Consider the following 57,671-nt stretch of genomic DNA (forward strand, 5'->3'; position numbering starts at 1 on the left):
GAAAGGTGTTTTTCTTGGTATAACCTTTGAACTCCACCCGCAAAGCGGGTGGTTTTATGTTTAAGACGCTAACGCGACTTAAACTGGCTAAAGCCATAATCAATCCACTTAGCCTCGGCTAAGTGACAACGTCACTCCGCTTCCAGCTCCTCACGTAGTGCCTGTAATGCTTCACGGGTAATCATAGCCAGAGTCCGATAAAAACCACTGACAGCGTGAGCTTCAACTTTTCCAAGGAACTGCCCACACCACGGCAATAAATATTTATCGAATAATGTTATCTGAGCCTGAACTTCATCTTCTGCCGCCTGATCTTCCAACCATGACGCAGCCAGCAATAAAGAGCCAAACTGATCGGCTGCTGTATCAGATAATGGCATACCCCGCTCGCTCAGGAAATGACGCACTTCATTTTCTGTTCCATCAGTATAATCAGAGCGGCAAATGGCAACTTTAGCCGACTGCCCGACAAACAACGCCTGATAGTCTGATTCTATTAGAGATAAATCGCTATTTTGTTGTAGGCGAACCAATAACTCATCCTGTTCTAAAGGCCATGCCTGCTTTAATTTACCTTCAGCAATCATGTTCATCAGAGGCTGTAACATAGGATCTTGCGGTGCGCGGTTAAATAGGGTGCCTAAAATGCGGCAGACAATCGAAAATTCATTCATGACTTCATTAAATCCCAATAATTTAAAATAACGACTCATCCAAATGGCGTTATTTTGCTAATCATCCGCCATGCTGTAAAGCAGCTTATTAATAGCCAAGCGATATATCCACAAGGCCAGTTGGTGTTTGTCCCTGCTCCATCCGACGGATATTATTACAAATGGCATCCATAGCCTGTTCCGGAATGGTGTTTGCAGCAATATGCGGCGTAATAGTGATACGGGGATGAGTCCAGAATGGGTGCATATTTGACAGCGGCTCTTCAGCGAAGACATCAAGTGTTGCGCCGGCAACATATCCTTTATCAATGGCAGTCAGTAAATCCTGTTCAACAAGATGAGAACCTCTCGCTATGTTGATGATATATGAACCCTCTTTTAATTGACTAAATGCCGAAAAGTTTAACACACCACAGGTTTCAGACGTGCTGGGAAGTAAGTTAATTAATACCTTACAGTCAGAAAGGAACTCTCCAAATTGCTCTTCACCATAAAAATTTTCAACGCCGGTAAGTTGTTTTGGAGTCCTACTCCAACACCGTACCGTAAAATTAAACTCTGTTAATTTCTCAATCACACAGCGCCCTAAAACCCCGGCACCCAGTACACCGATAACAAATTCTTTTCGATCGTGAGGAGATAATGGCTGCCAAATGCGCTGCTCCTGATTACGTTTATACTCGTCCATTCGCCGGAAATAATGTAACACCGCACTCACTGCATACTCCTGCATCTGATACCCCATCCCCGTATCTTCTAGGCGGATTAACGGGACATTAGCTGGCAAAGCTCCGGGGTTTTCCAACTCTTTCTGGAGAATAGAATCAACACCTGCGCCCAGAGAAAATATTCCCTTAAGATCTGAGCGCTCAGTCAACATTTCATAGGGAGGATGCCAAACGAGAGCATAGTCTGCGGGAGCGTTATCACCCTTAGCCCACTTTCTCACTTTAGCATCAGGTAAACGTTCAGTTATTCCTTGAACCCACTTATCGGCATCAGACGCAGGACTAAAAAAAATGATATTCATATAATCTTATCCCTTTTTATTTTTTAATAGATTAAAACTATTGCCGAAAGGTGAAATGTCAAGAAAAACATAGCTGAATGTCGTCCATTCGCTCACCAATATCCACTATTCAATTGAATTGAATCAATTTATATTTCTGCTGACTTTCATGTAATGAAGATTATTTTAGCAATAATGCTATCTTTATGGTCTTTTCAGCATTGCAGTAAGTGACGCGCTACCCGCCACGCAGATGGCCCCCAAAAGAAGTATGACGACAAACACAGATAGTAATATGCCAAAGTGAGATATTTCTGCCGCAATTAATGGCCCGATACTGGCCCCAATAAATAGAATGAATCCATTAAGCGCCATTCCAGCACCTCGATTGGGCGCTGATAGCGAACCAAACTGCGTGATCATCGCAGGAATAGCAAGGGCGATACCGATAACAAAAACCAGACTACCAATGGCAATGCCAGTCAGGGATTGTGACAATATAGCTTCCAGTGACAACCCGACAGCAGCAGTAATATAACCAATGATAGCAATTGCAGGCATACTAATTCTGCTAGCTAATACACCCACCAACAGTGCCGCAAACATACCCGGTAATCCAATTAAGCGCAGTAAAATTACTTTATCCGGCGTCAGTCCCAACTCCCATAAATGGGGGCCTAATGCTATATACATGGCGACAAATGATAACAACAGCGTAATATGCGCGCATGACAGAAGTAAAACCGCCGGGCGAACAATCACACAGGCTCTGGCTCCCGACCATCTGGCATTCTTGATATTGTCCCTAGCCGGATGGTGGTCAGCAGTCCCTCAGGTAGCACGTATGCTCACTGGCTCAGATAGCCAGCAAGAACATGCAAGACGTCGGGCTTCTGTTGTTGAAGCTGCCCGGCGCTTAGCATCAGTACCCTAAATTACAAAAAACTATCAGAGCCTTGATTAAAAACAACTGCAAAAGTGCTATAAATGCTTATCACGTATGCAAATTGTTTTTTATTTGTCTAATCAATCAAAAAGCACGAAAAAATCGTGATAAGCCTGTTGACGCCTGCGCTGCTTTTCCCTATAGTAGCGCCCCGTTGCAGCGACGAATACAAACAGAATCGCTGAAATGACAAAATATGGTGAGGTGTCCGAGTGGTTGAAGGAGCACGCCTGGAAAGTGTGTATACGCGAAAGTGTATCGAGGGTTCGAATCCCTCCCTCACCGCCATATTTTGTAATCAACTGAAAAATTAGAAAACGGTGAGGTGTCCGAGTGGTTGAAGGAGCACGCCTGGAAAGTGTGTATACGTGAAAACGTATCGAGGGTTCGAATCCCTCCCTCACCGCCATTATTTAATATCAGTTGAATAACTTATAAAGATATGATGCCTCGTTAAAATAACGGGGCTTTTTTATTTTATCCTGGTTAAAATTCCCCCTTTTATTCTCATTCAACTCTTCGTTTCTGCCGATCCTTATAATAAGGAATGTAGAGATTCAGTGTTCCACCCCAGAAAATACCATCTAACAAACCACTGGCAAAACCAAATAATAAATTGAAGCTAAAAGAGTGTGTTAGCGCTGGATGTATTGCTGCCGAGGCGGAAATAATGAATTTAACGCAAAATATAATCAGAATAAAAATCAAGGTTAAAGGAGTACCTGAACGGATAATCAAATCGCTGTCAGGCTTTTTTCTTAAGCGGGGCTGAGTACTCCATAATTTCCAGCCTATTGCAATACCTGCCAATATCCCCACAACAAGCGCTAATAATGCCGAAGCCTGAAAAACCGTTTCATGTAGTACAACATAAACTGCCCAGATAAAAAACACGATTGGCAATAAAAATAGACGACTCACCGTCATTTCCCTGTCATCTAATGCTTTAATGCCACGGAGAACCAAAAAAACAAATAAGATCCAAACCCATACCGGTGTATCTTTGATAATCATCAGGATTGACATATCTTTCCTCACTGAGTCCTATTACTTTTAAAAGAGCCTAACCATATAGACTCTTATTATAATTGTTCCTCAATGGGCTTTCTATTTTGTCATCTTAATCCAATAAACAAACGCGAATCATATGACCGTCAGGATCTTCAATAACAAACGTCCGGCCAAATACTTCAGTATGAGGCTCCTGTAATACTTTAACTTTTAGTTCCTGTTGCCATTTTACAAATAATTTATCGATATCTTCGCTATTTGGTAACATGATGCCAATTTCGGAAAATCGGGGAGTATTTAAATCAGGTTTCGTACCCCCTGACCAAATGGAAAATAAAGCTTCAGCACCAGCAGAAAATGCAACGTAACGTTGGCCAGCAAAAACCGGTTCAGAATTAAATATTTTTGTATAAAAGGATGTCGAACGCTCTATATCAGAAACATAGACAAGCTGAAGATTAGGTTTAGCAGTTATTGTTTCCATATTAACCTCATATTAATTTTATCAAAATTTTTATTTGTATTTAAATAAGAGACTGATGTAATTCAATTTTCCCTGATCAATATTTTTCATATTTAATAGGTTTCAACAGTAGCTTTCAGCCTTAATACTGTTTCAACTAAATCATGTGTGACTTGTTTAAAGAAATTCTGAACCTGAATAGCAGGCACATTCGAATCAGGCATAAGTGATACCGTTGCCTTAATCAAATATTCCATATTGCTTTCACGTGGGATAATTTGGTGAGAAAAAAGTAAAGTTCCTATATGTGGAAGACTAACCTGATCAGTGAATTCTTTATTGATTTCAATATTTGAAAGGTAGAATCGAATTTCTGGCTTTCCCCTCAACACCATTCTGCCGTATTGCCCAGTTTTTACCTCACCTTCAAATTGCAAAGACTCAAGATCAGTTTCCCATTTCTTCCTTAACTCAAAATCAACATAATGAGCCCAAATATGCGATGGTTCAGCGTTTACTGGGATAGAAAAAGACAGAACGAGCATAAAATACCTCCAACTATTGTATGTGCTATTAGAATAGCTGTAAGGTATCAACACTGAGTGACAGTTTCTGTCAGTAGCCTGACTTAATCAGTGAGGTATTTTCTTAAATTCTCTCCACTCTTTCAGTAAGGATTGCCTTGATCGGGGGTAACACTGTTTTTCAACATGCAGACTCAAGATTCTGTCAGACCGAAAATGGCGGAATTCTCCACGTAATTCACACCAACCAATCACAATACTGACATTTTCAAAATACCCTAATGCGAATGGCCAGATAGTTCTTTCAGAATCCTGTTCTTTTAAGTCCCGGTAAGTCAAAGTAACTTTACGTCTGGCACGAATTGCTTGCCGGATTGATGAAATATCGATCACGGGCTGAGTAGCGGCCGCAGCAGGCCCAACTAACAAAGAACTGCTCTCCAGAAGTTGCTTCAATTCTGTTGGGATAACCGCTGCAATTTTATTGACAATACCCTTTGCCGCTTCCCTCAATTGTGGATCTGCACGTTTCGCCACCCAATTGGCACCTAATGCCAGCGCTTCGATTTCATTCTGGGTAAACATCAATGGCGGCAATACAAAACCGGGCCTTAAGACATACCCCACCCCCGGTTCCCCCTCAATAATCGCTCCCTGCTCCTGTAAAGTGGCAATATCCCGATAAAGCGTTCTTAAGCTAATATTCATCTTCTGGGCTAATACTTTTCCCTGCACAGGAAAATGATAGCTACGTAATATTTCAATCAAAGATAACAGACGCTGCGCTCTGGACAATGTTCCATCCTCATCCAATTTATTTATTCATTAAATCATAGGATAACTACTGAAGTGGACTCAAATGAATCTGAAGGGATCTTGGTAAATATATACGCCGAGAGATCCATAAAATAGCCCGTTTTTATAACGCCCGACAAGCTGTATACCAATAGAAATACCCTATCACTCCAGCCAAGTGGCAATGAAATAGCTAGCTGACCAGAAATATTGAAAGGATAGGCAAACACTGAATCTGTCCATTTGGCGGTGAAACAGTAAACCTAATGTGTAATTTTCCCGTATCACGCTCTGACAGTTCTAACCATGGTAAATCCGGGGTCGGAGGTGTGTAAGGCTCATCCGGAAGTACTCCTGCCAAAGCATCCGAATAAGCCGCCGTATCTCTGACAGAGCGTGTACAACAAAGAAAATAGGTACCACCATACCAGTAGTCACCATAATAGTGATACTTAAACTGGTTTTGGTGACTTATACACGGCAGGGAATAATGGTGATTACTCACTGAAAAGTAACCTGGAAAATGAATAGCATATCAGTATGTTTTTCTACACATAATATTTGACATCACATGGTACATTAATAACACTGATATTTTTACCTCTAACGGATCTAGGGAAATAATGACTATATATGATCTAAAACCCCGTTTTCAGAACCTGTTACGGCCTATCGTCATTCGTCTTCATCATCTGGGATATACAGCCAATCAAGTCACATTATCCGCTCTGTTTTTATCACTTTTTATCGGTTTATTATTAAGTTTACTTCCCACACCTTCCCTATATTGGATACTGCCTGTTTTTCTATTTATTCGTATGGCACTGAATGCAATTGATGGAATGCTGGCGCGGGAACATAACCAAAAATCTCATTTAGGTGCTATTTATAATGAGTTAGGAGATATTATTTCTGATGTTGCCCTCTATCTTCCCTTCTGTTTTTTACCCGGTGTCAGCAATATCAGTTTACTGATTATTCTATTTCTTACCATTTTGACTGAGTTTATTGGTGTATTAGCACAAACCATCGGCGCATCACGACGCTATGATGGCCCAATGGGAAAAAGTGATCGCGCTTTTGTTTTTGGCACTTATGGGTTGATTATTGCCATTTTTCCTTCGGCTTTAAATTGGAGTAGTTACCTGTTTCCTTTTATCGCTATCTTACTTGTAATGACTTGCTATCAGCGGGTTGTCAAAGCCCTGTACGAGATCAGGCAAATTGAACAATCCCAATCCAGATAAGGCCCCATAATGACACAGCTATTCAAACAACGTATTGCTGAAGAACACTACTTCACTACATCTGATGATGTATCTCTGTTTTATCGTCACTGGCCACAGCAACAAATCAAAGCAGAAAAAGCGATTATTATTTTTCACCGTGGTCATGAACACTCCGGACGCGTTCAGCATATTGTTGATGAACTCAATCTGCCTGATTTTGCTGTCTTTGCGTGGGATGCCCGTGGTCATGGTCAGACAAAAGGAGCACGTGGCTATAGTCCGTCAGTCGGCACATCAATTCGTGATGTAGATGAATTTGTCCGGTTTATTGCCGCTAAATATGATATTGCGATGGAAAATATCGTAGTGATTGGTCAGAGTGTCGGCGCTGTATTAGTGTCCGCTTGGGTACATGATTATGCGCCGAAAATCCGGGCGATGATCCTTGCTGCTCCGGCTTTTGATATTAAATTATATATTCCTTTCGCTACGCAGGGATTGCAGTTGATGCAGAAGATTCGCGGAATTTTCTTCGTCAATTCCTATGTAAAAGCGAAATTTTTAACTCACGATGAAACCCGTATTGCGTCTTATAATAACGATCCACTGATTACCCGTGAGATTGCAGTCAATATCTTGCTGGAGCTTTATCAAACCTCAGAACGTGTCGTTAAAGATGCCGCCGCGATCACACTTCCTACTCAATTATTCATTTCAGGCAGTGATTATGTTGTGAATTCAAAACCACAGCACCAGTTCTACCAGCAATTAAGTAGCCCAATAAAAGAGAAACATGTCATGGCAGGTTTCTATCACGATACGCTGGGTGAAAAAGATCGACACCTTATTTTTGATAAGATCCGGCTTTTTCTGGAACGTATTTTTGCTATTCCACGTTACCAGCATAACTATGAGCAACAAGATATCTGGAGCTACTCCGCCGATGAGTTTCGTGCACTCAGTACCTCTCTTCCTCATTTCAGTGCCAAAAACCTCGCTTATAAATTAATGCGTAAGGCCATGAAAAGTCACTTAGGTAAGGCTTCAGAAGGAATACGGCTGGGTCTTACAACAGGATTTGATTCGGGTTCTACACTGGATTATATCTACCGTGATCAGCCACAAGGTCAGGGAATTTGGGGGAGACTGCTGGATAAACACTACCTGAACAGCATTGGCTGGCGTGGTATACGGCAACGTAAAATTCATATCGAAACGCTGATCCGACAGGCCATTCGTTGTTTGCATGAACAAAAAATGCCAGTACATATTGTGGATATTGCTGCCGGGCATGGGCGCTATGTTCTCGATGCCATCAATGAGTTCAGTAAAGTTGATTCTGTTTTATTGAGAGATTATAGCGATATTAATGTACGTCAGGGGCAGGCTTATATTGAAGAACGCCATTTGTCAGAAAAGATTCAGTTTGTTATCGGAAATGCTTTTGATGCTGATAGCATAGCCTCAATAACACCCGCGCCAACACTGGGAATTGTTTCAGGCCTCTACGAATTATTTTCTGATAATAATCTGGTCAGAAATTCCCTACACGGGCTTGCTGAAGCTATTACAGAAAATGGTTATCTGATATATACCAGCCAGCCGTGGCATCCGCAGCTTGAAATTATTGCTCGTGTTCTTTCAAGCCACCGAGAAAATGAACCGTGGATCATGCGACGTCGCACACAAGGTGAAATGGATGCATTGGTGGAAGCGGCCGGATTTGAGAAGTTATACCAGTTAACAGATAACTGGGGTATCTTTTCCGTTTCAATTGCTAAGCGTGTTTATCGTTGAAAATAATATGAGCCAGTATTCACTGGCTCATATTATTTTATTAAAAATTTTCATAATGATAAATTAAGACCTTCGTTAATTTAATATAGACATAATTGGCACTATCATTTTTGCTACAGGGTAAACTCCATGATAATTACATTCATCATTTTTTTTACTAGAAGATATTTTGGCATTATTTTGAATCTGTCTTGGAAGACAAATCATAGAAACCTGGTTTTCCACCAATCTTCTTTCCTCACTAGATACAACAATATTATTAAAGTTTAAGTCTTCACCAATTTGGTTATGCAAACTTAGTAGAAAAGCCACTGAACTTATAAGCATTATCGGTACATGATGCTGATTGATAACCGAATATTCGACGTATTGATGCCTTCTAGAATGTCCCGGACTCGTATCTGTAACAGTGTTTCTTCTTCCACGAATTAAATCTTCAGGATGTACTAATCCTAGAGCATGACCAATCTCATGAAGTAGAATTGTATATGTATGAAGCTCTGCATACTCTCTAAAAGAATGATCGAGCCCCATAGTTTCTATCCAGGTAGTGAAAAGTAAAGAAGATACTTCGATTTCTGGTGCCATATATATTCCTGATGACGTAATACCATAATCAAATCGATCTTCTTCGTATTGTCTCGAATAAGGAAAAATCGTGAACGCTTCTAAATCCCCCAAGTAATAGTCACTATGACTGGTATCTAACATAGTGGGCAACATAGTTTGTACCACGAAATTTGAAGGCCCCCCAACATGCCCTTCAGCAATAGTGAAATGTACACCTAATACATTATTCCAATAATTTACAGCGCGGCGCATAAGTGGTGCTATATAAATATCAACATGCCCCTCCGGCGGATAAATGTAACGTATAAATAAAAGAGGATCAGGCAATATATATCGCATTACACTGCCATACCCTACTACAGGATTATAAGGATTACGATCCAAATCATAAAATAATCCGACAACAGAGGATCTTATATCATTTTCAGATAACGGGTTATCATCCATATCATCTGCTGCTATGCCAGATAATGATGAAAATGATAATACTATGACTATTAATATAAATATTTTATTTATTAAGCCCATAAAACACTCCTCCTACCATTATCAAACAATTACTTCAATCCATAAAGAATTTTTTAAATTTAACCATTATAAAAATATAATTAACCTGTTATTAAGCTAAAAGTCTCTTATATTAATAAGTCACTCACATATAATGGCCAGTCTTATAGCGTTCGCCATTAATACTTTTGTACTGATACAGGAAATTTGAACAACTTATTGATTTATAATTTTTTATTCACTAATCTTGATCGTTACCAAAAATAGTAATTACATATAAAAATAGTACCTCATGTTGCTATCTGTCAATAAATCTACATTTAAAAATTCATCATCTCTGATCTCAAAACAATATCATCAAAAACAGCATTCGTTTGATTTTTATTTATTCAACGCTAACCTATCAGGTAACTTTTTGACGTATAACACCTTTATTAGGTAACTAAAGCGATATCCTTATCTCTGTTTCTTATTTCAATCCACTATACACAATGGACTTCAAGATACATCGCGGCGGCAAGCAACTTGAATGACAAAGTGTATAAATGGATCTTTTATTCTTAGGTCTTACATGAAATGAATACTAAAAAAATCAATGGAATACGGATTTTTAGCGCATTTATTGACGCTTGCTGGAAAGAATCTTACTCTTTCTCCCGTTTTATCAAAGATATCATTGCTGGTATCACTGTGGGTATTATCGCTATTCCTCTGGCAATGGCTCTGGCTATAGGGAGTGGAGTGGCACCGCAGTATGGTCTTTATACCGCAGCAATCGCCGGTATCGTTATCGCCATTACCGGCGGTTCACGTTATAGCGTATCCGGGCCGACTGCCGCCTTTGTCGTCATTCTCTATCCGGTATCACAACAATTTGGCCTGAGTGGCCTATTGATAGCGACACTCATGTCCGGTGTTATCCTGATTGTTATGGGTCTGGCTCGTCTGGGTCGCCTTATCGAATACATTCCGCTTTCTGTAACCCTTGGGTTCACTTCCGGCATTGCTATCACGATTGCCACCATGCAGATACAAAATTTCTTTGGCTTGCAAATCAGCGAAGTTCCGGAAAACTATATCGATAAAGTCATTACTCTCTCTCAGGCAATTCCTTCATTTCATTTTAGTGACACAATTATTGGCTTGACTACCCTTCTGATATTAATCTTCTGGCCCAAACTGGGATTAAAGTTACCGGGTCACTTACCTGCTTTAGCTGCCGGAACGGCTATTATGGGAATAATGCATCTGCTGGGGCATGATGTAGCTACTATCGGCTCTTCATTCAGTTATACGCTGGAGGATGGAACACAAGGTCAGGGCATTCCGCCAATCCTGCCTCAGTTTGTATTGCCGTGGAATTTACCGAATTCTCCTTCTTTCGATATTAGCTGGAATACAATTTCCGCATTAATGCCTGCTGCATTTTCAATGGCTATGTTAGGCGCGATTGAATCTTTACTGTGTGCGGTCATTCTTGATGGTATGACAGGAAAAAAACATCATTCCAACAGTGAGTTGGTCGGGCAAGGCTTAGGCAATATTGCTGCACCCTTCTTTGGTGGTATCACAGCCACCGCCGCTATTGCCCGTTCTGCAGCTAATGTGCGAGCCGGAGCAACCTCCCCTGTCGCCACAGTGATTCACTCTTTATTGGTGTTATTAACTTTACTGCTTCTGGCCCCCATGCTTTCGTACTTACCGTTAGCTGCAATGTCCGCTATTTTACTGATTGTGGCCTGGAATATGAGTGAAGCCCATAAAGTGGTGGATTTAATTCGCCATGCACCCAGAGATGACATTATTGTGATGCTGCTATGCATGTCATTGACCGTTCTGTTTGATATGGTGATCGCAATTACTGTAGGCATCGTTCTGGCATCACTACTGTTTATGCGTAAAATCGCCAATATGACCCGTATCAGCACTTCTGCCATAACAGATGCTGAGAAAGGATTCTTGGTTGTTCGGATTAACGGGCCACTTTTCTTTGCAGCTGCGGAGCGCATTTTTACTGAATTAAAAGAAGAAAGTGCTGAATATCAAAACATCATTATGCAGTGGGATGCGGTTCCTGTACTGGATGCAGGCGGGTTACATGCTTTTCAGAGTTTTGTTCGCGAGATGGCTAAAGAGTCGAAACAGGTTGTTGTCTGTGATATCCCCTTCCAACCTTTGAAAACACTGGCAAGAGCTAAAGTCACACCCATTGCAGGGCAACTCAGTTTTTATGCGACTTTACCTAAGGCATTAAAAGAGATGAAAGTGGAATATCCACCTGAAATTTGTGTCTCACTGGATAAAGCCTCCCATCAATAATTAAAATATGCGGTTACAAGGTATACCCTTCGTCTTTCAAGTTGCCTCTTTGTTGGCTGCGCTCACTCACCCCGGTCACATAGTTATCTATGCTCCCGGGGATGAACTCCCTTGCCGCCGCGATGCAACTTGAAATCCATTGGGTATATATTTATCTGCAACCGCAATTTCAGCAATACATCCGACCAGCTCAAGAATTATTTACTGGTATCCAGCTCAGGAAAGCTTTTCACTACATCATCAATGGCTTTCATCTGCATCAGGAATGCTTCCAATTTTGCCAGTGGCAGAGCAGATGGGCCGTCACATTTTGCATTTTCCGGGTCTGGATGTGCTTCGAGGAATAAACCTGCGATACCCACAGCCATTCCCGCACGAGCCAGTTCAGCAACCTGCCCGCGGCGTCCGCCGGAAGCTGCACCGAATGGATCACGGCACTGTAAAGCATGAGTCACATCGAAAATGATCGGTGAACCGTTGGTTGCCTGTTGCATCACACCAAAGCCCAGCATATCTACAACCAGATTGTCATAACCGAAGTTGCTGCCACGGTCACACAAAATCACCTGATCATTACCGCCTTCTTTGAATTTCTCGACGATATTGCCCATTTGCCCCGGGCTGACAAACTGGGGTTTTTTAACATTAATCACTGCACCCGTTTTCGCCATCGCTTCCACCAGATCGGTCTGGCGAGCAAGAAAAGCAGGAAGTTGGATAACATCAACCACTTCAGCTACAGGTTGTGCTTGCGCGGGTTCGTGTACATCAGTAATAATTTTTACGCCGAAGGTTTGTTTCAGTTCCTGAAAAATTTTCATTCCCTCTTCAAGGCCCGGGCCACGGTAAGAACGGATAGAAGAGCGGTTAGCCTTATCAAAAGAGGCTTTAAAAACATAAGGAATGCCCAGTTTTTGTGTCACCGTGACATAGTGTTCACAAATCTTCATGGCCAAATCCCGTGATTCCAGGACATTCATGCCACCAAACAACACAAATGGCAGATCATTTGCGACCCTGATATCACCAATATTAACCACTTTCTGTTGCATGCTTATACCTTCTGTTGTTAAGGGTAAAAAATTTTAATAAAACACCAAATCAGGTGTGAGTAACTCTGCCACCATCCGCTTAATACCTGACTACCAATACGGTAGTAAGGTCAGTGCAGCACTATGGTTCGGCGTTCTCTATCTATAGAATTAATCTGCATTTTTATCATCTCTGAGATAGGGTCTTCAGGACAATGTTCTACAAAGTAACTCAGATCTGAAACCGCAATATGATCACAATCAAGCTGGGCATAAATAAGCCCACGATCACGGATTTCATACGGGTCATCCGGATCAAACATCAGCACCACTTCACTGGCTTTGAGTGCCAGTTCCATCTTTTTTTCTTCCATCAGAGAAACTTTGATCGTATCAGTGATTTTGCGTACTAAGCTGCTGTTATCGGCTTCCTGTAAGTCTTTCTTTTCCAGCCGGACAGTCGGGCCAATGTTACCTTTCAGCCAGACATCAAGGATATGTTCATTAAGCGTTTCCCCATTCATGGGGTTAATAAACCAGGCAGGTTGATCAGGCAAATCAATACGTAATATCAACTGGGTCGGAAATATTACCGGCGTTATAGGAATATCCAACATCTGAGCGATATGCACAAATAGCGCACCCAGTGCAACCGGTGCACCCTGACGGGAAACAATTACACTATCCAGCCATAGAGTATCCGATAGACAGTACACCCCATTTGCTCCACCAAACTTCCACTCCTGATAAAAAAGTGTCAGTAATGATTGCAGTTTTTCTTTATGGCCATTGATTGAAAAAAGTGCCTGCTGTGCTTCTTCGACTAACGCAGTTAACTGCTCTGACACTAATGCCTGAGGGAAATCAGGGCGAATAGCCTTTGATACCAGAATAATACCGTCAATCAGGGGAGCATCATTGAATTCATAATTAGTTATGGGTTTCATTTTTATTCCATCGACCTACCGTGATACGTTCATTACCACCATAATCCTGAAAAGTCGCTATCTGATGATAACCCTTCTCTAAAAACAGGTTCCTGACAACTGCTCCCTGTTTCCAGCCATGCTCCAATAACAGCCATCCATTCGGTAATAGAAAATGGCGGGCCTGTTCCACTATTGCCTGTAAATCCGCCAAACCATTTTGTGCGGCAATCAATGCAGTGGCCGGTTCAAACCTAACATCCCCTTCTTTCAGGTGAGGGTCATTCTCATCTATATACGGGGGATTACTGACAATCATATCAAATTGTCTGTCACCCACTGCAGAAAACCACTCACTTTGTAAAAAATTCACATTGTGAATGGCTTCTTGTCCATTGACTTTTCCAATATTGATCTTTTCAACATTGTTTTTTGCCAGTATGACTGCTTCAGGATTAATATCGACCCCCGTGACATGGCAATCACGCCTTTCAGTTGCCAGTGCCAGAGCGATCGCGCCCGTTCCCGTGCCAAGATCGAGGATTTGTGCCGGCGTTTCCGGCAACAATTCAAGCGCTTTTTCCACCAGACACTCCGTGTCAGGTCGCGGGATCAGGGTTGCGGGTGAGACTGCGAGTGGTAATGACCAGAACTCTTTCTCACCGACAATATAAGCGATTGGTTCACCTTTCAGTCGGCGAACCAGTAAGCCATCAAGCTGAAGGGATTCTTCTCCTGAAATGGACGTTTCACTAAATGCTATCAGGTAGGTACGGGAGCGACCTGTCACATGCCCCAACAGGATCTCCGCCTCTCGCTTAGGGCTGCTACCAGCAGGCAAATTATCAGATAACTGAGCCGCTGCGTATTGCAGCCAATGTTGATAGTTCATTAATCCTGCTCTGACAGTGCAGATAACTGGTCAGCCTGATATTCGGTAATGATTGGCTGGATCAACATATCCAGTTTGCCTTCCATGACTTCATCAAGGCGGTATAGCGTCAGGTTGATGCGGTGGTCAGTCACTCGCCCTTGCGGGAAGTTATAAGTCCGGTTGCGATCTGAACGGTCACCGGAACCAAGCAGGTTGCGGCGCTCAGAGGCTTCAGCTTCCTGACGCTTCTGCATTTCAGCAGCACGAATACGGGCACCCAATACAGATAATGCTTTAGCTTTATTTTTATGTTGCGAACGTTCGTCCTGACATTCCACCACAATTCCGGTAGGAATATGGGTAATTCGGATCGCGGAGTCGGTGGTATTAACGTGCTGACCACCCGCACCGGAAGAACGGAAGGTATCAATTTTCAGGTCTGCTGAGCTGATTTCCGGCAATTCAGCTTCCGGGATTTCCGGCAATACCGCTACTGTACAGGCTGAAGTATGGATACGACCCTGAGATTCTGTTTCCGGCACACGTTGAACACGATGACCGCCTGATTCAAATTTCAAATGCCCATAAACCTGCTCACCAGAAACTTTCGCGATAACCTCTTTGTAACCGCCATGTTCCCCTTCGTTGGCACTCATAATCTCTACTTTCCAACGACGAGATTCGGCGTAACGGCTATACATGCGGAACAGATCTCCGGCAAATATTGCCGCTTCATCACCACCGGTTCCCGCACGAACTTCGAGAAAACAGTTGCGCTCATCATCCAGATCTTTTGGTAACAGCAATAACTGGAGTTGCTGCTCCAACTCTTCATTACGAATTTTTGCGTCCTTGAGTTCTTCCTGCGCCATTTCCCTCATTTCAGGATCATCAAGCATCATCTCGGCTGTCTGTAAGTCATCCTGAATTGTTTTCCAGGATTTGAAACAGCTAGTTACATCGGTAAGTTGAGCATATTCCTTTGATAATGCACGGAAACGCTCTTGATCAGCGATCACTTCGGCATCACCGAGGTGAGCCAGTACTTCTTCATGGCGTTCTTGCAATGCTTCCAGTTTAGCGACAATAGAAGGCTTCATTCGTAATATCAGACCTTATTTAGAATAGGGTTATGGATCCAGCCCAAGGCTGTCCCGCAGGAGATTCAGGCGTTCTAAATCGCCGTCACTGGCAGCCTTTTGGAGTGATTTAGTTGGTGTATGGATCAGACGATTCGTCAATTGGTGAGTTAACTGGTTGATGACCTGTTCTGCGTCAGCACCCTGCTGTATGGACATTAATGCTTTTGCAGTCATCTCAGCCCTGATTTTTTCTGCCTGTTCCCGATATTCGCGAATTGTATTAACTGCGCCCTGCGAACGCAACCAATCCATAAAATGAGTGCTCTCTTGTTGTACAATTCCTTCAGCAATCACAGCCGCCGCTTTACGTTGCGCAAGATTTTGCTGAATAATGGCCTGTAAGTCATCAACGCTGTACAAATAGGCATCACTCAATTTCTCAACATCCGGCTCGATATCTCGGGGAACAGCAATATCAATCAGCAACATGGGTTGATTACGACGTAATTTTAGTGCCCGTTCGACCATTCCTTTACCAATAATCGGTAAAGGACTGGCTGTAGAACTAATGACTATATCTGCTTCTGCCAGTCGGGTATCAATTTCTGACAAGGATATCACTTCCGCATTCACCTCATTCGCCAACGTATACGCACGCTCTTTCGTGCGGTTGGCAATCATAAGATGGTTAACCCGGTGCTCTTTAAGATGACGGGCGACAAGCTCAATCGTTTCCCCGGCTCCCACCAGCAGAATATTTAACTGAGAAAGCGACTCAAAGATCTGCCGGGCGAGCGTACAGGCAGCAAAAGCGACAGAAACCGCATTCGCCCCAATTTCTGTTTCAGTTCTGACCCGTTTGGCAACAGAAAATGATTTCTGGAACAGGCGCTCTAATTCCCCTGATAAGGATTGGTAGCTCTGCGATTCAGAAAAGGCTTTTTTCACCTGACCTAAAATTTGAGGTTCACCAAGCACCAGTGAATCCAGACCGCTGGCAACCCTCATTAAATGGCTGACAGCATCACTCCCCAGGTGCCAGTAAAGGCTCGTGTTGAGTTCATCGTGGCTTAACTGGTGATATTCGCATAACCAATTGATGAGTTGCTCTTTCAGGTTGTCCTGCTGTTCAACACTGAGATACAGTTCAGTACGATTACAGGTTGACAGCACAACCCCGCCTCTCACCAGCGGCTGCTGGAGCAGATTATCAAGTGCAAGCCCTATCGTATCGGGAGAAAAAGCTACCCGTTCACGCAAAGAAACAGGCGCTGTTTTGTGATTTATACCGAGTGCTAATAAAGTCATCTTAACTGCGTTGAGTTATCTGGCATTGGCTCATAACAATATTAATAATCATTCTCATAAACCTACACCTTTCGTAAGGACTCTCATTGGTTGAGCATTCTACTTGATGCAACAGTTCAATAAAAGTCAATCAAACAGTTCGACTATAATTATTCGGGAAATTTTAACGAAACTTCGCTAAATTACCTCCTTGATTATAGACTTTGATTGCACATTACTCGCTATCACACCATTGGGCTACCCTATGAAAATATCATCATTTTTTCGTTTACTCCCCCTCTCCGCTGTTCTGCTGACGGCCTGTACCGTTACACAGGCACCAGACGGAACAGGGTCAATGAGTTCCCCGCAATGGAATGATCGCAAAACACAATTGCAAAATTTGACTCATTATCAAACCCGGGGATCTTTCGCTTATCTGGCAAATGAAAAAAAAGTGTATGCCCGTTTTTTCTGGCAACAATATGCGGCAAATAACTACAAGCTACTTCTGCTGAATCCCTTAGGGACAACTGAGCTGGAATTAACTGTTCAGCCTAATATCACCCAGATTACTGACAATGAAGGGAAAAAATATATCAGTAATAATCCGGAAGAACTGATTTATAAACTGACCAATATGAATATTCCGTTGGATAATCTGAAAAGCTGGATTATCGGCCTGCCCGGCAATGCCCGCGATTTTCAGCTGGATAAAAACTATCTGCTTAAATCAGTAAGCGATAAAGAAAATGGTGAAATCTGGCAGGTAAATTATCAGGGATACGATACGTCAATGACTCCCGCCTTACCAAACCGGCTGGAACTGACCCAAGGTAAAAACCGTATTAAACTGAAAATGGATAACTGGACTACCCAATAATGACTTTAACCTGGCCTTCTCCGGCAAAATTAAATTTATTTTTATATATCACCGGACGCCGTTCTGATGGCTATCATGAACTACAAACACTGTTTCAGTTTCTGGATTATGGTGATGAAATAACCATCACTCCCCGTCAGGATAATCAGATCCGCCTGCTGACACCTGTTAAAGGCGTGCCAAATGACGATAATCTGATCGTCCGGGCTGCGCGGTTATTACAAGAGCACGCTGAAAAGCAGTCAATCGGCACCCAATACCGGGGCGCAGATATCCACATTCATAAACGTTTGCCCATGGGTGGCGGTCTGGGTGGAGGTTCTTCCAATGCAGCCACGGTACTGATTGCCCTGAACTATCACTGGCAGACAAACCTGTCGGATGATGAACTGGCACAACTTGGCGTCACTCTCGGCGCAGACGTTCCTGTCTTCGTTAAAGGGCACGCAGCTTTTGCCGAAGGCATCGGTGAAAAATTGCAACCAGCCTCACCTGAAGAGAAATGGTTTCTGGTTGCTCACCCCGGAATTGAGATCCCGACCCCAAAAATATTCACAGATCCTGAATTAAAAAGAAATTCTCCGATCCGCACTTTACCCGCATTATTACAGGCACCATTCAAAAATGATTGTGAGCCAATCGCAAGAAAACGTTTCCGTAAGGTTGAACAGCTTCTTTCATGGCTGTTAGAATACACTCCGTCACGCCTGACCGGGACAGGTGCATGTGTTTTCGGCGAGTTCGAATCAGAAGCATCAGCCCGTAAGGTGTTAAATCAAGCCCCAGAGTGGATGCAGGGCTTTGTTGCGCGTGGCGTTAATATTTCACCATTGCATACATTTCGCTGCAAACAAACAGCTCTGGGATAAACATGTTATTGAACCAATGGATCGTTGTTTTGCTTTAATGAGTAGCGGTTTGATTGGTCAACAATATCTCTCTGGACGCAAGCCTGAGGTTTTTCTCGTGCCCGATATGAAGCTTTTTGCTGGTAATGCCACCCCTGAACTAGCACAACGTGTTGCCAACCGTCTGTACACAAGCCTGGGAGACGCTGCTGTCGGTCGTTTCAGCGACGGTGAAGTCAGTGTTCAAATCAATGAAAATGTACGCGGTGGCGATGTATTCATCATCCAGTCCACTTGTGCACCAACCAACGATAACCTGATGGAATTGGTCGTTATGGTCGATGCGCTGCGTCGCGCTTCTGCCGGACGTATTACTGCGGTAATTCCTTACTTTGGTTATGCGCGTCAGGATCGTCGTGTTCGTTCAGCGCGTGTGCCTATCACTGCCAAAGTCGTTGCGGACTTTTTGTCCAGCGTTGGTGTAGACCGTGTTCTCACGGTTGACCTGCACGCCGAGCAGATCCAAGGCTTCTTTGATGTTCCGGTTGATAATGTATTTGGTAGCCCAATCCTTCTGGAAGATATGCTCCAGAAAGGGCTGGAAAACCCGATTGTTGTTTCTCCAGACATTGGTGGTGTTGTTCGCGCCCGTGCTATTGCTAAGCTGCTGAATGATACTGACATGGCTATTATTGATAAGCGCCGCCCACGTGCGAACGTTTCTCAAGTTATGCACATCATTGGTGATGTTGCAGGCCGTGACTGTATTCTGGTTGATGACATGATCGACACAGGTGGCACGCTGTGTAAAGCCGCTGAAGCCCTGAAAGAGCGCGGAGCGAAACGGGTATTTGCTTATGCGACACACCCAATCTTCTCTGGTAATGCTGTAGAAAACATCAAGAACTCAGTGATAGATGAATTTATTGTCTGTGACACAATTCCTCTGTCTGATGAGGTCAAGGCGTTGAACAAAGTTCGTACTCTGACACTGTCTGGCATGCTCGCTGAAGCAATCCGCCGTATCAGCAATGAAGAGTCAATCTCTGCAATGTTTGAACACTAAGATATAAGCCAGTGCAGATTTTGAGCACAAACTTATACAAGTGATTAAATAAATCATCGCTGCAAAAACCCGTTGGTGCGCCTGTACCAGCGGGTTTTTCTGTTTATTTAACAATCGGATGAAATAATTAGATATTGGTTTAATTAATCAAAAGAATATTCACAACCCAAAAATAATAATTAATATCAACAAGTTAATCTGTCTTATGATTTATATCTCCAGAAAACTCACCATCGACATATCAGAACAGAAAAACAGCAGTCATATCTGTGCATAACAAATCATCTGGTACGTCCAGTTCTCTATAAGCGTAACAATACTGGTGCGCCCTTGTGGTTGCTGCTAACCTGTCGCTGTTTTGAAAACTGACGATAAAAATACCTTAAAAAAACAACAATTATGTTAGTAAATATTTTTCATCGAAAAAATTAAAATTATCTGATGAGATAAATTTCAGGCTCATTTGGACTACTCAGACAGGAAACACCATTCAACCCAGAAAAGTTGTTCCCCATAGATTATTGATCTGACCAGCCAGATATCAATCAGACATATTCAACCTATCAGCACCTTCAAACTTATGAAGAGGCGTCGCTCAGGCTTTGCCATTAAAAAAAGCCGATGTTGCTGATAAATAAAAACTATTTAAGTAAGGATAATGCTAATGAAAAAGGCATTTTTATTCACACCAGCACTGTTAGCACTTTCAATCAGCACCATTTCTAATGCCCATGCTTATGACCATCTTTATGTTTTTGGTGATAGTTTGAGTGATACTGGAAATACTAAAGGTGTAGAACGTTTCACAACGGATGGTAAAACTAGCCAGCTTTATAATGAATATCTTGCTAAAAAACTTGCAAATATCGAATTAAAACCCTCCAGTGAAGAAGGCGGCACCAACTATTCACAAGCAGGATCGACAGCTCTGAAAGAATATAGTGAGCGTGGTCTTGGGACTAAGGAACAGGTAAGTCAGTATTTGGCACAGCATAATCAACAGGCTGACTCTAATGGAATCTATATCCATTGGGTAGGTGGGAATGATCTTGCAGCAGCATTAATCGCGGGAAGTAAAAATCCGAAGGACCCTTCTGAATCGTATGACATTGTCGGGAAAAGTGCGACAGAAGCATCAAGGCAGATCACTCAATTGGTGAACGCTGGTGCCGGGCTGGTCATCGCACCAACCGTGCCTGATGTGGGTACTACTCCAAGAATGTTAGAAACATTACTTAGCCAAGCTATGTTTAATCAAGCTTTAGTCGCTAAAGGTATTGACCCTAATGTTTTTAACGAACCAACAAAAGACAAAAAAGAAGCCGCTGACAAAGTAGCCATTGAACAAAAAATCAAAAATGATCCTAACTTCCAGAAAGCAAGCAAAGAAACCTTAACCTTAGTCCATGATGGTATTAATAGTTACGAAACTCCTTCTGGTGTTTTCCGTAATAAAGTCCTTGAAGGCACCTTGAAAGTAGTTGCCGCAAAGGCAGCCGCAAAATCCGCTCAAGCTGAAATTGACAAGGCCGATACACCAGAGAAAAAAGCTAAAGTTGAGGCGGAAATCAACGCTAAAACTGAAGAATTATATAAGCAACTTATTACCGCTTATAATGGTGCCAGTGAAGGTGCAACAAAACTCACCGATGCTTATAACGAATTAGTGGATAAACAAATCAGCGAGAGCAAGGGCAATATCCTGCGTGCCGATATCAACGGTCTGCTCAAGGAAGTGATCGACAATCCTTATAGTTATGGTATTCAAAATACATTAGGTTATGCCTGCCCTCAGGGACAGTCAGCCAGTGAATGTGTTTCTAAAATAGACGGAAAGGATAATCCTGAATTCAATAATATCAGAGAATTTTTATTCGCTGATCAATTCCACCCAACACCACTAGCACACAAAATTATGGGCCAATACATAGAATCCATCTATATTGCCCCATCACAGGTTATGACCCTGAATCAGGTCAACCGTGCTCCGGTTAAAGGTACGCGTGCTTCCCTTGATGGTCATCTGCAACAACTGCGCAGCGGTGGTAATGAACAGGGGAAAACGGGTGTATTCGGTGGCTATAGCGGCGGCCGTAATACCACCTTTACCTTAGGTGGTGATTATCAGCTGACAGAAAGTCTGTTACTGGGTGCTCTGTACTCTAACGATAATACTGAGCGTTCACCGACCTCTAACTTCTCTTATCAAAGTGATGCACATGTTGCCACTGCCTATGGTTTGTGGAACGTATTTAACAAAGCATGGTTAAGTGGTGATCTCCACTATGCGGACATCAATTACGACAGCTTAACCCGTAGCATCAAACTGGGTCAGGCAACTCGCAGAGAAGTAGGCTCCACTACAGGTACACAATGGGGTGCCCGTCTTACTGCCAACTGGGATATCCCAGTCACCAACATCGTAACCACCAGCCCGATTGTGCAGTTCAGCTGGGATAAAGGTGATGTTAAAGGCTATCGTGAATCTGGTCATCAAAGTTCAGCCATGCACTTCAGTGACCAGAGTTACACCTCTAAAATCGCTACGCTGGGCTGGCGTGTAGATACTCAGCTGGGTCGTTTCAACCCATATGCGTCTGTGCAGTTTAATCACCAGTTCGGCGATACTCAGTCTAAAATGCGTAGTGCGATTAATTCCACCAAAACATCGTTTGTTGTGGATAGTGGCAAACAGAGCAAAGACTGGCGTCAATATACTGTAGGTGCGAATGCCAATCTATTTGGTAACGTACGCGGTTTTGCATCCGTCACCCGTAATGAAGGCAGTGCACAAGATGCTAACTATGATTTCAGCTTAGGTATCAATGCCAGCTTCTAATTTTGTAGGCAATAAATCCGATATAAGTCGATTAATTTTAATCAGCTGATTAATTAAAAATGCAGGGCACAATATTGTTGCCCTGCATTTTTTCATCCCTTTCAAATCCCGTCCTCAGCCTAAACCCGCATAAAACTTAACACTGAAATAATATAAATATACTGGGTTAACTATTTCAGACACACTGGTCAGACATCACATTATTTACAAATAATTCAATGTGATATGGATTATTTTTTACGTTTGAACATACTCTAATTTAGTCAATTGTTATCAAATAGTTAACAATTTGATCGAACTCACAAAATATTTCACCTGTCAGCACCTCAAAACTTCCGAAAAGTCGTTGCTCAGACTTCGTCATTAAAAAATTGGGGAACTGATAAATAACAAAAACTATTTATGGAGAATACCAGTGAAAAAGTCTTTTTTATTTGCACCTGCCCTATTAGCGCTTTCAGTCAGCACCGTTTCTTATGCTAAGACTTATAATAAGGTTTATGTTTTTGGCGATAGCTTGAGCGATATCGGGAATAACGGATGTTATACGACAAAATATGAAAGCGATATTTGCCTTTCATATACTAAATATCTGGCTCAAAGATGGATGAATAAAGAGCTAATCTCATCAGATAATAAGGGTACTAACTATGCCAGAGGTAGAGCTACTGCTACCTGGGAAGCAAATACTGAAGAGCCTAATAATACAACACAGAGTCAACTCGATGAATATTACGCAAGTACCAATGGAAAAGCCGATCCTAACGGAATCTATATTCATTGGATAGGTGGTAATGACTTGGCAGCAGCTTTAATAGCTGGACAGTCAAATCCAGACAAAGCGCATTACATCGTCAAAAACAGCGCTGCCGCCACCGCAGCCCAGATCAACGAGCTTGTTAAACGCGGTGCAGGGTTGGTTATTGTACAGAATGTTCCTGATGTCGGTACAACTCCCAGAGTACTAAACACTCTACTTCGTCAAGGTATTTTTAATCAGGTTTTAGATTCTAAATTAAAGGAAAGAAATATTAGTCTTGAGGACTATACCAAGCTATCAGAACAAGATAAAAAAAATATTACACAAGAAATCGAAAATAGCGACGGATACAAAGCACAAACCAGCGCAGTTTTAACCCCAGTCCGTGATGGTCTTAACGGTTATGATACCCCATCTGGTGCTATCCGCCGCACTGTCCTTGAGGGTGTATTGAAAAAAATGGCAGAAAAAACAGCTAATGTTGACAATGCCAAAACACCAGCAGATAAAGCCAAAGCTGAAGCCGTAGCCCAAAAAATATATGAACAACTAATTACCATCTATGACAAAGCAAGTAAGGGTGGCACAAACCTGACCGAAGAGTATAACGCATTAGTTGAGAAAGGAATCAGTGAAAACAAGGGGAATATTTTACGTGCCGACATTAATGGTCTATTAAACGAAGTTATCGAAAACCCAACTCCTTATGGCATTAGCAACACGTTGGGTTATGAATGCCCTCAGGGACAATCTTCAACTAAATGTACCATAACGGAAGATGAGATCAGGAAGTTCTTATTCTCTGATGATTTCCATCCAACACCAATAGCACAAAGGATGATAGACCAATATATCTACTCCACCCTTATCGCCCCATCCCAAGTGATGACCCTGAATCAAGTCAACCGCACCCCGGTTAAAGGCACCCGTGCCTCCCTTGATGGTCATCTGCAACAGCTACGCCATACCGGCAATGAACAGGGAAAATTTGGAGTTTTCGGTAGCTATACCGATAACCGTCATGATTCCTTTACGTTAGGCGGCGATTACCAACTGGCGGAAAACTTTTTACTGGGCGCCCTGTACTCCAACAACAAATTTGATCGTTCCTCTGTTTCTAACTTTACTTACGAAGGCAATGGGCATGTGGCAACCGGTTATGCACTGTGGAACATCTTTGATAACGCATGGCTGAGTGGTGATATTCACTATGCCCGTATCAATTACGATAGCCTGACCCGTAGTATCCAGCTTGGTCAGGCAAACCGCAAAGAAACAGGCTCAACTACCGGTAAACAATGGGGTGCCCGTCTTACCGCTAACTGGGATATTCCTGTCACTGATATCGTCACCACCAGCCCGATTGTGCAGTTCAGCTGGGATAAAGGTGATGTTAAAGGTTATCGTGAATCCGGCGATAACAGTTCTGCCATGCATTTCAGTGACCAAAACTACACTTCTAAAGTCGGCACACTGGGCTGGCGTGTAGATACCCAGTTGGGGCGTTTTAACCCATATGCCTCCATTCAGTTTAACCACCAGTTCGGCGATACCCAGTACAAACTAAGCAGTGCGATTAACTCCACCAAAACATTGTTTGTTACGGATAGCAGTAAACAGAGCAGAGACTGGCGCCAATATACTATAGGTGCGAATGCCAACCTGTTCGGTAATATCCATGGTTTTGCTTCTGTTACCCGTAATGAAGGCAGTTCGCAGGATGCAAACTACAATTTCAGTCTGGGTGTCAGCTCTCGCTTCTGATTTGATGTCGTAAAAAATAAAGCTAAAAAACAACAAGCAAAATAAAGCGCAAGGGAAAATAATCTCTCCCTTGCGCTTTTCTTGTCTCGTCATATTTTCTCTTTCTATATACATACATCCGCATCACGTTGATTTTTCGTATAAGTAACCAGAAGTAATATCGTATTGAAATTATCAGGGAATATAAGGAATCAACTCTTAATCCAACCATATCGGGGGATAAGAGCTGAGAGGAAAGCAATGGCTACGTTCTCTGGAGAACTCCAATGAAAAAAGTACTTTTCGGAATATCAACTACAACACTACTTTTAACCAGTTTCATTACAAATTCCTATGCTTATGACACTACCTATGTCTTCGGCGATAGTCTGAGTGACGGCGGAAATAACGGGCGTTATACAACCGACGGAGCAAATAGTGAACTGTATGATGAATATGTGAGCCGCCACATTACCGGTAAAGACTTAACGCCTTCCAATAAAAACGGAACTAACTACGCTGAAGGCGGTGCAACCGCACTGCCGATGCCAAAACACCAGGATACAACAGAAAAGCAGCTGGATAATTATCTTAAACAACACGGAGGAAAAGCCGATCCAAATGGTATCTATATTCATTGGGTCGGTGGTAATGACATTACTGCTGCTTTACTAGCCTATAATATTATTTCGGATGATTCTAAAAAATCACATGAAATTGTTGATGCCAGTGCAAATGCTACATCAAACCAAATCAACACTCTGGTCAAAGCCGGAGCCGGGCTAATCATCGTACCAACCGTTCCTGATGTGGGAACAACGCCCAAAATGATGGAAGAATTGATTACAGAGGGATTAACAACCCTGAACAAAACGCCAAAACAAATTAAAGAAATATTAGAAAAGATCCATAAGGAGATTAACAAACACGATATTCCCAGCGGTGAAGCCCGTGAGATGGCAATAGATAAGCTCCTTGAAAAGTTGGCAAAAGAATCTGGGCTACCTAAAGATATTTTGGAGAATCTTTATAACACATACCGCCAAGAAGCCTCCGGGTTCACTGATAGTTATAACCAACAGGTAGATGATAAAATCAGTCAAAGTCATGGCAATATCCTGCGTGCTGATATTAATGCTCTACTACACGAAGTCATGGAAAATCCCTATGCCTACGGTATTCAGAATACATTAGGTTACTCTTGCCCTCAGGGAATACTTGCTGATAAGTGTTCTTCACAAGATACAAATTTTGATAAAGACAAAAAATTCTTATTCTCTGATGGCTTCCACCCAACCCCATATGTTCATCATGTCACCGGTCAATACATTACCTCAATCTATACTGCACCATTCCTTGTGGCATCACTAACTAGTGTCAATCAACTCCCGGTCAAAGGTGTTCGTTCATTCCTTGATGGCCACTTACAGCAGCTCCGCGATGCCGGTAATACACCGGGAAAAATCGGCGTATTTGGCGGTTATACACATAGCGGTAATGATACCTTTACGTTGGGTAGTGACTACCAGCTAACAAATAATCTATTAGTGGGAGCGCTCTATTCTCACTACGAGGATGAACGAACTTTAGCTTCCAGCTACACTTATGAAGGACTGGGACATACTGTCATCGCTTACGGACTGTGGAATCTCTATAACAACGCGTGGCTGAGCGGTGATCTCCATTATTCGCATATAAATTACGACAGCCTGATCCGTAATATTGAGCTTGGTGAAGCTACCCGTAGAGAAATTGGCTCAACAATGGGTAAACAATGGGGTGCCCGCATTACTGCCAACTGGAACATTCCTGTTACTGAAGTCATCACTACCAGCCCGATTGTGCAGTTTATCTGGGATAAAGGTGAGGTTAATGGTTATCGTGAACACGAAAACAACAGTACATCCATGCACTTTTCTGGTCAGAGATATACGTCTGAAGTTGGTACACTGGGCTGGCGTGTAGACACCCAGTTAGGTCGCTTTAATCCTTATGCTGCTGTTCAGTTTAATCGCCAGTTCGGGGATCTCACTACTAAAATACGCAGTGCTATTAATGCCACCAAAACTTCCTTTGTAATAGAAAGTAGTAAACGGAGCAAAAACTGGCGGCAATATACCCTTGGGATGAATATGGGACTAGTCAATAACCTACATAGTTTTATTACTGTAACCCGTAATGAAGGTAGCGGTGAGGAGCCTGACTATAATTTCAGTCTGGGAATTAATGCAATATTCTAAGATTCATTACCTTTCAAGTTGCAGCTGATAACGCTGCAACTTGAAATAAATGAAATACGTGAATAACCCAGTTAACAAAATACCCGTTTTATATTGTGTGCAATACTAATGATAGCGTTATATCAAAATATAAATATATCTTAATAAAATCACGAATGTTTATGTTGTTTTTTGCGACGATAGCGCTCATCATAATTTTTCAACCACCAATACTTATCCGTAATATGCTCCCGTCCTCCAAGACTAGCGCCACCCAACCAAATAAGTGCACCGACAAATAACCCTACCAGTGCAACTCCCGCAAAAAATTCAGATTCCTTAATACTAAATATATGGCTGAGCAAAACATAGGCTAGACTAATAAGCATCCCAGCCATGCCTAATCCCATAAAAATATTGCCCAGAATAAACGCTTTTTTACGTCCCATAGCCAACCTCCAATACTTTTTGTGAACGTAATTTGTTTACAAACGAACTCAAAAGCACGAAAGCGGATGCCTCCTAGTTATTATAGCCATAGTATTAAAAAGGTTATTGCGCCGGTGATCACAAGCTGTACAAATTTTCACTTATTTTTAATACCGACAGCCTATTATCTAATATCATAATCAATTTTGTACTCAAGCTCTGAGGCAGGTAAACTAGGCCTCTTTTTTTAATACATTAATGCCAATAAGCGAAACCAAACTGTGAGTAACATAAAATTAATCGTTGGTCTGGCAAACCCCGGGGCTGAATATGCTCAGACCCGTCATAATGCAGGAGCATGGTTTGTCGATTTATTAGCACAGCGCCATAACCAGTCCTTAAAAGAAGAAAGTAAATTTTTCGGTTATACCACTCGCATTAATATGAACGGGCAAGATGTCCGCCTACTGGTGCCAACGACATTCATGAACCTCAGTGGTAAGTCTGTTCTTGCCCTGGCCGGATTTTATCGTATTCAGCCGGATGAAATTCTGGTTGCGCATGATGAGCTTGATCTCCCGCCGGGTGTGGCAAAAATGAAGCTGGGCGGCAGTAATGGCGGGCATAACGGACTGAAAGATATCCAGAACAAATTTGGTAATAATCCTAATTTCCATCGTCTGCGGATTGGTATCGGCCATCCGGGTGATAAAAACAAAGTTGTGGGATTTGTACTTGGCAAGCCACCTGTCAGTGAACAAAAGCTGATTGATGATGCTATCGCAGAAGCATTAAGCTGTACTGATATTCTTATGAAAGATGGCATGAGCAAAGCCATTAACCGCCTGCACGCATTTAAAGCCAGTGCCTGACTGGAGTACATGGCACGTGATGCTATTGCGTGTATAATGGCGCCAATTTTATATAACTCACCAGCAGGCTATGCTCTATGGCTTTCCAGCCAGACAAAGGGCCATATTCATTGTTGGTGTATAAGTAATCAAAGGTGATAAATTTATGGGATTCAAATGCGGTATCGTTGGCCTGCCTAACGTCGGGAAATCTACATTATTCAATGCGCTGACCAAAGCAGGTATCGAAGCAGCAAACTTCCCTTTCTGCACTATCGAGCCAAATACCGGTGTTGTTCCGATGCCGGATCCACGTCTCGACAAGCTGGCTGAAATTGTTAAACCACAGCGCATTTTGCCAACCACAATGGAATTTGTGGATATTGCCGGTCTGGTAAAAGGTGCGTCAAAAGGCGAAGGTCTGGGTAACCAGTTCCTGACCAACATACGTGAAACTGAAGCGATTGGGCACGTTGTACGTTGCTTCGACAATGACAATATCATTCACGTTTCCGGTCAGGTTGATCCTGCGGCTGATATTGATGTTATCAATACTGAACTGGCCCTGTCAGATCTGGAAACCTGTGAGCGTGCTATCCAGCGCGTCCAGAAAAAAGCCAAAGGTGGCGATAAAGACGCTAAAACTGAATTAGCCGCGCTGGAAAAATGTCTCCCACACCTTGAGCAGGCAGGCATGTTGCGTGCTTTAGATCTGAGTGTGGAAGAAAAAACCGCTATTCGTTACCTGAGCTTCCTGACCCTGAAACCAACAATGTACATTGCTAACGTCAATGAAGATGGTTTTGAAAATAACCCACATCTTGACACCGTTCGTGCTATTGCTGCGAAAGAAGGCTCTGTGGTTGTTCCTGTTTGCGCTGCAATTGAAGCAGATATCGCAGAACTGGAAGATGAAGACCGTGAAGAATTCATGGCTGAAATGGGGCTGGAAGAACCGGGCCTGAACCGTGTTATTCGCGCCGGGTACGAACTGTTGAATCTGCAAACCTATTTCACCGCGGGTGTGAAAGAAGTCCGCGCATGGACAATTCCGGTAGGCGCAACCGCACCACAAGCGGCGGGTAAAATCCACACTGATTTTGAAAAAGGATTTATCCGTGCCCAGACTATCGCATTTGAAGATTTCATCACCTATAAAGGTGAACAAGGTGCAAAAGAAGCGGGTAAAATGCGTGCAGAAGGAAAAGAGTATATCGTTAAAGATGGCGATGTAATGAATTTCCTGTTTAACGTGTAACTATCCTCCTTCCACTTCAGTGGAACAACTCGTAACTGACGAGTTTTAATATGAAGGCGGCGTTGATATCATAAACAAATTCAGCGCCGCACTAAAAATTATTACCAAAACCCTCTTTTTACTACTGGCTAAATATTTAGCTATCATATACATTTCGTTTTTCAATTTATTTTTTCTTCGCCGCTTACTATTTTATAAACATACGATCATCAACAATATTATTTTAATTTACCTGATAATTAAACTTTATATTACCTTCCTTATTCTCAACAATCCTTTCTTGTTACATCATAAAAACTCTTAAAATCGATAAAAGTTGATATTTATAATCTGAAGAAAAATAGTTTAAATATAAAAAATGAATATCCATCAAGTTATATAGATAACACTTTTATATTAATTAACAACAAAGGATTTTTTATGTCACAAGAAAATGAAGTACGTGCTGAAGCTCAATGGGTTGATATTGAAATATTCGCAGAAAATATGAATGTAACAGTAAAAGGTGTCAGCCTTAAATGGGGTAAATTCCATAAACCGGGTAACAAAGGTAGTGAAGTAAAAATATCTGACATAGAGGGACATGTAATCCCAGCAGGAACTTCATACAGGATATGTTCTTCTGGGCGTGCGAACGCATCCAGTGGCACAGAAGGTGAATTCAAACTGTATGATGGTGATATCGAACTGGCTAAATATTATTGGGATTGCCCGTGGGGGAGCAAAAAGAATAAAGATGATTTCAAACCCACAAGTAATACAAATTATAAATTAAATAAAACAGGTGGCAATTACGAAAGCGGTGCATTAGGAAACATAAATATAATATGTATAAAAGTTAGATAATAAATTATATTACCGGAGTAATCAAATGAATGTCCAGAAAGGCATTACTAACCCCTTTACGGGGGTTAGTGTAGGTTCAACCGTTTTAGGTAATAATTTTAGCCCTTCAATAATTAATTCCAATATTACAAAGATAGTCACACAAAAAGAAATAGAAAAATATATGACAGGGCAAAGTCAGTATGTCTATTCAGATAAGCTCAATGAGGGAACATTGGGTGTATCTGGCTCTTATGGTATTTCAGGTGTTGCAAAGTTTACTTCTTCACTCTCTACATATGTAGGAAATGCTACAGCATCAAGCAGTAAATCAATCAATGTGGATTATAATATTTCCATGATCTCAGGAATTGAATATATCAATTTTGATGATTTAACTGCGGAGGATATTCTTAATTCATTAAGCCGTGGCCCGAAAAATCTTGCCCTGAAAGTACTGGATAAATTTAACGCTGTAAAACAATATCTTAAACAAAGAGAAACTGTTAATAATATCAATTATCAACAATCAGATAGTATAAAAGAAGATCTGATGAAAGACTGGCTGAAATCTCTTCAGGAATTCTCCAGCGCGTATGGTGACGGTCTGGTTGTAGGCGTTATTTGGGGAGGTTTAGGTACTGTTTCCATGAAAATGAGCAGTAGCAGCTATGAAAATAACTGGAAATATGGAGAAAATGCCGAGTTTGCTTACTCCGGCATTGGTACAACCGTTTCAGTAAAGCAGTCTTATAATGGTGGGCAGACAGATGCAAACTCTACTGTCAGCGCTGATTGTAGCGCATGGATTAGTGGTGGTTGCGTAGAAGAACAGGTAAATAAGTGGTTTGATGTAGTATCAGGTAAAGCATTCAATGAAATTGCTGATATTCAGTTATTGGATCGTGCCCCCACAGTCAGCTCAGTTTCTGCTCCACCAACAATTCCTGATTTTATCCGGCCTACAGAAGATAAAGAAACTAAAGACAAGCTTGAAAAGATAGGGCAATTAGGTGAAACGGAAGAATTTTCCGTTGCATCCGGTTATGAAGAAGCGAAAAAAACAAATAGCAGCCTGACGCTTGAAAAATTTAAAGAATATGCCAAACAGAAAAATAAGTTAGAAGCCCTCGAACAACTATCTGAGACACTAAAAAATAATCGTCTTGATGTTTTTTCTAACGAAAATTATCACGGTAAAATTGTTCAGTTATCCCCTAAAAGCACAGTAAAAAGTGCATCATCAATTTCTAAATCGACATCTACCGACCATGCTGTTTTAGGGGTATGGATACTCAACTGGTCAGATATATTCCCTTGGATGTCAATGGGGTATATAAATGAAATTTCTGATACTGCCAGCGCCGAAGTATTATTGAGAATGCGCTGCATGCTACAGGATCTGGCTGCATTAAGTAATATTTATTACACACTGGACTCTTGCAAACTTAATCTTGAGGATTTCCATCTCAGTTCAGCATCACAGTTAGCTGATTCTTTTAGTTCTGCATTAGCGAAATTGAAAGATATGTTAGATCGGGACGATGCAATTCAGAAAACCTTCGATTCTTTAAGTACAGAAGCACAGGCAATATACAAAAAGTGGAACGAATTAAAATTCTTACGCAACGCTGAATTGGGGCTGGGGTTACTAATCAATGGTAAACGCTCAGTCACAACAGAAATCGACCGGGTTAAACCATATCCTTATCCAGAAGCTATTTATAAAACAGATAATTGTACTTATGGTGGACATAATTACAGCGCATTCAGTTCATTTATGAAAGTATTACCCATGTTGGACTCAAATGGTGATATTTATGCCTTTGGTCCATCATCTATGCTCTTAAAAAATACCCTGAATAATGAAGTCACATTTACCAAAGGTGGAATTACTGCAATGAAATTCCAACCTGATATGAATAACGAAACATTGGTCAATGGTGACTCAGTACTTATCCCGATCCCGTATTCCGCCGCAACTAATATCCGCTGGAACGGTCAAGGGATGGGCAAGAGCCTTGCTTCAAGTACTTCTGTCCATCAACAAATCGAGGAATTGCAAAAAGAGCTTGGTGAATTAAATATGTGTAGTTTTAGTAGCGAGAATTGGAGCCCTGACTGGAAATATACAGATGCTTACCAATTACGCAAATTAAAAACAGCATACTTAGGTTTAGTTGATAGGATTGGTAATATATTTAACTAATACTCTGGCAATACAATTAATTTATTCCGGAAGGAACTCTTTTCTTCCGGCTTTCCCTTCAATCTCTTATATTCAGTAGATCCCACATTAAGCCCCGGAAACCTCATTAATGGTTTAAGTAACATTCAGGTTAACTATATTACAGTAAGATAGTATCAAATCCGCCACTCCACTGACATTACCTGATAAATGGCAGCTCTCAGTTACATTCAGGAACATTTCAATCAAATAAAACATGAAGATTAACCATAAATGACTGCTATGAATAAGTTATTTAGGCAAGAAGCCTTAGATAATAAAAAATCCAGATGGACGGGTAAGGCAATATTAATAGCAAAAGTTCCTGCATGGATTATTTGTGTTGCTTCAATCGTTTTTCTGACTATTTTGTTTCTTTTTATTACTTTTGGAAATTATGCAAGACGTATTAATGTTTATGGCGAAGTCATCACTAATCCTCACCCAATAAATATTCTAGCTTCTCAACAAGGCTTTATCTTAAAATCATTTGTTAAAGTCGGTGATATCGTAAAAAAAGGCCAGAAAATTTATCAGGTTGATATTAGCCAAGTGACCGAATCCGGTAAAACCAGCACCAACGCGCAAAACTCCCTCAAAAACCAGCTAACACAAATAAACAAAATCATTGAAAACCTCGAACATAATAAAAGCGTTACTTTAGCCAGCCTTGAGGAACAAAAAAATCAGTATGAGCTATCGCATGAAAAGGACAGGATTATCGTAGAAAACGCACGCCAAGGCGTTGAATTTGCAAAAGAAAATATGAAGAACTATAAAACTTATCAGGAACGGGGGCTTATTACAAAAGATCAGTTCAATAACTACGGTTATTCTTATTACCAGCAACAAAATATGTATCAAAACCTCTATAGTCAATACATCAGCGATTCATTAAAAATCACTAGTCTTAATAGTGAAATCATGCTGCAAAAAGCCGATTTTGATAAACAGATTTCACAATATAAAATTCAACAGGATGATTTAGAACAAAAATTAACTGAAATGAATGTCAGCGGATCGATATTTATTACCTCTCCTATTGATGGGAGGATTGAATCCCTGAATTTCACCGATGGTCAAATGGTTGTCACAAATGATAATTTAGTTCAGGTAAGCCCAGATGATGTGAAACCAACTTATTATTTAATTTTGTGGGTTCCTAATAGCAGCTTACCTTATATCAAAAAAGGTGATGGTATTAATATACGCTACGATGCTTTCCCATTTGAAAAATTTGGCCAATTTTCAGGGGATATCAATAACATTTCTTATATTCCCGCCACTGCTCAAGAAATGTCTCATTACAGAAGTTCACCAGTAAATGTCCCCGGAGATAAAACCGAATCCTATTATAAAGTTCTGGTTGGCCTGAAGAAAGAACAATTCAATTATAATGGAAGAAAATTATATTTATCCAACGGAATGAAAGCTCAATCGACCTTTTTCCTTGAAAAAAGACCACTTTATCAGTGGATGTTCTCACCATTCTATGACATGAAAAAAACATTAACAGGCCCTCAAAAATGAATAAAACCTCTTTTGAAACTATCACCGAAAGATTAAACCTAGGATTCAGAAGAAGAGTTCCTAAAATTTTGCAAACCGAAGCGGCCGAATGTGGATTAGCCAGTTTAGCAATGGTATTTCATTATCATGGGCTACAAATTGATTTATCCAGTCTACGCAGCCAATTCGGGATTTCCACCCGCGGCGTAACGCTGACCACACTGATCAATATTGCCACTACTCTTAAGTTCAAAACCAGAGCTGTAGCACTGGATCTTGATGAGCTTCAAGCATTAAAAACACCTTGTATTTTACATTGGGACATGAATCATTTTGTCGTTCTGGTTAATGTAAAAAAAAATAAAATCACTATCCATGATCCTGCATTCGGGCAACGTGTGATGACTTTTGCGGAAGTATCCAAACACTTTACTGGCATTGCATTAGAAGTATGGCCAGGTAGTGAATTTGTTCCGATAAAAAAACAAAATAAATTACGCATTATCTCCCTGCTAACTAATATTCAAGGAATTAAATCGACACTGAGTAAAATATTTTTCTTATCTCTGGTTATAGAAGCAATTAATATACTCTTACCAGTCGGAACTCAATTAATAATGGACCATGTCATCATCGCTCAGGATCATAGCCTTCTGAAGATTATTTGTTGTGGTTTACTCTTTTTCATTTTATTTAGAGTCAGTGTATCCACATTGCGTAGCTGGACATCCATTACTATGGAAGCATTTGTGGATGTACAATGGAAATCCGGTGTATTTGATCATTTGATGAAATTACCTTTAGCCTACTTTGAAAAACGTAAATTAGGTGATATTCAGTCCCGCTTTGGCTCACTCAGTGTAATACGGACAACTTTCACTCAAAATGTTATTAACAGCATTATTGATACTATTATGCTGGTTAGTGTTTTCATTATGATGCTGCTTTATGGTAACTGGCTAGTTTGGGTTGTATTAGGGTTTACTATCATCTATATCATCATAAGATTTATAACCTACCAATATTTCAGGCAGCTCTCTGAAGAGCAGATAGTTAAAGATGCCAGAGCCAATTCTCATTTTATGGAAACATTGTATAGCATTAATACATTAAAAGCACTTGGGTTATGTGATAGCCGGGCAAAATCCTGGTTAAATCTGAATATTGATACGCTTAATGCAAATACCAGACTTAACAAGATAGGCTCCATTTTTAATATTGTTAAGGCTTTTATTTCCACGAGTGAGCAAATTATCATTTTGTGGTTAGGAGCATCATTAGTTATAGATAATCATATGACACTTGGAATGTTTGTCGCGTTTAATTCATATCGTGGGCAATTTGCTGACAGAGCCAGTAATTTAATTGATATGGCAATGAAATTACGCATGTTAAACTTACATAATGAAAGGATTGCCGATATTGTACTTACTGACACAGAAAAAGAAACGCCAGATAGGGATCTCGGTTTTTCAGGAAAAGCGGTTAATTTAACCATCCATGATTTACATTATCAATATGACAGTTTATCAAAGCCGATTATTTCTGGTTTTAATCTCCATATTAATGCGGGAGAAAGTATCGCCATTGTTGGCCCGTCCGGGGCCGGGAAAACAACATTAATGAAGCTCATGAGCGGTTTATTAGAGCCAAATAAGGGGACAATTCTAATGAATGGGCTTGATATTAATGTTATTGGTTTAAATAACTACCGAAAATGTATTGCCTGTGTTTTACAGGATGATAAATTGCTTTCCGGTTCTATCGCAGAAAATATATCCGGGTTTACCCACTCACCAGATGTACACTTCATTCAGGAATGCGCTAAACGTGCAAATATTCATGATGATATTTTATTGATGCCAATGGGATATGAAACACTGATTGGTGAGTTAGGTAATGGATTATCAGGTGGTCAAATACAACGGCTATTGATTGCAAGAGCGCTGTATCGTCGCCCAAGCATCCTATTTATGGATGAGGCAACCAGCCATCTGGATTTAGATAATGAGTCATATATTAATGAGTCAGTATCTTCATTAAAAATTACCCGAATTATCATTGCGCACAGGCCTTCAACTATTCAATCAGCAGAGCGTGTTATTTCTATCTCTGGCTCTGGGGCTCCCTAATAACCCCATCTGGCAGAATTGATAATATCTCAGAGTAATCTCTGGTGAGAAAAGGTTTTTTTACTCTATAGAGAATAATTTGTGGTCTATAAAAAACCACCCACTCTAATAAAATAGAATGGGTGACTCTTGCCATATGAATAATTAATTAAACATTATCAATAACTGAGTCTGCGAATGCTTCCCCTTTTTTCATAGTTCCCTTAATATGCTCTCCCTTCTCTTTAGAGACAATACCCGCCTCTTCCAAGCCGTCTACTATGCTTTCACCTACTTTTTCAAACACACCAAAAATCCCTTTAGCGAACTCTTTCCAGCCAGCACCAGCGACTTGTTCCATTTCTTTTTGATTTAACTCTTTCATATATTACCTCATTATAATTAGGATACTTACTTCAACGATTCAAATATTATTAGCCTTAAAAACCACAATGTAGAATTAATACTCTTATTCATAGTTTCATCTCTGCTACGTCATTACCATATATCACTCAACATTAACTTTTATTAAACCGCTTTACTATTAATACATCAATTATCACACTCTTAATCATAGTAAATAGACTCCATGCTTTACTCATAAAAATATATAATTAAAAATAATAACCATTATATTGTTAAAGTTAACATTGAATTTGTTATTTATTTCCAATGATTATCTAATCATAAACTTTAATTGTAACTTATTACATCGCGAGTTTATTGTGATCTTCATCCATTAAAACATTAGAAATTTTAATTTAAATCAAAAATATAAACAGAGTATATACTTAATGAATTTCATAAAGCAGCACAATAATAAAAAAACCACTCCACCTCTCAGAAGATCTTGGTTTATTTGAATAACATAAAAACCAGTCCCTCTAATCAAATAGAGAGGCTGGCTCAGGTATAAAATGCACTCGAATTTAAAAATAAGACTTATTATCTTTTATAGCAAAAATACAACGTAGAAATCACAGGATATGAAAAATGACTCCTTCTAAAACATCTTATTTTCCTTTTATTCCTTATGTATGATTACCTAACACCATTTATTACTATCACGTACCTTACCAGTTACATTATGCAATTAACACTCTAGAGAATTACTATTTCCTTGTTCAAAATAAAAATAAATCATCAACTATTGATTTTTATTAACCAAACTAGAATCACTCTCAATATTCCATCAATCATTCTCACCTACGTTTTCCTGATAAATTCGATTCATATTATGAGTGATGTTATTGTGTAACTAAGCGTGACTATTTAGCCATGTTCTTATTAATCATTCTGACTAACAAGATCCAACAGCCTCCACCATTATAATAACTTCTATCTATTAAGGAAAAAGACCACCTCTAATAATTAAGGAAAAACCCGTTATATGTGAACTGTGAAATTTATCACGGTTTAACTTTATTCATATTTTCATTCATAAATCTTCCTTGAATTTTCACCAGAAAAAAATAACCATTACGGGTCTCATTGGCTGGTGTATATTTTTTATATTACCTATAACCTCCTATAATGGTTTAGTTTATGACTCTAATTGTTTATCTTTATCGCCAATCTTGGATATTGCTGCTTCTATCAACAATATTTGCATTGATCAGTGGATTTTCCGGGGCGTCAGTAGTCGGTATGATTAGCCAGGGAATTACAGGAACGGTTAATCTGACTTCATTTATCTGGAACTTTTTTGGTCTCTGTATTCTTTTTTTTGTTACGAAAACACTATCAGAAATTATGTTGTCACATTTGACTCAGGCAACCATTTATTCGCTGCGTCTAAGCCTGAGTAATAAAATATTACGGGCACCTTTTAAAAAATTGAACCGCTTTGGGAAACATGGGTTGCTGGCCGTTCTGACTAAAGATGTTGATGTGTTTATCCACTCTTTTATGTTAGCTCCGACTGTTTTTGGTAATATCACACTTATCATTGCCTGTTTCGGTTATTTAGCCTGGATTTCATGGCAGCTATTTATCATTTTGGCTATTGTCTGTCTGGTAACCGCTTCTCTCTTCTATTTTTTGGAAAAACGTCCTATACGCCTGATGGAAGAAATGCGTGAGCAGGTAGATAAAATCTACCTCAACTTTCAGCAACTGATCGATGGCAGCAAAGAACTGAAACTTAATAGACAAAAAGGTAATGCGTTTATTGATAACGTTATTTCCCCTGCTGCACTAAAATTTAAAGAGATCTGTATCAAGGCAAACAATAACTATGCCTGGGTACTGAATGCCGGTTCTGTGATCTTCTATATTGTTATCGGCCTGATGATTTTTGTCATTCCTATCTGGCTGCCTCAGGAACCGGCAACTTTAATGACAGTAACTCTGATTGTTCTGTTTTTGTCTGGCCCTATCAGTGAGGTTATCGGTGCCATTCCTGAATTAAGGCAGGCGGAAGTCTCATTACAAAAAATGAAGCGACTGGATAACGAACTGGAAGAATCTTTGTATGTGCAGCAGGCTAACTCCCCGGATCCATTTTTAACCGAAAAACCATTATCGCTTGAGTTAAAAAATATTATTCACCACTACACCACTGACAAAGAAGACCGGGAATTTAAACTAGGGCCTATGAGCATGACTATTTCTCAGGGTGAAATAGTTTTCATTGTCGGAGGTAACGGGAGTGGAAAGACAACACTTGCCATGCTATTAGTCGGTTTGTTCGAACAAGAATCCGGCTCTATCATACTTAATGGCATCAAAATGGATGAAACGAATAATGAACATTATCGTCAGTATTTTTCGGCCGTTTTCTCCAATTATCATCTATTCGATCAACTATTAAATACCGGTACGAATGTTACTGAAAAAGCAACTCACTATATTGAAGCCTTAAACATGGGTCACAAAGTCAAAGTAATTGACGGGCAATTTTCAACGACTGATCTTTCCGCTGGTCAGAGAAAACGATTAGCTTTAGTTGCTGCATATTTAGAAGACCGTCCTATCTATCTATTTGACGAATGGGCTGCGGATCAAGACCCTGTATTTAAAAAGATCTTCTATACTGAGTTATTACCGGAGCTAAAATCCCGTGGCAAGACTGTTATTGTTATTAGCCATGATGATGCATATTTTGATATTGCAGAACATGTGATTAAATTGGAAGATGGACATATTAAGGAGATAAAAACCAGTAGTCATCATCCTAGCTAAAAATGATCCAGATCAAAAAATATTTATAATAAATATATCCTCGCCCATTTTAAGAGCCTTATTGAAACAGGCTCTTTTTTTTAACTATGTATTATTATTTAAAATGCTCTTTAATATTAAAAATTAATAGTGGCAATACGAAAGACAACTGATCTCTAATAAAATTCGATATACAATAACGTTGCTGTCACTCTGTAAAATAACTTTATTTAATATATAATCCATTACCTTAAATTCAATAATAAAGACAAGAAACAGTTTATATAAAGATGAAATTAATTTATAACTTTCCTAGAAAACCCCACTCATATTATCGTTGTTATTTTTTTTATTGTGTAATACTTTCGCCACATTAATTTTCTTATTAGAAAATATATCTCTTTGAAATTTATTTAGCCAACGTCTTTGGCTTTAATTCTGTTCCATTTTTTTGTTTTATCAGTTCTGAAAATTTTGTTTTTCCATATGCCCATAAAAGGGGAGCTATAAAATGAATCATCCTGAAACATTGAAACCATTTGCTTTATCTGAAGCACAAAGCAGCCGTTGGTTTCAATATCAAATTAACCCGGCCCAGAGGGGGCAGAATAATAGTGCATTTTGTGCCAGAGTCAGAGGATTAACTGCTGAGAAATTAGAAGAGGCACTTAATCATCTGATAAAACGCCACCCTATGTTACGGGCTAGTTTTGGTCAATATGGCGGTGAACTGGGATATCAAATAGCAGAAAATGCAATTGTTACAATCAAAAAACACGATGCCCGGGATCTGGATGCAGAAACGCTTCAACAGCTAGTCCACAATGATTGCTGGTATCCCTTCGATCTCGAAAATCCACTGCGTATTTATGTTAGTTGGTATCAATGCCATGATCAGGAATGTGTCATGGTATTAACCTTTGACCATATTGCCGTTGATGGCTGGTCCTATTGGATATTATTGGAAGAACTCGGCATACTTTTAACCGGGCAGGAATTACCTCCTGTCTCAGAACAGAGTTATCAGGATTATGTTACCTGGCAACAGCAGTGGCTTAATAGTAACAATGCAAAAAAACAACAGAAATTCTGGGTTGATAATCTCAGTGGTGAGTTAACCGAATTACAATTACCCGTCAGCAGCAAATCAAGCGTCAGTGCCCCCTCTTTGGTAGCAGATAAAATTACGGTTACTCGTAAACTCCCCGATATACTGGCCGAAAAATTAATTGCACTGACACCAAAATATCATAATAGCCTGTTTGCAATTTTTCTGGCTGCTTATCAACTCTTGCTACATCGCTATACAGGTCAGGATGATATTCTGGTCGGCTCTATCATGCCCGGTCGTAGCCGCTCTCTCTGGGGCAAAGTCGTCGGAGAATTTATCAATCCGGTTGCCTTACGCGCCCAGATCAAGGGTGAGATGACAGTACAGGAACATATCTTACAGGCTGCTAAAAGCATTCGTCAGGCAATTGAGCATCAAAAATACCCTTTTTCGAAAATACTGGAGCACATTAAGTTACAGCGCAATGCGGATACTCATCCAGTTTTTCAGACAACCATGACTTTCCAGCAACCCAGATATGTCAGTAACCTGACATCGTTATGGATGGATCAGAGCGGTACCACCACCGTGGACTGGGGAGGCGCAGAACTCCGCTCTTTCCCATATCCTTATTATGCTGAAATGCCTGTACCCTTAATGATTAATCTCATTGAAATTGATCAGCAGATTAATTGCGGTTTTCATTACGATACCAAACTGTTCGATTCTGAGTTTATCACTCAGCTAATGGACAATTTTTTCACTTTGTTAGCAGCCATAGCCGATGATGACCAGCAGGTTATTAGCCATTTACCGTTAATGGACGAACATCAGCTCCAGCAGGTACTCTGTGATTTTAATGCAACAAACGTCTCCTACCCGAAAGATGCTCTGATCCACCAGCTATTCGAGCAACAGGTTGACCATACACCAGAAGCGATGGCGCTGGTTTATGGTGACAGTCAACTGACTTATGATGAATTAAATCGCCGGGCCAACCAGCTGGCACATTACCTGATTGGGTTAGGGGTGCAACCCGATGACCGGATTGCTATTTGTGTAGAGCGCAGCCCGGAAATGATCGTCGGATTACTGGGGATTCTCAAAGCCGGAGCCGCTTATGTTCCGCTCGATCCGGCCTATCCGGCTGAACGGCTGGCCTATATGCTGGAAGATGCCGCTCCCGTCGCGCTGCTCACCCAATCCTCCCTGACTGACCGACTGGAAAATACCCCGACAATCGTGCTGCTGGATGACAGCAATTCATCACCCTTTAACCAGATGCCGGATACAAATCCCGATCACCGTACATGTGGGCTGAACTCACACCACCTTGCGTATGTGATCTACACCTCCGGTTCCACCGGAAAGCCCAAAGGGGTCATGGTAGAACACCACAACGTCATCAACCTTCATATCGGATTACAGTTGATGCTCGATCTCGCTCCGTCAAGTCGCGTAGCGCTGAATGCCAGCATCGTGTTTGATGCCTCGTTGCAAAGCTGGTCGCAATTGCTTGCCGGTCATACGCTGGTCATCATTCCGAACGCTATCCGTACCGATGGGCCACAGCTCTGGCGTTATTTCGAACATCATAAAGTAGATATGTTTGACTGCACTCCCGTACAGCTGCACGGATTGTTAAACACGGGCTTAGGCACCAGTACCGGTTATCAGCCCAAACTGGCATTAATTGGCGGGGAAGCCATTCACCCTGCCGTATGGTCGCGTTTACAGCAGATAAAAACAACCCGTTTTATCAATGCCTATGGGCCAACAGAATGTACTGTTCAAGCTACCTTCTGTCCGGTGGATAGCTCCCTGCCGCTTCCCAGTATCGGTAAACCGGTGGCTAATACCCAAATCTATATTCTTGATCCTAATGGCCAACCCGCTCCTCTGGGAGTCACAGGTGAAATTTATATCGGTGGTTCCGGCGTGTCCCGCGGTTACCTGAATCGTCCCGAACTGACGGCAGAGCGCTTTATAGTTGATCCTTTTGCCACTTCCCCAAACACTCGTCTGTATAAAACCGGCGATCTGGGGCGCTGGATGTCAGATGGTAATATCGAATATCTGGGTCGTAACGATTTTCAGGTCAAGATCCGTGGATTCCGCATTGAACTGGGGGAAATTGAAACCCGTCTGGCTCAGTGCGCAGGCGTTCAACAAGTCGTCGTCATTGCCCGTGAATATGATACGGCAGATACGCGGCTGGTTGCTTATATCGTTCCTGACTCAGACATCACACCAGGCATCTCCGAACTGCGGGAGCAGTTGAGTAGCAGCCTGCCCGAACACATGGTTCCCAGCGCCTTTGTCATGCTGGAAGCTTTCCCGCTGACAGTGAGCGGAAAACTGGATCGCCATGCTCTGCCTGCTCCGGACTATTCATCAGTCAGCTCTCAGGAATATGCAGCACCACAAGGGGAAACCGAAGAACAACTGGCAGATATCTGGCGGACGATACTGAAAATAGATCGGGTCGGTCGTCATGACAATTTCTTTGAACTCGGTGGGCACTCGCTTCTGGTGCTGCAACTCCAGTCAAAAGTTAATGAAATCTTTGAGGTTGACCTTTCTATTCAACAACTGTTTGCACACCCCTCAATCAGTCAGCTTGAAGAGTGCATTATCAACGCTCAATTAATGCAATTTGACGCAGGATCCCTACAGGGTCTTTATGAATCGATGGAATAAATCTGGCTCTCGAATGGTACTTAACAATGAATAATAATGAATTAATTTCTTTACCATTAGCTGAACGGAAAAGGCTACTTGAGTTAGCCAAAGCCGCCAAGCTATCCCGTCAATACACACAAAAAACTGAGATCCTCCCTCAGCCTCGCAAGGGTGATATCCCCTTGTCCTGGACACAGCAACGACTCTGGTTCCTGACACAATTAGATTCATCTGCTCAAACGGCATATCACATGCCTGTGGGATTACATCTACAGGGTCAGCTTAATCAGAGCGCACTACAGGCAGCGCTGGACAGGATTGTCGCCCGTCACGAGATCCTGCGGACAACGTTTATCTCCACTAACGGAACCGCCCGGCAGGTTATCGGGCATCCCGATAGCGGGTTTGCTCTGACGTCTGAGGATCTTCGCCATTTACCAGAGCCAGAACAACAGACAGCCGTCGAAAAGCGTGCTCATGACGAAGCTGTCAGACCTTTCGATTTTAACTGTGGGCCATTACTCAGAGGGCATTTATTGCATTTGGCCGAAGATGAATATGTTCTTTTATTAACACAACATCACATCATCTCGGATGGCTGGTCGGTCAGATTATTAATTCAGGAACTTTCCACCCTTTATCAGGCTTTTAGTCAGGAACAACCCGATCCACTGCCTGAATTATCTCTCCAGTATGCTGATTACGTACTCTGGCAGCAGCAATGGTTGCAGGGCGAACGGCTAGAAACACAGTTAAATTACTGGCGTGAGCAGTTACAGGATGCTCCTGAATTACTTGAATTACCCACTGACAAACCCCGGCCGATACAACAGAGTTATAAAGGTAACCGTGTTGAGCTGGCATTTCCTGCTGAACTGAGTGCCGGTTTGAAAAATCTCAGCCAGCGTCATGGAACGACTCTATTTATGACTCTGATGGCGGGCTGGGCGGTATTACTTTCTCGTTTCAGCGGACAGGACGATCTGGTCATAGGCACACCAATTGTCAATCGCCAGCAACCTGAGCTGGAATCATTAATCGGTTTCTTTGCCAATACGCTGGCATTGCGTATTCAGTTAAGTGATAACCTAAGTGTCAGTGATTTACTGACACAGGTGAAAAAACGTGCACTGGGCGCTTATGCACATCAGGATTTACCCTTCGAACAACTTGTTGAAGCGCTGCGACCTACTCGCAGTTTGAGCCATAGTCCTATTTTTCAGGTCATGCTGACTCTTGATAACCAATCAGAACAAAAGCAGTTTGAGTTAGCAGGATTAAAATTGAGCGAACTTCCTCTGGTCAGAGAAAGTGCCTACTTTGATTTGACTCTCACACTCTATGATACAGAAAACGGATTAGTCGGTGATTTAGAATACGCCCGAGATCTGTTTGAGCACGCCACCATTGAACGAATGGTTGACCATCTGCAAACCTTGCTGGCAGCCATGGTGGCGGATGAAACACAACAAGTCGCGGATTTAGCGCTGCTTACGCCACAACAACGCACACAGCTCCTGACGGAATTCAGCACTACAGAAGTCACTTACCCGCAAGATCTGTTACTGCAACAACTCTTCGAACAACATGTGTTACGCTCACCTGAGTCCGTTGCGCTGGTCAGTGACGGGCAACAGTTTAGTTACACCGAACTGAACCGGCGAGCCAATCAGCTGGCCCATGCCCTGATTGCCGCCGGTGTTAAACCGGATGACAGGGTCGCCATTTGCGTTGATCGTAGCCCGGATATGATTATCGGCCTGTTCGGCATTCTGAAAGCCGGAGCCGGTTACGTGCCGTTAGATCCGGACTACCCGACAGAACGGCTGGCTTATATTCTGTCTGACTGCGCCCCACAATTATTGCTGACCCAGCAACACTTAACAGCTCGTTTGACGACCGATATTCCTGTTTGGGTGATGGACGAAACCGATTACCTGAACACAATGGCACAGCAGCCGGCTCATAATCCTGACGCTCACTCGCTGGGCCTGTTACCACACCATCTGGCTTATATTATTTATACTTCCGGCTCCACCGGACAGCCGAAAGGGGTGATGATTGAACATCGTCAGGTCGTCAATTTTGTTCATGTCCAACGAGAAACAAATGAACTGACTCCATCGGATCGGGTGCTGCAATTCACATCGGTATCCTTTGATACAACAGTATCTGATATTTTCGCCACACTGGCGACCGGCGCAACGCTGGTACTGCGCCCGGCACATCTGCGTATTCCCGACAAGGCATTTGGTCAGTTCCTGCGGGATCAGGCTATTACCGTTTCCGATTTACCCACCGCATTCTGGCATTTATGGGTACAGGAAATGGCGGCCGGTCGCTGCGGTTTCAGCCCTTCTTTACGGCTGGTGATTGTTGGCGGAGAAAAAGCAGAATTACGCCATTTCAATACCTGGCAGTCTTTGCCTGAAACACAGGCCTGCCGCTGGATAAACTCCTACGGCCCGACCGAAACCACCGTAATCGCCACCGTATGGAAACCAGAAAACCGGGCACTCTGCCTGAACCAGAACGTGCCGATTGGTTACCCGCTGACCAATACCCGCCTCTATATTCTCGATACTCAGGGACAACCTGTTCCTATCGGCGTGGCCGGCGAGATTCATATCGGAGGATTAAGCGTCGCCCGTGGTTATCTCAACCGCCCTGATCTGACAGCAGAACGCTTTATTTCCGATCCATTCAGTCCACAATCGAATGCCCGTATGTATAAAACCGGTGACCTCGGCCGCTGGCTGCCGGATGGCACAATTGAATATCTGGAGCGCAATGATTTTCAGGTCAAGATCCGGGGATTCCGCATTGAACTGGGAGAAATCGAAGCCCGTCTGGCCCAGTGTGACGGGGTCAAAGATGCAGTGGTCGTCGCACGCGAAGAGGAAAACGGTAATAAACGTCTGGTCGCCTATGTGATCCCACAACCAGGAATAACACTGGATATCATTCAATTGCGTGAACAACTGAGCAGCCGCCTGATGGAGTATATGCTGCCCGGGGCTTATGTCATTCTGGAGGCCTTCCCCGTCAACCCGAATGGCAAACTGGATCGCAAAGCCCTGCCTGCACCGGACAGTTCTGCTATCGTCCAACGTGAATATGCCGAACCGCAGGGAGAAATGGAGCAAACACTAGCCGATATTTGGCAGACTCTGCTTGGTCTGGATCAGGTTGGCCGTCATGATAATTTCTTTGAGCTGGGCGGGCATTCGTTATTAACCGTGCAGGTTGCAGCCCGTTTACGCGAAAAACTGAACATTGAAGTGACCTTGCAGGATCTCTTCACCTACCCCACACTGGCGGATTTAGCCCAGTCTCTGGGGAATGCCACCCAATCCACTCAGTCGGTTATTCTGCCCGTAGATCGCCAGCAGCCTTTGCCTCTTTCCTGGGCCCAGCAGCGTTTATGGTTCCTCGCTCAACTGGACAGCGCTGCGCAGGCAGCCTACCACATTGCCGGCGGACTAGAGCTACGAGGCCCATTGGATCAGGTTGCATTACAAGCTGCGCTGGACAGGATTGTCGCCCGGCATGAAATTCTGCGCACCACGATTGCCGTTATTGACGGAGAAACCCGCCAGATTATTGGCAACCCTGACAGCGGATTTTCCCTGATATCGCAGGATCTCAGCCTGTTATCCCCGACAGAGCAGCAAACCGCCCTTAAAGCGGCAGAGCAGGCCGAAGCTGAGCAGCCTTTTGACTTTACACAAGGGCCGTTAGTGCGCGCCCAACTGCTGAAAATCAGCGATGAATACCATATTCTGCTGGTGACTCAGCACCATATTGTTTCTGACGGCTGGTCACTGAATGTGCTGATCAAAGAGTTTTCGACGCTTTATCAGGCTTTCTGCCAGCAACAACCCGATCCGCTCCCCCGCCTGCCCATTCAGTATGCGGATTATGCCGTGTGGCAACAACAATGGTTACAGGGCGACAAATTAGCACAACAGGTGAATTACTGGTGTCAGACCCTACAGGATGCGCCGGTCTTACTGGAGCTGCCAACGGATTATCCCCGCCCTCTGGAGCAGAGTTACCGCGGAGATCTGGTCGTTTTCACCCTGCCGCGTGAGTTAAATGCAGGCTTACTCGCCCTGAGCCAGAAACACGGTACCACCCTGTTTATGACCCTGCTGGCCGGCTGGGCGATTTTATTGTCCCGACTGAGTGGTCAGCAAGATATCGTGATCGGTACCCCCGTTGCCAACCGCCAATACCGTGAACTGGAGCCGCTGATTGGCTTCTTCGTCAATACGCTGGCGTTACGGGTCAGACTGGAAGACAACCCGACGGTCAGCACCCTTTTAGCACAGGTCAAAGCCCATGCGCTGGCTGCCTATGCTCATCAGGATCTGCCCTTTGAACAGTTGGTGGAAGCATTACAACCGCCACGCAGCCTGAGTCACAGCCCGGTCTTTCAGGTGATGATGGGGCTGGATAATACTTCTGGTTCATCAGGATTCAATTTGCCAGACCTGACCATCAACCATCTGCCCTTAGACAGAAAAACAACTCAGTTTGATGTGTCGCTGTCCTTTAATGAAAGCGAAAATGGGTTAGTGGGTGAACTGGAATATGCCAGTGATCTGTTTGAGCACGCCACCATCGAACGGATGGCGGAACACCTGCAAACTCTGCTGGCAGCGATGGTGGCGGATGAGACACAACAAGTCGCGGATTTAGCGCTGCTCACACCACAGCAACGCACACAGCTCCTGACCGAATTCAGCACCACAGAAGTCGCTTACCCTCAGGATCTGTTACTGCAACAACTCTTCGAACAACAGGTGTTACGCTCACCTGAATCCGTTGCGCTGGTCAGTGACGGGCAGCAGCTCAGTTACACCGAACTGAACCGGCGAGCCAACCAACTGGCCCATGCCTTGATTGCCGCCGGCGTCAAACCGGATGACAGGGTGGCGATTTGCGTTGACCGTAGCCCGGATATGATCATTGGCCTGTTCGGTATTCTGAAAGCCGGCGCCGGTTACGTGCCGTTAGATCCGGACTACCCGACAGAACGGCTGGCTTATATTCTGTCTGACTGTGCTCCACAGTTATTGCTGACCCAGCAACATCTGACAAATCGTCTGACAACCGATATTCCTGTTTGGGTGATGGACGGTATGAGTTTCCTGAACACAATGGCACAGCAGCCGGCTCATAATCCTGACGCTCACTCACTGGGCCTGTTACCACATCATCTGGCTTATATTATTTACACTTCCGGCTCCACCGGACAGCCGAAAGGGGTGATGATTGAACATCGTCAGGTCGTGAATTTTGTTCATGTCCAGTGTGCAGCCAATGAACTGACTCCAGCAGATCGGGTACTGCAATTTACTTCCGTTTGCTTTGATACGACAGTTGCCGATATTTTCGCTACGCTGGCAACCGGCGCAACACTGATACTGCGCCCGGCACATCTGCGCATCCCCGACAAAGCATTCAGCCAGTTCCTGCGGGATCAGGCTATTACTGTATCCGATTTGCCCACCGCATTCTGGCATTTATGGGTACAGGAAATGGCGGCCGGACGCTGCGGTTTCAGCCCTTCGTTACGACTGGTGCTGGTCGGTGGAGAAAAAGCTGAACTACGCCATTTCAATACCTGGCAGTCTTTGCCTGCAACACAGGCCTGCCGCTGGATAAACTCCTACGGCCCGACTGAAACCACCGTGAATGCCACGATGTGGAAATCGGATAACCATGAATTCTGCCTCACCAATGCCGTACCGATTGGCTACCCGCTGACCAATACCCGCCTCTATATTCTCGATACTCAGGGACAACCTGTTCCTATCGGCGTGGCCGGCGAGATTCATATCGGAGGATTAAGCGTCGCCCGTGGCTACCTCAATCGCCCTGATCTGACAGCGGAGCGCTTTATTACCGATCCGTTCAGCCCGCAATCGAATGCCCGTATGTATAAAACCGGTGACCTCGGCCGCTGGCTACCGGACGGCACGATTGAATATCTGGAGCGCAATGATTTTCAGGTCAAGATCCGGGGATTCCGCATTGAACTGGGGGAAATTGAAGCGCGTCTGGCCCAGTGTGACGGAGTCAAAGATGCAGTGGTCGTCGCGCGTGAAGAGGAAAACGGCAATAAACGTCTGGTGGCTTATCTGGTGCCACAGCCGGGAGTTACGCTTGATTTGCTTCAGTTACGCGAGCAGTTAAGCAGCCGTCTGGTGGAATATATGCTACCCGGCGCTTATGTCATTCTGGAGGCCTTCCCCGTCAACCCGAATGGCAAACTGGATCGTAAAGCCCTGCCTGCGCCGGACAGTTCAGCCATTGTCCAGCGTGAATATGCTGAACCGCAGGGAGAAATGGAGCAGACACTGGCCGATATTTGGCAGAGTTTATTGGGAGTGGAACACATCGGACGCCATGACCACTTCTTTGAGTTGGGCGGGCACTCCTTATTGACGGTACAGGTCGCGGCTCGTTTACGGGAAAAACTGAACATTGAAGTGACCTTGCAGGATCTCTTCAACCACCCAACACTGGCAGATTTAGCCCAGTCTCTGGGGAATGCCACCCAATCCGCTCAGTCGGTTATTCTGCCTGCGGACCGCCAGCAGCCTTTGCCTCTTTCCTGGGCTCAACAGCGTTTATGGTTCCTCGCTCAACTGGACAGCGCTGCGCAGGCAGCCTACCACATTGACGGCGGACTAGAATTACGTGGCCAGCTGAATCAGGCCGCGTTACAGGCTGCGCTGGACAGGATTGTCGCCCGGCATGAAATTCTGCGTACCACGATTGCCGTTATTGACGGAGAAGCCAGTCAGGTTATTGGCAACCCCAGCAGCGGTTTTTCCCTGATATTGCAGGATCTCAGCCCGTTATCCCCGGCTGAACAGCAAATCGCCCTTAAAGCGGCAGTGCAGGCCGAAGCTGACCAGCCTTTTGACTTCACACAAGGGCCGTTAGTGCGCGCCCAATTACTGAAAATCAGCGATGAACACCATATTCTGCTGGTGACTCAGCACCATATTGTTTCTGACGGTTGGTCACTGAATGTGCTGATCAAAGAGTTTTCGGCGCTTTATCACGCCTTCTGTCAGCAACAGCCTGATCCGCTCCCCCGTCTGACCATTCAGTATGCGGATTATGCTGTGTGGCAACGGCAATGGTTACAGGGTGACAAATTAGCACAACAGGTGAATTACTGGTGTCAGACCCTACAGAATGCGCCGGTCTTACTGGAGCTGCCAACGGATCACCCGCGCCCTCTGGAGCAGAGCTACCGCGGAGATCAGGTTATTTTCACCCTGCCGCGTGAATTAAATGCAGGCTTACTCGCCCTGAGCCAGCGGAACGGTACTACCTTGTTTATGACCCTACTGGCCGGCTGGGCGATTTTACTGTCACGACTGAGTGGTCAGCAGGATATCGTGATCGGCACCCCTGTAGCCAACCGGCAATACCGTGAACTGGAGCCGCTGATTGGCTTCTTCGTTAATACGCTGGCGTTACGGGTCAGGCTGGAAGACAACCCGACGGTCAGCACCCTATTAGCGCAGGTCAAAGCCCATGCGCTGGCCGCCTATGCTCATCAGGATTTACCTTTTGAACAATTGGTGGAAGCATTACAACCGCCGCGCAGCCTGAGTCATAGCCCGGTCTTTCAGGTGATGATGGCGCTGGATAACACTTCCGGCTCATCAGAATTCAATTTGCCAGACCTGACTATCAACGAGCTGCTCTTAACCAAAAAAACAACCCAGTTTGATGTGTCACTGTCCTTCAGTGAAAGCGAGAACGGATTAGTGGGTGAACTGGAATATGCCAGTGATCTGTTTGAGCACACCACCATCGAACGGATGGCAGAACATCTGCAAACCCTGCTGGCGGCCATGGTGGCGGATGAAACACAACAAGTCGCCGATTTAGCGCTGCTTACACCACAGCAACGCACACAGCTCCTGACGGAATTCAGCACCACAGAAGTCGCTTACCCGCAGGATCTGTTACTGCAACAACTCTTCGAACAACAGGTAATACGCTCACCTGAGGCCATTGCACTGGTCAGTGACGGGCAGCAGCTCAGTTACACCGAACTGAATCAGCGAGCCAACCAACTGGCCCATGCTCTGATTGCTGCCGGTGTTAAACCGGATGACAGGGTCGCCATTTGCGTTGACCGCAGCCCGGATATGATCATTGGCCTGTTCGGTATTTTGAAAGCCGGCGCCGGCTACGTGCCGTTAGATCCCGATTACCCGACAGAACGGCTGGCTTATATTCTGTCTGATTGTGCCCCGCAATTATTGCTGACCCAGCAACATTTAGCCGATCGCCTAACGATCGATATCCCTGTTTGGATGATGGACGATACCGATTATCTGAACACCGCGGCACAACAGCCGGCTCATAATCCTGACGCTCACTCACTGGGCCTGTTACCACACCATCTGGCTTATATTATTTACACTTCCGGCTCCACCGGACAGCCGAAAGGAGTCATGATTGAACACCGTCAGGTCGTCAATTTTGTCCATGTCCAACGTGAAACGAATGAACTGACTCCAGCAGATCGAGTACTGCAATTCACATCGGTATCCTTTGATACAACGGTGTCCGATATTTTCGCTACGCTGGCGACCGGCGCAACACTGGTACTGCGCCCGGCTCATTTGCGTATTCCCGACAAAGCATTCGGTCAGTTCCTGCGGGATCAGGCTATTACTGTTTCCGATTTACCCACCGCGTTCTGGCATTTATGGGTACAGGAAATGGCGGCTGGTCGCTGCGGCTTCAGCCCTTCGTTACGACTGGTGATTGTTGGCGGAGAAAAAGCCGAATTACGTCACTTCAATACCTGGCAGTCTTTACCTGAGACACAGGCTTGCCGCTGGATAAACTCCTACGGCCCGACCGAAGCCACAGTAATTGCCACCGTATGGAAACCGGAAAACCGGGTACTCTGCCTGAACCAGAACGTGCCGATTGGTTACCCGCTGACCAATACCCGCCTCTATATTCTCGATACCCAGGGACAGCCAGTTCCTATCGGCGTGGCCGGCGAGATTCATATCGGAGGATTAAGCGTCGCCCGTGGCTACCTCAATCGCCCTGATCTGACGGCAGAGCGTTTTATTACCGATCCGTTCAGTCCGCAACCGAATGCCCGTATGTATAAAACCGGTGATCTCGGCCGCTGGTTGCCGGATGGCACGATTGAATATCTGGAGCGCAATGATTTTCAGGTCAAGATCCGCGGATTCCGCATTGAACTGGGAGAAATTGAGGCACAATTGGCTCAGTGTGAGGGCGTCAAAGATGCGGTTGTGGTAGCACGTGAAGAGGAAAACGGGAATAAACGTCTGGTCGCCTATGTGATCCCACAACCAGGAATAACACTGGATATCATTCAACTGCGTGAACAACTGAGCAGCCGCCTGATGGAGTATATGCTGCCCGGAGCTTACGTCATTCTCGATGCCTTCCCCGTGAACCCGAATGGCAAACTGGATCGCAAAGCCCTGCCTGCACCGGACAGTTCAGCCCTTATCAGCCGTGAATATCAGGCTCCTCAGGGAGAAGCAGAACAGCAACTGGCGGCTATCTGGCAGACACTGCTCGGTCTGGAACAGGTTGGCCGTCATGATAACTTCTTTGAATTAGGCGGGCACTCCCTGCTGGTTGTCAATTTGATTGAAGAGCTTCGCCAGCGTGACCTTACACTAGAAGTCAGTACGGTCTTTTCTTCTCCGACACTGATGGCAATGGCATCACGCATAACGGATACAACAATCAGTGACAATGTCACTTTCATGGTTCCGCCCAATCTGATTACGGATGACAGCCATGCCATCACACCGGACATGCTGCCACTGATCACGCTGACCCAGAATAATATTGACCAGATTGTTGCCAACGTTCCCGATGGTGTGACGAATACTCAGGATATCTATCCATTAGGGCCGTTACAGGAAGGTATTTTGTTCCACCACTTGCTGGAAACAAAAGGCGATATTTATCTGGATAATCTGCTGATGACTTTCGACAGCCGGACACGTCTGGATACATTCCTGCTGGCACTACAACAGGTTATTAATCGTCACGATATTCTGCGCAGCGCATTTCAGTGGGATAATCTGCCGGAGCCGGTACAGGTGGTTTATCGTCATGCTCCCCTGCCAGTTACCGAATTGGAGCTATCTGCCGGTACAGATGCCGCACAACAATTACGTGATGCTACCGACCCGCGCCAGATACGCATGGATATCACCAAAGCACCATTATTATCCGCCTGCATTGCCAAAGATCCGCATACCGAACACTGGCATCTGGCATTGCTTTACCATCATCTGGTTTGTGACCATCTGTCACTGGAAATGATCTTCAATGAAGTGCAGATATTACAGCTCGGGCAAAATGAATCTCTGTCGCCTTCCCTGCCTTACCGTAACTTTATCGCTCAGATCCGTGCCGTTCCGGTTGAGAAACATCAGGACTATTTCCACCAGCTTCTGGGCGATGTGGATGAACCCACTCTGCCGTTTAACTTACTTGATGTGCAGGGGAACCATGATGAGCACCATAAGATAGAGGAAGCCGGTCTGGAGCTGGATGATGAGTTATCGCGCCAGATACGCGACTGCGCCCGTCAGCAGGGTGTCAGTGCTGCCGTTCTGTTCCATGTCGCATGGGCACAGGTGCTTGCACAATGCAGCGGACGGGAAGATGTTGTTTTCGGCACCGTGTTATTAGGCCGCTCACTAAAAGGTGCAGATACTTCTCAGGTTCTTGGTATGTTTATCAATACCCTGCCCGTGCGCATTATGTTGCAGGAACGTACGGCACAACAGGTGATACAGGAAACTTATCAGCAGCTCAGCACATTGCTTGAGCATGAACAGACTCCGTTAGCCATCGCCCAGCGTTGCAGTGGTATTCAGGCACCTCAGCCCCTTTTCAGCAGCCTGCTTAATTTCCGTCATAGTCAGCATAACGATCAACAGGCTGATTCAGCCATATGGCAGGGTATTCAGACCTCCAGTAGTGAGGAGCGCAGTAATTACCCACTGTCATTGGATGTCGATGATTTTGGTGACGGCTTTGCCCTGACTGCGCAATGCAACCGCCAGATTAATCCGGCCCGCATTAATGCTTATATGGATACCGCACTGAAAGCGTTGGTGATGGCCTTACAGGAAATGCCGGAACAGGATATTCATTCCCTCAATATCCTGCCACCAGCAGAACTCACTCAGCTACTGGAAGACTTTAACAGTGACAAAGTTACCTGTCCGCAGGATATGTTACTCCAGCAGCTGTTTGAACAGCAGGCAGCCCTCACGCCGGATGCCATCGCGCTGATCCACGCTGCAAATGATGGAGAGGTTAAGCTCACCTATAGTGAACTGAATCAGAAGGCCAACCAACTGGCTCACGCCCTGATTGCTGCCGGTGTTAAACCGGATGATCGGGTGGCTATTTGTGTCGAACGTGGTCTGGATATGGTGATAGGTTTGTTCGGTATTTTAAAATCCGGTGCGGGATATGTGCCGCTGGATACGGATTACCCTACCGAACGTCTGAACTATATTTTGTCAGATTGTGCACCGAAGTTATTACTGACGCAGCAGCACTTACATAGCCGCTTATCGACTGATACGCCGGTATGGATGCTGGATGATCACAACCATACCGAGTGTATAGCCCAGCAGCCAATCCATAACCCGGATCCGCAACAACTGGGACTGGCACCACATCATCTGGCTTATATCATCTACACTTCCGGCTCCACCGGACAGCCAAAAGGGGTGATGATTGAGCATCACAACGTGGTTAATTTTGTCCATGTTCAACGTCAGACCAATGAACTGACATCGTCTGACCGTGTACTTCAGTTCACTTCCGTCGCGTTCGATACTACCGTTTCGGATATCTTCGCCACACTTGCCTCAGGTGCAACCTTAATTATGCGCCCGTCAGAACTGCGTGTTCCGGATAGAGCTTTTGCTCAATTCCTGCAACAACAGCAAATCACGGTGACTGATTTGCCTACCGCTTTCTGGCACTTATGGGTTCAGGAAATGGCCGCAGGACGTTGTGGCTTCAGCCCTTCTCTGCGTCTGGTGATTGTCGGCGGGGAAAAAGCGGAACTGCGTCATCTGATGACCTGGCAGGCACTACCGGAAACCCGCTCATGCCGCTGGATTAACTCTTACGGCCCGACGGAAACAACGGTGATTGCCACTGTTCTGAAAGTGGATAGTCATCCAACCTATAGCGCAGAAACGCTGCCTATTGGTTATCCGCTCGCCAACAGCCGTATCTATATACTTGATACGCGCGGAAAACCTGTTCCTGTTGGTGTTTCCGGTGAAATTCACATTGCAGGCGCCGGCGTAGCGCGGGGTTATCTGAACCAGCCTGAACTGACTGATGAGCGTTTTATTCCGGATACGTTCAGTGAACAACCGAATGCCAGAATGTACAAAACCGGGGATTTAGGTCGCTGGTTACCGGATGGAACGATTGAATATCTCGGACGAAACGATTTTCAGGTCAAGATCCGCGGATTCCGCATTGAGCTGGGGGAAATAGAAACTCAGCTGGCAGCCTGTGAAGGGGTCAAAGATGCTATTGCCATGGTACGTGAAGACGAAACCGGTGATAAACGTCTGGTGGCTTATTTAGTTCCACAACCTGATGCTCAGTTGGACATCGCTGATTTACGTGAACAGCTCAGTACGCATCTGCTGGATTATATGATCCCCAGCGCTTTTGTCGTAATAGAAGCCTTCCCGCTGAATCCGAACGGCAAGCTGGATCGCAAATCCCTGCCGGTTCCTGACCGCTCTGCAACGGCCACAAAAGCGTATGAAGCACCAGAGGGGGAAACAGAACAACAGCTGGCTGCTATCTGGCAAACCTTACTGGGACTGGAGCAAGTCGGCCGCCATGATGATTTCTTTGAGCTGGGAGGAAACTCATTATCAATCATGCAATTATCGGCAAGACTGCAAGAAGAGTTCCATCTGGAAATTTCAATTACGGATATTTTCCGTCATTCGGCATTAGCCAAACTTGCCGAGCTTATCTTATCAAAACAAGTGGAAACCTTTTTCGATCAGGATATTGAAGATATGCAAAAAGAGCTGGAGAACCTATCTGAAGATGAGTTGCTTGCCATGTTAAATGGAGAACAACTAGAGGGAAATAAACTATGAGCAAAAATGAACAGACACTGAATCAATTAAGGCAGGCTGTACTCCAGAAGAAACTGAAAGAGCGTATTCAAAATAGCCTGACAACCGAAAAAGAACCGATATCTGCTCGTGATCCTCAGCAGGAAATCCCGCTATCCTGGGCGCAACAGCGCCTATGGTTCCTCGCTCAGTTAGATCCGGCTGCCCTGACGGCATACCACATTCCCGCCGCCCTTCATCTGAAGGGCCAACTGAACACTGCGGCCTTACAGGCTGCACTGGACAGAATAGTGGCCCGCCATGAAATCCTGCGCACCACTATTGGGCTGGCAGAAGACGGAGGAGAAGGAACAGCGCGGCAAATTGTTCATGAGAAAGATTTCGGTTTCTCTTTAAGTATGCAAGATCTGCGTTTGTTAGCCGATGATGATCAACAAAATGCTATCCAGAACGCCATCAAATTTGAAGCCAGCCATCCTTTTGATTTTGAAAACGGTCCCTTGATTAGGGGCCAGTTATTCAGACTGGCAGAAGATGAAAATATTCTGTTACTCACCCAGCACCATATTATTTCTGATGGCTGGTCAGTTAACGTCATGATGCAGGAGTTTTCCACTCTGTACCTGAGCTTCTGCCACAAACAGCCTGATCCATTACCGCCATTAAAAATTCAGTACGCAGATTATACGCTCTGGCAACGGAAGGAATTACAGGGCAAAGCACTGGAAAAGCAACTGGATTATTGGCGTAATACACTACAGGATGCGCCGACGCTTCTGACACTCCCCACTGACCGCCCCCGTCCGGCACGGCAAACTTATGCCGGCGGAGAAGCACTGGTTACCCTGTCACCGGATTTAACCGGAAAATTAAAAGCCTTTGCGCAACGTCACGGCATTACGTTATTTATGACGCTGCTGACCGGCTGGTCAATACTGCTTTCCCGTCTCAGCGGGCAATATGATTTAGTT

Annotated in this window: 35 protein-coding genes and 2 tRNA genes (1 of these 37 running past the window's edge); 22 read left to right on the forward strand and 15 right to left on the reverse strand. The window is 43.6% G+C overall.

Features of this window, described 5'->3' with window-relative positions; genetic code table 11:
• Window positions 1–131: 131 nt before the first annotated feature.
• The 3 genes from AACS92_RS10595 to AACS92_RS10605 form a co-directional block, all read right to left on the reverse strand.
• On the reverse strand, window positions 132–674 hold the full coding sequence (locus AACS92_RS10595) for a TorD/DmsD family molecular chaperone (protein WP_099111215.1): 543 nt from the start codon (window positions 672–674) through the stop codon (window positions 132–134).
• Between the two features lie 88 nt (window positions 675–762).
• Window positions 763–1,704, reverse strand: coding sequence for a glyoxylate/hydroxypyruvate reductase GhrA (ghrA, locus tag AACS92_RS10600; protein ID WP_099111183.1), 942 nt, complete (start codon window positions 1,702–1,704; stop codon window positions 763–765).
• Between the two features lie 183 nt (window positions 1,705–1,887).
• The gene (locus AACS92_RS10605) at window positions 1,888–2,376 is read right to left on the reverse strand and encodes a hypothetical protein (protein WP_099111184.1); all 489 of its coding nucleotides are present in this window, start codon (window positions 2,374–2,376) and stop codon (window positions 1,888–1,890) included.
• Here AACS92_RS10605 and AACS92_RS10610 point away from each other — a divergent pair.
• The 3 genes from AACS92_RS10610 to AACS92_RS10620 all read left to right on the forward strand — a co-directional run bounded on the left by AACS92_RS10610 (window position 2,375) and on the right by AACS92_RS10620 (window position 3,038).
• Complete coding sequence (locus AACS92_RS10610) at window positions 2,375–2,617, forward strand: hypothetical protein (protein WP_241537994.1); 243 nt, start codon at window positions 2,375–2,377, stop codon at window positions 2,615–2,617. The genes AACS92_RS10605 and AACS92_RS10610 overlap by 2 nt on opposite strands.
• Before the next feature lie 210 nt (window positions 2,618–2,827).
• Window positions 2,828–2,917 (forward strand) — tRNA-Ser (locus AACS92_RS10615).
• A gap of 31 nt (window positions 2,918–2,948) precedes the next feature.
• Window positions 2,949–3,038 (forward strand) — tRNA-Ser (locus AACS92_RS10620).
• A gap of 98 nt (window positions 3,039–3,136) precedes the next feature.
• Here AACS92_RS10620 and AACS92_RS10625 read toward each other — a convergent pair.
• From AACS92_RS10625 to AACS92_RS10640, 4 genes are all read right to left on the reverse strand, one after another.
• The gene (locus AACS92_RS10625) at window positions 3,137–3,655 is read right to left on the reverse strand and encodes a DUF6622 family protein (RefSeq protein WP_099111185.1); all 519 of its coding nucleotides are present in this window, start codon (window positions 3,653–3,655) and stop codon (window positions 3,137–3,139) included.
• A 94-nt stretch (window positions 3,656–3,749) separates the two neighbouring features.
• Window positions 3,750–4,124, reverse strand: coding sequence for a VOC family protein (locus AACS92_RS10630; RefSeq protein ID WP_099111186.1), 375 nt, complete (start codon window positions 4,122–4,124; stop codon window positions 3,750–3,752).
• Window positions 4,125–4,216: 92 nt separating this feature from the next.
• A complete protein-coding gene (locus AACS92_RS10635; protein WP_099111187.1) occupies window positions 4,217–4,648 on the reverse strand; it encodes a polyketide cyclase in 432 nt (143 codons plus the stop codon).
• Between the two features lie 87 nt (window positions 4,649–4,735).
• Window positions 4,736–5,422 carry a helix-turn-helix transcriptional regulator gene (locus tag AACS92_RS10640; RefSeq protein WP_099111216.1) on the reverse strand — a complete coding sequence of 229 codons (687 nt, stop codon included), beginning with the start codon at window positions 5,420–5,422 and terminating at the stop codon, window positions 4,736–4,738.
• A gap of 623 nt (window positions 5,423–6,045) precedes the next feature.
• Here AACS92_RS10640 and AACS92_RS10645 point away from each other — a divergent pair.
• Both AACS92_RS10645 and AACS92_RS10650 read left to right on the forward strand, forming a co-directional pair.
• A complete protein-coding gene (locus AACS92_RS10645; protein ID WP_099111188.1) occupies window positions 6,046–6,669 on the forward strand; it encodes a CDP-alcohol phosphatidyltransferase family protein in 624 nt (207 codons plus the stop codon).
• A gap of 9 nt (window positions 6,670–6,678) precedes the next feature.
• A complete protein-coding gene (locus AACS92_RS10650) occupies window positions 6,679–8,448 on the forward strand; it encodes a bifunctional alpha/beta hydrolase/class I SAM-dependent methyltransferase (protein ID WP_099111189.1) in 1,770 nt (589 codons plus the stop codon).
• A gap of 75 nt (window positions 8,449–8,523) precedes the next feature.
• Here AACS92_RS10650 and AACS92_RS10655 read toward each other — a convergent pair whose 3' ends face one another.
• Window positions 8,524–9,546 carry a hypothetical protein gene (locus tag AACS92_RS10655; RefSeq protein WP_099111190.1) on the reverse strand — a complete coding sequence of 341 codons (1,023 nt, stop codon included), beginning with the start codon at window positions 9,544–9,546 and terminating at the stop codon, window positions 8,524–8,526.
• Window positions 9,547–10,101: 555 nt separating this feature from the next.
• On the opposite strand from AACS92_RS10655, the gene dauA reads away from it, so the two are divergent.
• Window positions 10,102–11,844, forward strand: coding sequence for a C4-dicarboxylic acid transporter DauA (gene dauA, locus AACS92_RS10660; RefSeq protein ID WP_099111191.1), 1,743 nt, complete (start codon window positions 10,102–10,104; stop codon window positions 11,842–11,844).
• 197 nt (window positions 11,845–12,041) lie between these two features.
• Here the strand turns inward: dauA and kdsA are convergent, their stop codons facing one another.
• From kdsA to hemA, 5 genes are all read right to left on the reverse strand, one after another.
• Complete coding sequence (gene kdsA, locus AACS92_RS10665; protein WP_099111192.1) at window positions 12,042–12,896, reverse strand: 3-deoxy-8-phosphooctulonate synthase; 855 nt, start codon at window positions 12,894–12,896, stop codon at window positions 12,042–12,044.
• A gap of 110 nt (window positions 12,897–13,006) precedes the next feature.
• Entirely contained in the window at window positions 13,007–13,822 is an 816-nt protein-coding gene (gene sirB1, locus AACS92_RS10670) for an invasion regulator SirB1 (protein ID WP_099111193.1), read from the reverse strand.
• The gene (gene prmC / locus AACS92_RS10675; RefSeq protein ID WP_099111194.1) at window positions 13,806–14,693 is read right to left on the reverse strand and encodes a peptide chain release factor N(5)-glutamine methyltransferase; all 888 of its coding nucleotides are present in this window, start codon (window positions 14,691–14,693) and stop codon (window positions 13,806–13,808) included. The genes sirB1 and prmC overlap by 17 nt, the downstream gene beginning before the upstream one ends.
• On the reverse strand, window positions 14,693–15,775 hold the full coding sequence (gene prfA, locus AACS92_RS10680) for a peptide chain release factor 1 (protein ID WP_099111195.1): 1,083 nt from the start codon (window positions 15,773–15,775) through the stop codon (window positions 14,693–14,695). Before prfA ends, prmC begins: the two co-directional genes overlap by 1 nt.
• A 30-nt stretch (window positions 15,776–15,805) precedes the next feature.
• Complete coding sequence (gene hemA / locus AACS92_RS10685; protein ID WP_099111196.1) at window positions 15,806–17,065, reverse strand: glutamyl-tRNA reductase; 1,260 nt, start codon at window positions 17,063–17,065, stop codon at window positions 15,806–15,808.
• A 244-nt stretch (window positions 17,066–17,309) separates the two neighbouring features.
• On the opposite strand from hemA, the gene lolB reads away from it, so the two are divergent.
• The 6 genes from lolB (at window position 17,310) to AACS92_RS10715 (ending at window position 27,423) form a co-directional block, all read left to right on the forward strand.
• Window positions 17,310–17,927, forward strand: a complete 618-nt coding sequence (gene lolB / locus AACS92_RS10690) for a lipoprotein insertase outer membrane protein LolB (protein WP_099111197.1) — start codon at window positions 17,310–17,312, stop codon at window positions 17,925–17,927.
• Window positions 17,927–18,796: a 4-(cytidine 5'-diphospho)-2-C-methyl-D-erythritol kinase gene (gene ispE / locus AACS92_RS10695; RefSeq protein ID WP_099111198.1), complete on the forward strand. Its 870-nt coding sequence runs from the start codon at window positions 17,927–17,929 to the stop codon at window positions 18,794–18,796. Before lolB ends, ispE begins: the two co-directional genes overlap by 1 nt.
• A 97-nt stretch (window positions 18,797–18,893) precedes the next feature.
• The gene (gene prs, locus AACS92_RS10700; RefSeq protein WP_141554498.1) at window positions 18,894–19,841 is read left to right on the forward strand and encodes a ribose-phosphate diphosphokinase; all 948 of its coding nucleotides are present in this window, start codon (window positions 18,894–18,896) and stop codon (window positions 19,839–19,841) included.
• A 664-nt stretch (window positions 19,842–20,505) separates the two neighbouring features.
• Window positions 20,506–22,680 carry an autotransporter domain-containing protein gene (locus AACS92_RS10705; RefSeq protein ID WP_099111200.1) on the forward strand — a complete coding sequence of 725 codons (2,175 nt, stop codon included), beginning with the start codon at window positions 20,506–20,508 and terminating at the stop codon, window positions 22,678–22,680.
• Window positions 22,681–23,095: 415 nt separating this feature from the next.
• Window positions 23,096–25,204 carry an autotransporter outer membrane beta-barrel domain-containing protein gene (locus AACS92_RS10710; protein ID WP_099111201.1) on the forward strand — a complete coding sequence of 703 codons (2,109 nt, stop codon included), beginning with the start codon at window positions 23,096–23,098 and terminating at the stop codon, window positions 25,202–25,204.
• A gap of 266 nt (window positions 25,205–25,470) precedes the next feature.
• Complete coding sequence (locus AACS92_RS10715; protein WP_099111202.1) at window positions 25,471–27,423, forward strand: autotransporter domain-containing protein; 1,953 nt, start codon at window positions 25,471–25,473, stop codon at window positions 27,421–27,423.
• Window positions 27,424–27,572: 149 nt separating this feature from the next.
• On the opposite strand, the gene ychH is transcribed toward AACS92_RS10715, so the two are convergent.
• Window positions 27,573–27,851, reverse strand: a complete 279-nt coding sequence (gene ychH / locus AACS92_RS10720) for a stress-induced protein YchH (protein WP_099111203.1) — start codon at window positions 27,849–27,851, stop codon at window positions 27,573–27,575.
• A gap of 261 nt (window positions 27,852–28,112) precedes the next feature.
• Here ychH and pth point away from each other — a divergent pair, with 261 nt between their 5' ends.
• The 6 genes from pth to AACS92_RS10750 all read left to right on the forward strand — a co-directional run bounded on the left by pth (window position 28,113) and on the right by AACS92_RS10750 (window position 36,633).
• Window positions 28,113–28,703 (forward strand): aminoacyl-tRNA hydrolase, encoded by a 591-nt coding sequence (gene pth / locus AACS92_RS10725; protein ID WP_099111204.1) that lies wholly within the window; start codon window positions 28,113–28,115, stop codon window positions 28,701–28,703.
• 145 nt (window positions 28,704–28,848) lie between these two features.
• The gene (gene ychF, locus AACS92_RS10730) at window positions 28,849–29,940 is read left to right on the forward strand and encodes a redox-regulated ATPase YchF (protein ID WP_099111205.1); all 1,092 of its coding nucleotides are present in this window, start codon (window positions 28,849–28,851) and stop codon (window positions 29,938–29,940) included.
• Between the two features lie 420 nt (window positions 29,941–30,360).
• Window positions 30,361–30,786: an aegerolysin family protein gene (locus AACS92_RS10735; RefSeq protein ID WP_099111206.1), complete on the forward strand. Its 426-nt coding sequence runs from the start codon at window positions 30,361–30,363 to the stop codon at window positions 30,784–30,786.
• Between the two features lie 25 nt (window positions 30,787–30,811).
• The gene (locus tag AACS92_RS10740; protein ID WP_099111207.1) at window positions 30,812–32,974 is read left to right on the forward strand and encodes a hypothetical protein; all 2,163 of its coding nucleotides are present in this window, start codon (window positions 30,812–30,814) and stop codon (window positions 32,972–32,974) included.
• 261 nt (window positions 32,975–33,235) lie between these two features.
• The gene (locus tag AACS92_RS10745; RefSeq protein ID WP_099111217.1) at window positions 33,236–34,522 is read left to right on the forward strand and encodes an HlyD family secretion protein; all 1,287 of its coding nucleotides are present in this window, start codon (window positions 33,236–33,238) and stop codon (window positions 34,520–34,522) included.
• A complete protein-coding gene (locus tag AACS92_RS10750) occupies window positions 34,519–36,633 on the forward strand; it encodes a peptidase domain-containing ABC transporter (RefSeq protein WP_099111208.1) in 2,115 nt (704 codons plus the stop codon). The genes AACS92_RS10745 and AACS92_RS10750 overlap by 4 nt, the downstream gene beginning before the upstream one ends.
• 148 nt (window positions 36,634–36,781) lie before the next feature.
• On the opposite strand, the gene AACS92_RS10755 is transcribed toward AACS92_RS10750, so the two are convergent.
• A complete protein-coding gene (locus AACS92_RS10755) occupies window positions 36,782–36,997 on the reverse strand; it encodes a hypothetical protein (RefSeq protein WP_099111209.1) in 216 nt (71 codons plus the stop codon).
• Between the two features lie 1,160 nt (window positions 36,998–38,157).
• On the opposite strand from AACS92_RS10755, the gene AACS92_RS10760 reads away from it, so the two are divergent.
• From AACS92_RS10760 to AACS92_RS10775, 4 genes are all read left to right on the forward strand, one after another.
• Window positions 38,158–39,795, forward strand: a complete 1,638-nt coding sequence (locus tag AACS92_RS10760) for a cyclic peptide export ABC transporter (RefSeq protein ID WP_099111210.1) — start codon at window positions 38,158–38,160, stop codon at window positions 39,793–39,795.
• Between the two features lie 490 nt (window positions 39,796–40,285).
• Window positions 40,286–43,525, forward strand: a complete 3,240-nt coding sequence (locus AACS92_RS10765) for a non-ribosomal peptide synthetase (protein ID WP_099111211.1) — start codon at window positions 40,286–40,288, stop codon at window positions 43,523–43,525.
• 26 nt (window positions 43,526–43,551) lie between these two features.
• Window positions 43,552–56,721: a non-ribosomal peptide synthetase gene (locus AACS92_RS10770; protein WP_099111212.1), complete on the forward strand. Its 13,170-nt coding sequence runs from the start codon at window positions 43,552–43,554 to the stop codon at window positions 56,719–56,721.
• Window positions 56,718–57,671, forward strand: the beginning of a protein-coding gene (locus AACS92_RS10775; RefSeq protein WP_193756973.1) for an amino acid adenylation domain-containing protein. It continues 6,501 nt past the right edge of the window; only the first 954 of its 7,455 coding nucleotides appear in the window; its start codon is at window positions 56,718–56,720; its stop codon lies beyond the right edge, outside the window. The genes AACS92_RS10770 and AACS92_RS10775 overlap by 4 nt, the downstream gene beginning before the upstream one ends.

The organism is Xenorhabdus sp. KJ12.1, assembly GCF_963876495.1.
Taxonomy (GTDB): domain Bacteria; phylum Pseudomonadota; class Gammaproteobacteria; order Enterobacterales; family Enterobacteriaceae; genus Xenorhabdus; species Xenorhabdus stockiae.

What these genes read in the sequence shown, in the direction of transcription:
- hemA (WP_099111196.1), bottom strand. Translation starts at nt 17,065, where the DNA reads ATGACTTTATTAGCACTCGGTATAAATCACAAAACAGCGCCTGTTTCT.
- AACS92_RS10760 (WP_099111210.1), top strand. Translation starts at nt 38,158, where the DNA reads ATGACTCTAATTGTTTATCTTTATCGCCAATCTTGGATATTGCTGCTT.
- prfA (WP_099111195.1), bottom strand. Translation starts at nt 15,775, where the DNA reads ATGAAGCCTTCTATTGTCGCTAAACTGGAAGCATTGCAAGAACGCCAT.
- lolB (WP_099111197.1), top strand. Translation starts at nt 17,310, where the DNA reads ATGAAAATATCATCATTTTTTCGTTTACTCCCCCTCTCCGCTGTTCTG.
- AACS92_RS10650 (WP_099111189.1), top strand. Translation starts at nt 6,679, where the DNA reads ATGACACAGCTATTCAAACAACGTATTGCTGAAGAACACTACTTCACT.
- AACS92_RS10750 (WP_099111208.1), top strand. Translation starts at nt 34,519, where the DNA reads ATGAATAAAACCTCTTTTGAAACTATCACCGAAAGATTAAACCTAGGA.
- dauA (WP_099111191.1), top strand. Translation starts at nt 10,102, where the DNA reads ATGAATACTAAAAAAATCAATGGAATACGGATTTTTAGCGCATTTATT.
- AACS92_RS10770 (WP_099111212.1), top strand. Translation starts at nt 43,552, where the DNA reads ATGAATAATAATGAATTAATTTCTTTACCATTAGCTGAACGGAAAAGG.
- ghrA (WP_099111183.1), bottom strand. Translation starts at nt 1,704, where the DNA reads ATGAATATCATTTTTTTTAGTCCTGCGTCTGATGCCGATAAGTGGGTT.
- AACS92_RS10735 (WP_099111206.1), top strand. Translation starts at nt 30,361, where the DNA reads ATGTCACAAGAAAATGAAGTACGTGCTGAAGCTCAATGGGTTGATATT.
- kdsA (WP_099111192.1), bottom strand. Translation starts at nt 12,896, where the DNA reads ATGCAACAGAAAGTGGTTAATATTGGTGATATCAGGGTCGCAAATGAT.
- AACS92_RS10755 (WP_099111209.1), bottom strand. Translation starts at nt 36,997, where the DNA reads ATGAAAGAGTTAAATCAAAAAGAAATGGAACAAGTCGCTGGTGCTGGC.
- ispE (WP_099111198.1), top strand. Translation starts at nt 17,927, where the DNA reads ATGACTTTAACCTGGCCTTCTCCGGCAAAATTAAATTTATTTTTATAT.
- ychF (WP_099111205.1), top strand. Translation starts at nt 28,849, where the DNA reads ATGGGATTCAAATGCGGTATCGTTGGCCTGCCTAACGTCGGGAAATCT.
- AACS92_RS10740 (WP_099111207.1), top strand. Translation starts at nt 30,812, where the DNA reads ATGAATGTCCAGAAAGGCATTACTAACCCCTTTACGGGGGTTAGTGTA.
- AACS92_RS10630 (WP_099111186.1), bottom strand. Translation starts at nt 4,124, where the DNA reads ATGGAAACAATAACTGCTAAACCTAATCTTCAGCTTGTCTATGTTTCT.
- AACS92_RS10610 (WP_241537994.1), top strand. Translation starts at nt 2,375, where the DNA reads ATGGCGACAAATGATAACAACAGCGTAATATGCGCGCATGACAGAAGT.
- AACS92_RS10635 (WP_099111187.1), bottom strand. Translation starts at nt 4,648, where the DNA reads ATGCTCGTTCTGTCTTTTTCTATCCCAGTAAACGCTGAACCATCGCAT.
- sirB1 (WP_099111193.1), bottom strand. Translation starts at nt 13,822, where the DNA reads ATGAAACCCATAACTAATTATGAATTCAATGATGCTCCCCTGATTGAC.
- AACS92_RS10595 (WP_099111215.1), bottom strand. Translation starts at nt 674, where the DNA reads ATGAATGAATTTTCGATTGTCTGCCGCATTTTAGGCACCCTATTTAAC.
- AACS92_RS10745 (WP_099111217.1), top strand. Translation starts at nt 33,236, where the DNA reads ATGAATAAGTTATTTAGGCAAGAAGCCTTAGATAATAAAAAATCCAGA.
- AACS92_RS10655 (WP_099111190.1), bottom strand. Translation starts at nt 9,546, where the DNA reads ATGGGCTTAATAAATAAAATATTTATATTAATAGTCATAGTATTATCA.
- AACS92_RS10765 (WP_099111211.1), top strand. Translation starts at nt 40,286, where the DNA reads ATGAATCATCCTGAAACATTGAAACCATTTGCTTTATCTGAAGCACAA.
- AACS92_RS10705 (WP_099111200.1), top strand. Translation starts at nt 20,506, where the DNA reads ATGAAAAAGGCATTTTTATTCACACCAGCACTGTTAGCACTTTCAATC.
- AACS92_RS10645 (WP_099111188.1), top strand. Translation starts at nt 6,046, where the DNA reads ATGACTATATATGATCTAAAACCCCGTTTTCAGAACCTGTTACGGCCT.
- AACS92_RS10625 (WP_099111185.1), bottom strand. Translation starts at nt 3,655, where the DNA reads ATGTCAATCCTGATGATTATCAAAGATACACCGGTATGGGTTTGGATC.
- prmC (WP_099111194.1), bottom strand. Translation starts at nt 14,693, where the DNA reads ATGAACTATCAACATTGGCTGCAATACGCAGCGGCTCAGTTATCTGAT.
- AACS92_RS10715 (WP_099111202.1), top strand. Translation starts at nt 25,471, where the DNA reads ATGAAAAAAGTACTTTTCGGAATATCAACTACAACACTACTTTTAACC.
- AACS92_RS10605 (WP_099111184.1), bottom strand. Translation starts at nt 2,376, where the DNA reads ATGTATATAGCATTAGGCCCCCATTTATGGGAGTTGGGACTGACGCCG.
- ychH (WP_099111203.1), bottom strand. Translation starts at nt 27,851, where the DNA reads ATGGGACGTAAAAAAGCGTTTATTCTGGGCAATATTTTTATGGGATTA.